Annotated in this window: 55 protein-coding genes (1 of these 55 only partly in view); 32 read left to right on the top strand and 23 right to left on the bottom strand. The window is 63.4% G+C overall.

Translation table 11 applies throughout. The features are described 5' to 3' along the window. The first annotated feature begins 424 nt into the window (after positions 1-424). From amoC to BN69_RS17640, 7 genes are all read left to right on the top strand, one after another. Entirely contained in the window at positions 425-1,195 is a 771-nt protein-coding gene (gene amoC, locus BN69_RS17605; protein WP_014890337.1) for a bacterial ammonia monooxygenase, subunit AmoC, read from the top strand. A 276-nt stretch (positions 1,196-1,471) separates the two neighbouring features. After that, the gene (gene amoA, locus BN69_RS17610; protein WP_014892304.1) at positions 1,472-2,230 is read left to right on the top strand and encodes a bacterial ammonia monooxygenase, subunit AmoA; all 759 of its coding nucleotides are present in this window, start codon (positions 1,472-1,474) and stop codon (positions 2,228-2,230) included. A gap of 161 nt (positions 2,231-2,391) precedes the next feature. After that, a complete protein-coding gene (gene amoB, locus BN69_RS17615) occupies positions 2,392-3,654 on the top strand; it encodes a bacterial ammonia monooxygenase, subunit AmoB (RefSeq protein WP_014892305.1) in 1,263 nt (420 codons plus the stop codon). A gap of 376 nt (positions 3,655-4,030) precedes the next feature. Further along, on the top strand, positions 4,031-4,648 hold the full coding sequence (locus BN69_RS17625) for a hypothetical protein (RefSeq protein WP_148277165.1): 618 nt from the start codon (positions 4,031-4,033) through the stop codon (positions 4,646-4,648). A gap of 63 nt (positions 4,649-4,711) precedes the next feature. Next, on the top strand, positions 4,712-5,149 hold the full coding sequence (locus tag BN69_RS17630; RefSeq protein WP_014893011.1) for a copper resistance CopC family protein: 438 nt from the start codon (positions 4,712-4,714) through the stop codon (positions 5,147-5,149). Positions 5,150-5,262: 113 nt separating this feature from the next. Continuing rightward, on the top strand, positions 5,263-7,188 hold the full coding sequence (locus BN69_RS17635) for a c-type cytochrome (protein ID WP_014893012.1): 1,926 nt from the start codon (positions 5,263-5,265) through the stop codon (positions 7,186-7,188). Positions 7,189-7,302: 114 nt separating this feature from the next. Beyond that, positions 7,303-7,881: a copper chaperone PCu(A)C gene (locus BN69_RS17640; protein WP_014893013.1), complete on the top strand. Its 579-nt coding sequence runs from the start codon at positions 7,303-7,305 to the stop codon at positions 7,879-7,881. Between the two features lie 252 nt (positions 7,882-8,133). Here BN69_RS17640 and BN69_RS17645 read toward each other — a convergent pair whose 3' ends face one another. Next, the gene (locus tag BN69_RS17645; RefSeq protein WP_014893014.1) at positions 8,134-8,367 is read right to left on the bottom strand and encodes a hypothetical protein; all 234 of its coding nucleotides are present in this window, start codon (positions 8,365-8,367) and stop codon (positions 8,134-8,136) included. A gap of 464 nt (positions 8,368-8,831) precedes the next feature. On the opposite strand from BN69_RS17645, the gene BN69_RS17650 reads away from it, so the two are divergent. From BN69_RS17650 to BN69_RS17660, 3 genes are all read left to right on the top strand, one after another. Continuing rightward, entirely contained in the window at positions 8,832-10,034 is a 1,203-nt protein-coding gene (locus tag BN69_RS17650) for a pyridoxal phosphate-dependent aminotransferase (RefSeq protein ID WP_014893015.1), read from the top strand. Positions 10,035-10,217: 183 nt separating this feature from the next. Then, positions 10,218-10,766 (top strand): SRPBCC family protein, encoded by a 549-nt coding sequence (locus BN69_RS17655; RefSeq protein WP_014893016.1) that lies wholly within the window; start codon positions 10,218-10,220, stop codon positions 10,764-10,766. Positions 10,767-10,807: 41 nt separating this feature from the next. Beyond that, entirely contained in the window at positions 10,808-11,293 is a 486-nt protein-coding gene (locus BN69_RS17660; RefSeq protein ID WP_014893017.1) for a hypothetical protein, read from the top strand. 7 nt (positions 11,294-11,300) lie between these two features. On the opposite strand, the gene BN69_RS17665 is transcribed toward BN69_RS17660, so the two are convergent. Together BN69_RS17665 and BN69_RS17670 are read right to left on the bottom strand one after the other, a co-directional pair. After that, entirely contained in the window at positions 11,301-11,894 is a 594-nt protein-coding gene (locus BN69_RS17665) for a superoxide dismutase (protein WP_014893018.1), read from the bottom strand. 186 nt (positions 11,895-12,080) lie between these two features. Further along, on the bottom strand, positions 12,081-12,692 hold the full coding sequence (locus tag BN69_RS17670; protein ID WP_014893019.1) for a hypothetical protein: 612 nt from the start codon (positions 12,690-12,692) through the stop codon (positions 12,081-12,083). A 389-nt stretch (positions 12,693-13,081) separates the two neighbouring features. On the opposite strand from BN69_RS17670, the gene BN69_RS17675 reads away from it, so the two are divergent. Further along, the gene (locus BN69_RS17675; RefSeq protein ID WP_014893020.1) at positions 13,082-13,534 is read left to right on the top strand and encodes a hypothetical protein; all 453 of its coding nucleotides are present in this window, start codon (positions 13,082-13,084) and stop codon (positions 13,532-13,534) included. Positions 13,535-13,541: 7 nt separating this feature from the next. Here the strand turns inward: BN69_RS17675 and BN69_RS17680 are convergent, their stop codons facing one another. Genes BN69_RS17680 through BN69_RS17690 form a run of 3 tightly spaced genes read right to left on the bottom strand, consistent with a single transcriptional unit; the run spans position 13,542 to position 16,413 of the window. Further along, positions 13,542-14,483 carry a CBS domain-containing protein gene (locus tag BN69_RS17680; RefSeq protein WP_014893021.1) on the bottom strand — a complete coding sequence of 314 codons (942 nt, stop codon included), beginning with the start codon at positions 14,481-14,483 and terminating at the stop codon, positions 13,542-13,544. Positions 14,484-14,514: 31 nt separating this feature from the next. Next, positions 14,515-15,330, bottom strand: coding sequence for an exodeoxyribonuclease III (locus BN69_RS17685; RefSeq protein WP_014893022.1), 816 nt, complete (start codon positions 15,328-15,330; stop codon positions 14,515-14,517). A 6-nt stretch (positions 15,331-15,336) separates the two neighbouring features. Then, positions 15,337-16,413, bottom strand: a complete 1,077-nt coding sequence (locus tag BN69_RS17690; RefSeq protein ID WP_014893023.1) for a YcjF family protein — start codon at positions 16,411-16,413, stop codon at positions 15,337-15,339. A gap of 231 nt (positions 16,414-16,644) precedes the next feature. Between BN69_RS17690 and plsY the strand changes: the two genes are divergently transcribed. Together plsY and dprA are read left to right on the top strand one after the other, a co-directional pair. Next, the gene (plsY, locus tag BN69_RS17695; protein WP_014893024.1) at positions 16,645-17,238 is read left to right on the top strand and encodes a glycerol-3-phosphate 1-O-acyltransferase PlsY; all 594 of its coding nucleotides are present in this window, start codon (positions 16,645-16,647) and stop codon (positions 17,236-17,238) included. Beyond that, positions 17,235-18,503, top strand: coding sequence for a DNA-processing protein DprA (gene dprA / locus BN69_RS17700; protein WP_014893025.1), 1,269 nt, complete (start codon positions 17,235-17,237; stop codon positions 18,501-18,503). Before plsY ends, dprA begins: the two co-directional genes overlap by 4 nt. A 1-nt stretch (position 18,504) precedes the next feature. On the opposite strand, the gene BN69_RS17705 is transcribed toward dprA, so the two are convergent. Further along, positions 18,505-18,750 carry a hypothetical protein gene (locus tag BN69_RS17705; protein ID WP_014893026.1) on the bottom strand — a complete coding sequence of 82 codons (246 nt, stop codon included), beginning with the start codon at positions 18,748-18,750 and terminating at the stop codon, positions 18,505-18,507. Positions 18,751-18,887: 137 nt separating this feature from the next. Next, complete coding sequence (ruvX, locus tag BN69_RS17710; protein ID WP_014893027.1) at positions 18,888-19,352, bottom strand: Holliday junction resolvase RuvX; 465 nt, start codon at positions 19,350-19,352, stop codon at positions 18,888-18,890. Between the two features lie 153 nt (positions 19,353-19,505). Between ruvX and gatC the strand changes: the two genes are divergently transcribed. The 3 genes from gatC to BN69_RS18595 all read left to right on the top strand — a co-directional run bounded on the left by gatC (position 19,506) and on the right by BN69_RS18595 (position 21,744). Continuing rightward, complete coding sequence (gatC, locus tag BN69_RS17715; protein ID WP_014893028.1) at positions 19,506-19,793, top strand: Asp-tRNA(Asn)/Glu-tRNA(Gln) amidotransferase subunit GatC; 288 nt, start codon at positions 19,506-19,508, stop codon at positions 19,791-19,793. A 77-nt stretch (positions 19,794-19,870) separates the two neighbouring features. Further along, the gene (gene gatA, locus BN69_RS17720) at positions 19,871-21,361 is read left to right on the top strand and encodes an Asp-tRNA(Asn)/Glu-tRNA(Gln) amidotransferase subunit GatA (RefSeq protein WP_014893029.1); all 1,491 of its coding nucleotides are present in this window, start codon (positions 19,871-19,873) and stop codon (positions 21,359-21,361) included. Then, positions 21,361-21,744 (top strand): chorismate mutase, encoded by a 384-nt coding sequence (locus BN69_RS18595; protein ID WP_244434990.1) that lies wholly within the window; start codon positions 21,361-21,363, stop codon positions 21,742-21,744. Before gatA ends, BN69_RS18595 begins: the two co-directional genes overlap by 1 nt. Here the strand turns inward: BN69_RS18595 and BN69_RS17730 are convergent. Continuing rightward, on the bottom strand, positions 21,711-22,043 hold the full coding sequence (locus BN69_RS17730) for a hypothetical protein (RefSeq protein WP_014893031.1): 333 nt from the start codon (positions 22,041-22,043) through the stop codon (positions 21,711-21,713). The two genes, BN69_RS18595 and BN69_RS17730, sit on opposite strands and share 34 nt — an antisense overlap. Positions 22,044-22,129: 86 nt before the next feature. Here BN69_RS17730 and gatB point away from each other — a divergent pair, with 86 nt between their 5' ends. Further along, complete coding sequence (gatB, locus tag BN69_RS17735) at positions 22,130-23,599, top strand: Asp-tRNA(Asn)/Glu-tRNA(Gln) amidotransferase subunit GatB (RefSeq protein WP_014893032.1); 1,470 nt, start codon at positions 22,130-22,132, stop codon at positions 23,597-23,599. 1,132 nt (positions 23,600-24,731) lie between these two features. Here the strand turns inward: gatB and BN69_RS17750 are convergent. Further along, positions 24,732-25,085 carry a hypothetical protein gene (locus BN69_RS17750; protein WP_148277168.1) on the bottom strand — a complete coding sequence of 118 codons (354 nt, stop codon included), beginning with the start codon at positions 25,083-25,085 and terminating at the stop codon, positions 24,732-24,734. 248 nt (positions 25,086-25,333) lie between these two features. Here BN69_RS17750 and hemB point away from each other — a divergent pair, with 248 nt between their 5' ends. Next, positions 25,334-26,359 carry a porphobilinogen synthase gene (gene hemB / locus BN69_RS17755; RefSeq protein ID WP_014893036.1) on the top strand — a complete coding sequence of 342 codons (1,026 nt, stop codon included), beginning with the start codon at positions 25,334-25,336 and terminating at the stop codon, positions 26,357-26,359. A gap of 29 nt (positions 26,360-26,388) precedes the next feature. On the opposite strand, the gene BN69_RS17760 is transcribed toward hemB, so the two are convergent. Next, positions 26,389-26,829, bottom strand: a complete 441-nt coding sequence (locus BN69_RS17760; protein WP_014893037.1) for a PA2169 family four-helix-bundle protein — start codon at positions 26,827-26,829, stop codon at positions 26,389-26,391. Positions 26,830-27,058: 229 nt separating this feature from the next. Here BN69_RS17760 and BN69_RS17765 point away from each other — a divergent pair, with 229 nt between their 5' ends. Then, entirely contained in the window at positions 27,059-27,478 is a 420-nt protein-coding gene (locus tag BN69_RS17765) for a DUF1036 domain-containing protein (RefSeq protein ID WP_014893038.1), read from the top strand. 23 nt (positions 27,479-27,501) lie between these two features. Then, positions 27,502-28,944 carry a pyruvate kinase gene (gene pyk / locus BN69_RS17770; protein ID WP_014893039.1) on the top strand — a complete coding sequence of 481 codons (1,443 nt, stop codon included), beginning with the start codon at positions 27,502-27,504 and terminating at the stop codon, positions 28,942-28,944. Here the strand turns inward: pyk and BN69_RS17775 are convergent. The 3 genes from BN69_RS17775 to BN69_RS17785 form a co-directional block, all read right to left on the bottom strand. Next, on the bottom strand, positions 28,941-29,153 hold the full coding sequence (locus BN69_RS17775) for a cold-shock protein (RefSeq protein ID WP_014893040.1): 213 nt from the start codon (positions 29,151-29,153) through the stop codon (positions 28,941-28,943). The genes pyk and BN69_RS17775 overlap by 4 nt on opposite strands. A gap of 186 nt (positions 29,154-29,339) precedes the next feature. Next, complete coding sequence (locus BN69_RS17780; protein ID WP_014893041.1) at positions 29,340-29,819, bottom strand: GNAT family N-acetyltransferase; 480 nt, start codon at positions 29,817-29,819, stop codon at positions 29,340-29,342. Next, positions 29,816-30,607, bottom strand: a complete 792-nt coding sequence (locus BN69_RS17785) for an inositol monophosphatase family protein (RefSeq protein ID WP_014893042.1) — start codon at positions 30,605-30,607, stop codon at positions 29,816-29,818. Before BN69_RS17785 ends, BN69_RS17780 begins: the two co-directional genes overlap by 4 nt. A gap of 534 nt (positions 30,608-31,141) precedes the next feature. Here BN69_RS17785 and rcdA point away from each other — a divergent pair. Beyond that, positions 31,142-31,672: a protease adaptor protein RcdA gene (gene rcdA, locus BN69_RS17790; protein ID WP_014893043.1), complete on the top strand. Its 531-nt coding sequence runs from the start codon at positions 31,142-31,144 to the stop codon at positions 31,670-31,672. Positions 31,673-31,723: 51 nt separating this feature from the next. On the opposite strand, the gene rpmE is transcribed toward rcdA, so the two are convergent. Then, on the bottom strand, positions 31,724-31,954 hold the full coding sequence (rpmE, locus tag BN69_RS17795) for a 50S ribosomal protein L31 (protein ID WP_014893044.1): 231 nt from the start codon (positions 31,952-31,954) through the stop codon (positions 31,724-31,726). A 164-nt stretch (positions 31,955-32,118) separates the two neighbouring features. Between rpmE and BN69_RS17800 the strand changes: the two genes are divergently transcribed. Further along, a complete protein-coding gene (locus BN69_RS17800; protein WP_014893045.1) occupies positions 32,119-33,054 on the top strand; it encodes a homocysteine S-methyltransferase family protein in 936 nt (311 codons plus the stop codon). A 52-nt stretch (positions 33,055-33,106) separates the two neighbouring features. Here BN69_RS17800 and cpdR read toward each other — a convergent pair whose 3' ends face one another. Then, the gene (cpdR, locus tag BN69_RS17805) at positions 33,107-33,481 is read right to left on the bottom strand and encodes a cell cycle two-component system response regulator CpdR (protein WP_014893046.1); all 375 of its coding nucleotides are present in this window, start codon (positions 33,479-33,481) and stop codon (positions 33,107-33,109) included. 180 nt (positions 33,482-33,661) lie between these two features. On the opposite strand from cpdR, the gene BN69_RS17810 reads away from it, so the two are divergent. Continuing rightward, a complete protein-coding gene (locus BN69_RS17810; protein WP_014893047.1) occupies positions 33,662-34,621 on the top strand; it encodes an N-formylglutamate amidohydrolase in 960 nt (319 codons plus the stop codon). A 31-nt stretch (positions 34,622-34,652) separates the two neighbouring features. Next, the gene (gene hisN, locus BN69_RS17815) at positions 34,653-35,474 is read left to right on the top strand and encodes a histidinol-phosphatase (RefSeq protein WP_014893048.1); all 822 of its coding nucleotides are present in this window, start codon (positions 34,653-34,655) and stop codon (positions 35,472-35,474) included. Here the strand turns inward: hisN and BN69_RS17820 are convergent. The 4 genes from BN69_RS17820 to BN69_RS17835 all read right to left on the bottom strand — a co-directional run bounded on the left by BN69_RS17820 (position 35,471) and on the right by BN69_RS17835 (position 40,003). Continuing rightward, positions 35,471-36,418: an alpha/beta fold hydrolase gene (locus tag BN69_RS17820; RefSeq protein ID WP_014893049.1), complete on the bottom strand. Its 948-nt coding sequence runs from the start codon at positions 36,416-36,418 to the stop codon at positions 35,471-35,473. The genes hisN and BN69_RS17820 overlap by 4 nt on opposite strands. Positions 36,419-36,496: 78 nt before the next feature. Then, positions 36,497-37,063, bottom strand: coding sequence for a TlpA family protein disulfide reductase (locus BN69_RS17825; protein ID WP_014893050.1), 567 nt, complete (start codon positions 37,061-37,063; stop codon positions 36,497-36,499). 60 nt (positions 37,064-37,123) lie between these two features. Next, a complete protein-coding gene (locus BN69_RS17830) occupies positions 37,124-39,550 on the bottom strand; it encodes a TonB-dependent receptor (protein WP_014893051.1) in 2,427 nt (808 codons plus the stop codon). Positions 39,551-39,610: 60 nt separating this feature from the next. Beyond that, positions 39,611-40,003 (bottom strand): hypothetical protein, encoded by a 393-nt coding sequence (locus tag BN69_RS17835; RefSeq protein WP_014893052.1) that lies wholly within the window; start codon positions 40,001-40,003, stop codon positions 39,611-39,613. A 270-nt stretch (positions 40,004-40,273) separates the two neighbouring features. On the opposite strand from BN69_RS17835, the gene BN69_RS17840 reads away from it, so the two are divergent. Then, positions 40,274-41,380 carry a helix-turn-helix transcriptional regulator gene (locus tag BN69_RS17840; RefSeq protein WP_014893053.1) on the top strand — a complete coding sequence of 369 codons (1,107 nt, stop codon included), beginning with the start codon at positions 40,274-40,276 and terminating at the stop codon, positions 41,378-41,380. 149 nt (positions 41,381-41,529) lie between these two features. Then, a complete protein-coding gene (locus tag BN69_RS17845; RefSeq protein ID WP_014893054.1) occupies positions 41,530-41,994 on the top strand; it encodes an Hsp20 family protein in 465 nt (154 codons plus the stop codon). 163 nt (positions 41,995-42,157) lie between these two features. On the opposite strand, the gene BN69_RS17850 is transcribed toward BN69_RS17845, so the two are convergent. Beyond that, positions 42,158-43,648: a hypothetical protein gene (locus BN69_RS17850; protein ID WP_014893055.1), complete on the bottom strand. Its 1,491-nt coding sequence runs from the start codon at positions 43,646-43,648 to the stop codon at positions 42,158-42,160. A 445-nt stretch (positions 43,649-44,093) separates the two neighbouring features. Here BN69_RS17850 and gltB point away from each other — a divergent pair, with 445 nt between their 5' ends. The 4 genes from gltB (at position 44,094) to BN69_RS17870 (ending at position 51,958) form a co-directional block, all read left to right on the top strand. Further along, positions 44,094-48,788 carry a glutamate synthase large subunit gene (gene gltB, locus BN69_RS17855; protein ID WP_014893056.1) on the top strand — a complete coding sequence of 1,565 codons (4,695 nt, stop codon included), beginning with the start codon at positions 44,094-44,096 and terminating at the stop codon, positions 48,786-48,788. Positions 48,789-48,922: 134 nt separating this feature from the next. Beyond that, positions 48,923-50,128 carry a GGDEF domain-containing protein gene (locus BN69_RS17860; protein WP_014893057.1) on the top strand — a complete coding sequence of 402 codons (1,206 nt, stop codon included), beginning with the start codon at positions 48,923-48,925 and terminating at the stop codon, positions 50,126-50,128. Between the two features lie 195 nt (positions 50,129-50,323). Next, positions 50,324-51,742, top strand: a complete 1,419-nt coding sequence (locus BN69_RS17865; protein ID WP_014893058.1) for a glutamate synthase subunit beta — start codon at positions 50,324-50,326, stop codon at positions 51,740-51,742. A gap of 6 nt (positions 51,743-51,748) precedes the next feature. Beyond that, positions 51,749-51,958, top strand: a complete 210-nt coding sequence (locus BN69_RS17870) for a hypothetical protein (protein ID WP_014893059.1) — start codon at positions 51,749-51,751, stop codon at positions 51,956-51,958. A gap of 54 nt (positions 51,959-52,012) precedes the next feature. Here the strand turns inward: BN69_RS17870 and BN69_RS17875 are convergent, their stop codons facing one another. Together BN69_RS17875 and BN69_RS17880 are read right to left on the bottom strand one after the other, a co-directional pair. After that, positions 52,013-52,747, bottom strand: coding sequence for a L,D-transpeptidase (locus BN69_RS17875; protein WP_014893060.1), 735 nt, complete (start codon positions 52,745-52,747; stop codon positions 52,013-52,015). Positions 52,748-52,829: 82 nt separating this feature from the next. Then, on the bottom strand, positions 52,830-54,146 hold the full coding sequence (locus tag BN69_RS17880) for an SGNH/GDSL hydrolase family protein (protein ID WP_014893061.1): 1,317 nt from the start codon (positions 54,144-54,146) through the stop codon (positions 52,830-52,832). 138 nt (positions 54,147-54,284) lie between these two features. Here BN69_RS17880 and BN69_RS17885 point away from each other — a divergent pair, with 138 nt between their 5' ends. After that, positions 54,285-54,761 (top strand): hypothetical protein, encoded by a 477-nt coding sequence (locus BN69_RS17885; protein WP_014893062.1) that lies wholly within the window; start codon positions 54,285-54,287, stop codon positions 54,759-54,761. 26 nt (positions 54,762-54,787) lie between these two features. Next, positions 54,788-55,019 carry the 5' portion of a ribonuclease T2 family protein gene (locus BN69_RS17890; protein ID WP_014893063.1) on the top strand. It continues 476 nt past the right edge of the window, so only the first 232 of its 708 coding nucleotides appear in the window; it begins with the start codon at positions 54,788-54,790; the stop codon falls past the right edge of the window.

The following is a 55,019-nucleotide window of genomic DNA, read 5'->3' on the forward strand; positions in this document are numbered from 1 at the left end:
TGTGGCTGATATGCTATCCACTAGGGTTGCATTAGCTATTCGATAGATTGTTTTGCTCTATACTAAGGGGTATTGTGAATATTGGGGGTTATTGGAATGTTGCGGCACGCTGAGCTGGGTCTGCGGTCTGCCCGTTGAAGGGGTTGGATTTGGGATTTTGGCTTAGGCGGCGACGTCGGTTTTCGTCCGATAACAACAAGCAGCCGGGTTCTGGGGATTTTGGAATGATTTGCTCGCCTTTGGGCGGGGGATTTTCTGGAATTTTTCGGGAAGGCTGCGGCAAACAAGGGCGGTTTTGCGTGTTTTTAGAAGAAGACGCGCTTTCGCTTTGCTTTACGAAACGAGGACGAAGCGGCTCCGTTGTGGGAGGCGGAGCGATACCGGTCACGCGCAATTCCCTGGGAGCACATTGGAGGAGAAGGGTATGAGCTCAACGACTGACACAGCAGCCCGGGCTGCTGCTGGCACGGAAGCTGTAGTTGACCTGAAGGGCATGTGGATCGGCCTGGCCGTTCTGAACGGGTTCTATCTGGTCGTTCGCATTTACGAGCAGATTTATGGCTGGCGCGCCGGCCTGGACTCGTTTGCGCCGGAGTTCCAGACCTATTGGATGTCGATCCTTTGGACCGAGATTCCGCTTGAGCTGATCTCGGGCATTGGCCTTGCGGGCTTTCTTTGGAAGACGCGCACGCGCGACTTCTCGACTCTGACGGCGCGCGAAGAAATGCGCCGCCTGGTTGTCGAAGTGCAGTGGCTGGTGGTTTACGCCGCGGCCATTTACTGGGGCGCGTCGTTCTTCACGGAGCAGGACGGCACCTGGCACATGACGGTGATTCGCGACACGGACTTCACGCCGTCGCACATCATCGAGTTCTACATGAGCTACCCGATCTACTCGGTGATCGCGGTCGGCGGCTTCTTCTATGCGAAGACGCGTCTTCCGTATTTCGCCAAGGGCTATTCGGTGGCCTATCTGATCGTGGCGATCGGCCCGTTCATGATCATCCCGAACGTCGGCCTGAATGAGTGGGGCCACACGTTCTGGTTCATGGAAGAACTGTTCGTCGCGCCGCTGCATTGGGGCTTCGTGTTCTTCGGCTGGATGGCGCTCGGCGTGTTCGGCGTCGTGCTTCAGCTGCTGATCAACATTCAGCGTCTGATCGGCAAGGAAGGCGTCGCCCTCCTGACCGAGTAATCCGAGACGTCGCCGCCCGCTTCGCGGCGGGCGGCGTCTGGCTCTGAGCTTTTCGCGAAAAACCAGAGAGCTTTTGCCTGTCGCCTTGGCGCGTGGGTTGGCTTGTTGCGGTCGAGCAGGGTCTTCGGGCGCTGGGGTGATCGGGAGCGAAGGGCTTAAAGCGATGCGGTCGGCGGGATCTCCGCCGTCCGGGCGCCGGCGGCGGGAAGGCCTGCCGGAGGCCATAAGGAAAGAACTCGGGCTTTACGAGTTCGAGAAACACCAAGGAGAAGAGTGATGTCACAATCGAAAAGCGGGGGGGCGGTCGGTCCGTTCAACTCCGTCGCCGAGGCGGCGGGTTGCGTTCAGACGGTCGACTGGATGCTTCTTGTTCTTCTGTTCTTCGCCGTTCTTGGCGGCTACCACGTCCACTTCATGCTGACGGCGGGCGACTGGGACTTCTGGGTTGACTGGAAGGATCGTCGTATGTGGCCGACGGTTGTGCCGATTCTCGGCGTGACCTTCTGCGCCGCGGCGCAGGCGTTCTGGTGGGTGAACTTCCGTCTGCCGTTCGGCGCGGTGTTCGCGGCTCTTGGCCTGCTGATTGGCGAGTGGATCAACCGCTACGTCAACTTCTGGGGCTGGACCTACTTCCCGATCAGCCTTGTGTTCCCGTCCGCTCTGATCGTTCCGGCGATCTGGCTTGACGTGATCCTGCTTCTGTCGGGCTCCTATGTGATCACGGCGATTGTTGGTTCGCTGGGCTGGGGTCTGTTGTTCTACCCGAACAACTGGCCGGCGATTGCGGCGTTCCACCAGGCGACGGAGCAGCATGGTCAGCTGATGACGCTTGCGGATCTGATCGGCTTCCACTTCGTCCGCACGTCGATGCCGGAATATATCCGCATGGTCGAGCGCGGCACGCTGCGCACCTTCGGTAAGGACGTTGTGCCGGTCGCGGCGTTCTTCTCGGGCTTCGTCTCGATGATGGTGTATTTCCTGTGGTGGTTCATGGGCCGTTGGTATTCGACGACCAAGATCATCGACACGATCTAAGCCGCGTCGCGGGCTGCGGCGCTGAACGGGCGCCGCGGCGGCCTGCAAGAAAGAAGAGCGGCGGGCTGGACGCTTATTCAAGAGCGAAGGTCCGCTGCGAGAGACAAGACCGGTTGGCGCGCGAGGCGGCGGCCGGGAAGAGGAACCTGGGAGGTTTATCGATGAAAAAGTTCGTCAAGCTCGCCGCGATTGGCGCGGCGGCGGCTGTGGCGGCGACCCTGGGAGCTGTTGCTCCTGCGTCGGCGCACGGCGAAAAGTCTCAGCAGGCGTTTCTTCGGATGCGCACGTTGAACTGGTATGACGTTCAGTGGTCGAAGACGACGGTGAACGTCAATGAAGAGATGGTGCTGTCGGGCAAGATCCATGTGTTCTCGGCCTGGCCGCAAGCGGTCGCCAATCCGCGCGTGTCGTTCCTGAACGCCGGCGAGCCCGGTCCGGTTCTGGTGCGCACGGCGCAGTTCATCGGCGAGCAGTTTGCGCCGCGTTCGGTGTCGCTTGTTCCTGGCAACGACTACGCCTTCTCCATCAACCTTCGCGGACGTCGCGCGGGCCGTTGGCACGTTCATGCGCAGATCAACGTCGAGGGCGGCGGTCCGATCATCGGCCCCGGCCAGTGGATCGAGATCAAGGGCGACATGAAGGACTTCACCGATCCGGTGACGTTGCTTGACGGCTCGACGGTCGACCTCGAGACCTACGGCATCAGCCGCGTTTATGCGTGGCATCTGCCGTGGCTTGCGGTCGGCGCGGCGTGGATCCTGTTCTGGTTCGTGCGCAAGGGCATCATCGCTTCGTATCTCCGTGTCGCCACCGGCAAGGTTGACGAGCAGGTGACCGACGACGACAAGCGGATTGGCGCGATTGTGCTGGCGTTGACCATTCTGGCGACGATCGTCGGCTACGCCGTGACCAACTCGACCTTCCCGCGCACGATCCCGCTGCAGGCGGGCTTGCAGAAGCCTCTGACGCCGCTCGTTACGGACGGCACGGCGGGCGTCGGCAAGGAGCGCGTGACGAGCGAGCTGAACGGCGGCGTCTACAAGGTTCCTGGCCGTGAGCTGACGATCAACGTCAAGGTCACGAACTCGACCTCCGAGCCGCTTCGCCTTGGCGAATATACGGCGGCCGGCCTGCGCTTCCTGAACCCTGACGTGTTCACGACGAAGCCCGACTTCCCGGACTATCTGTTGGCGGACCGCGGTCTGTCGACGGACCCGACGCCGATCGCGCCGGGCGAGACGAAGGAAATCGCCGTGAAGGTGCAGGACGCGCGTTGGGACATCGAGCGTCTGTCTGACCTGGCTTACGACACCGACAGCCAGATCGGCGGCCTCTTGATGTTCTTCTCGCCGACGGGTCGCCGCTTTGCGGCCGAAATCGGCGGACCGGTCATTCCGAAGTTCGTCGCCGGCGACATGCCCTAAGCGATACTGACGAATTGAAACAACAGCCCCCGGCCCAAAAGGCCGGGGGTTTTCGTTTGCGGCCGACCCGCCCCGATCGTCGAGCGGCGTTCGCCGCGCCCAGAAAAATCCCGCGCAGGGCGTTTGCCAAAACAGAAGCCGAGTCCCTGTCGAAGGCCTCGATGCGCGGTGCGTCCTTTCGACGCAAATGATGCGGTCGTTTTTCCTCGCGTCAATTTCTGGCATTTGTCAAAAGTAGGATGAGCGTCCAGCGGCGCTGGCGATGCGATGACATGACAATTGTCGAGCCGCGAACCAAAAATCCGCTATAAAGATCTTGGGCTCAGCAACATTCGCCAACAAGAGCGACTGCCCGGGACTCAATATGGATCGAGGGATGGATATGAAGAATTGGCGTAGCGTTGCAGCTGCTGTTCTTGGCGCGCTTTTTTCTCTGGCGGCGACGGCCCCGCTGCGCGCGGAGGGCGGCGCAGGCCCGGAAGCCATGTCGATGGGCAATATGTGCATGGTCATGTTCGGCTACGACATGATTCACATTACGGCCTATCAACCCGGCAAATCGCGCAGCGAATATTGCGCCGAGATCCCGACCTCCGGACCAACCATTCTGGTGTTCGACATCGAAAATCCGGCGTTTCGCGACATGCCGCTGGAGCTGCGAATCATTCGCGATCCGCTGACGCCGATCACGAAGGACACCGATCTCGAGGCGCTCACCGAAGTTCATCGTCCCGCGACCAAATACACCAAGGGCACTTTCAATCTGGAGCACGACTTCAAGAATAACGGCCATTATATCGGTCTCGTCACGCTAACCCGCCCGGACGGCGCGCAGGAGACGTCCGAATTCAAATTCATGGTGGGCGAAACCTTGTGGGCCTGGGTGCCGCAGATCGCCGGGACCGTGCTCATCGCCGGCATTGTTTTCGTGTATTGGAAGCACACGCATCCCGCCGGCAAGAAGAAGGATGCCGACGCCGCCGCTGTGTCTTGATCGCGGCGACATGCGTAAACATCTCAAAAGCAAAAGGGGCTCAGGCCTCCGGGGAGGGACGCCATGACGAATGACGCCGTGACTAACGCTGACAGAACTTCGCCGGCGCGCGCGCGCCGTTTAGCCGGCTTCGGCTTCCCCGCCGCCGCCGGGGCTTGCGCCAGCGTCATCGTAGCCGCGTTCGGGACGAGCGCGGCGCTCGCGCATTCTTTCCTTGTCGACGCGACGCCTTCGTCAAAGGAACATGTCGCGGCGCCGCCAAAGACCATCAAATTGCGGTTCGGCGGTGGGGTCGAGCCGCCGTACTCGAAGATCACCATAGAAACCCCCGACGGCAAGGTGCTCGCCCAAGGGAACAGCGGCGTTCCCGAAAAGCCGCGCGAATTGTCGGCCAATGCGCCGGAGCTCGCGCCCGGCAAATACATCGTGCGCTACCGCGTGCTCTCCACCGACGGCCATATCGTCGAGGGAAATTACGAATTCACCGTGGACGCGAAGTAAGGCGATCGGGCGCGTGGACCGGCTCGCGGCGACGCCGCGCGACTTGCCGCTCGTTTCTCGAATCTCGCGCGAGCTGAAGAGATGAGCGCCAGAGGATATCGGGCGAAACAAAGATGTATCTCACTCTTGCGGCGATCCGCTTCCTTCTGAGCTTGCCCTCGGCCCTCGCGGTCGGGCTGCTGCTCCTGCCGCGTCTCATCGGCGAGGACGGCGGGCGTTTCAAGCGCGCCGTCGCGGCGCTGGCGCTGGCGCGCGCCGTTTTTGGCTTCGCGCTGCTATATGTCACCGCGCGGGCGATCTTTCCCGCCGATCGACCGATCGAATTCGACACGCTGTGGGAGTTCACCGTCAACACGAGCGTCGGAAACGCCTGGATCGGGACGCAACTGATCGCTTTCCTCTTCGCCGCTCTCGCGGCGGCGCGCCTCTTCGTCGCTTCGGAAGCGCTCGATCGGGTGACGCTGTGGATCGGCGTCGCCCTCATCGCCGCCGTTTCCGTGACCGGCCACGCCATCGACGACGGCTTGCCGCGGTGGACGCAGGCGAGTTTCCTCCTCCACACAGCTGCGGGCCTGACCTGGCTTGGCGGCTTGCTTGGCCTCGTCTGGTGGATGTTCACGGCGCGCGGCAAACCGCCGGAAGTGGCGGCGCGGCTTGCCGAACGCTGGTCGTTCGTCGCAAAGGTCGCTATGGCGATCGTCGCCGTTACGGGATTTGCGATCGCCTGGGAGAACGTTGGAAGCATCCCGAACATGCTGGCGACGCCCTATGGCCGGCTGCTCACGCTGAAGCTCGTCCTTCTGTGCGCCGTCCTGCTCGCGGCGCTGGCGCTCGCGCGCTACATCACGCGCCGGCCCGAAGGCGAATTCAACGTCGGCTGGTACAGCAAGGTCGGCGCGGGCGAGTCGGTCTTTGCGCTGGCCCTGCTGTCGATCGCCGGCTACATCGCGGTCATCACGCCGGCCTCGCATGAAACCATTCTCTATTGGCCGTTGCCGTTTCGCCTGTCCTACATCGCGACATGGGGACAGAACCCAGCGATGTTCAGCCCGATCTGGTGGTGGGGGATCGCCGCCGTCGCGCTCGCAATCATAGCGGCGCTGATCTGGTGGACGCCGTCGACTCGCCAGTATCGTCTCTATGCGACGCCAGCCATTTCCGCCGCGGCGGCGATTTCGCTCGCCGTGTCATTTGCGACGGAAGCCTATACGGACACATACGACGATCCAACGCAGGACTACACTGCGGAATCGGTTTCGCGCGGGCTGACGCATTTTCAGGAGAACTGCGTCGGTTGCCACGGCGGGCAGGGCGAAGGCAATGGTCCCCTCGCCAAGGACCTCAAGAATCAGCAGGGACTCCCGGTTCAGCCCGCTGATCTGACGGCTCCGCATGTCGGCACTCATACGATTGGCGACATTTTCCACTGGCTGACTCATGGCGGACAAAGCGGCGTCATGCCCGCCTTCGCCGAGCAGCTCGACGTCGACGACCGCTGGGACGTCATCAACTTCCTGCTGATGATGTCCTACTCAAACCGCGCGCGCTTCATGAGCGCTCAGCCCATGATTCAGTGGCTGATCGCGCCCGATTTCGCCCTGATCGATCCAGAGGAGAATGCAACGTCTCTCTTTAAGCTGCGTGGCGTTCCAACGCTGATCTCCTTTGCGCGCTGCGCGTCGCCAAACGGCGATCCGACGGCCCGCGCGACAAGCGTGAAGATCGCGCATGACGCCGCCAAGGCCGCCGGCGTGAACCAGGTGACGATCTATGACGCGGCCTGCCCGCAGGAGGCGAAAGGTCGAGAGGCTGTTCATCCCAAGGCGGTGGAGACCGCCTATTCGGTGATTAATCGCTACCCCAATGAAACGCCCTCCGAGGAGATCGAAGAGGCGCATTTCCTCGTGGATCGTTCCGGCTACATTCGGGCGCGTTTCCGCAGCTTCGCGCCCGACGACGGGAATGCGCAGAGACTATCTGGACTCGCCGCCGAATTCGCGCGTGAACCCTTGATCGAGATCAGCCTGCATTCGCATTAGCGCGCCATATTGTCGCAAGCGCAAACGAGGCGCGAGCCTATCGGAGCGGCGCGTCCTTCGTCATGATGCCCGCAGGCCGGCGAGAGCAAGGTCCGGCGCAATGGGAGAAGCGAGATGCTGAAGCGGCGTGAATTTTTGCTGACTGGCGGGACTCTGCTCACCGGGACGGCGCTCGGGCTCTTCGCCGGGCGCGGTTCCGCGGCGGCGCATGAATACGACGTCGGCAATCTGAAAGTGGAGCATCCTTGGCTTCGCGCCCCCGTCGACGGCGACAACAAGGCGCAGTTCTATGCAATGCTGCACAATAATGGCGCGACGCCTGACAAGCTCATCGCCGTCAAGTCGGAAAAATTCGGGAAGGCCGAGATCCACGGCGATCCCAAGAAGCTCGACCTCATCACGCCTGTCGTCCTGCCGCCCAAGTCGAAAGTCACGCTCGCGCCTGGCGGCGTCTATGTGACGCTTTTGGACATCAAGAAGCATCTTGAGGTGGGCTGGGGCCTGGAGATGACGCTCGTCTTCGAAAAGGCCGGCGAAGTGGTCATTGACGCGGCGATCGATGCGCCGGACGCGGCCCATGCCCATGACGCCGAAGCGATGGAGCGCTGGCAAAAGGCGCATGGCCAGGACTCCGCCGGGCCCAAGGAGGGCGGCGACGCGCATCACGAGCACCATCACATGGAAAAGAAGTGATCGCGGGCTAGAGCGCTTCCCGATCACATGGAATCATGTGATCGATAAGGAATCGCTCAAAAGCAAAATGTTGGAGCAGGTTCTCATCGAAAAAGTCTATCAACTTTTTCGGAACCTGCTCTAAGATGGTCTTGTCGGCGTTGACGCAATCAAAAACCGGCCGCTTGAAAAGCAGCCGGTTTGGAACCCGTCAAAAAGATTGCGCGCGTCAGAAGACGCGCGCCTTGCTTGCCGCTTGCAAATTTGCGGAGATTAGCGGTCGATCGTAACCAGTCGCCCGGCGAAAACGCCGCCGTCGGTCGCAACAGGCGTGGCCTTCTGCGCGGGCGAGCCGATCGGGAGGGCGAAGCCGAGAACGAATGCAGCCATCGCCATGGCGGCGACCAGCAGCAGTGAAACGCGAAACTGGCGACGCGCCGAATCCCGGTCGAAGCTGCGCGTGAAGGCGGGCTCCATCTGATCTTCAAATTTGTCAACGAGCGACATTTTCCCTAATCCTCTCGCATTCGCCCTTGTGTAACGCTTGACCTCTCCCCAAGGCCCGCGCGCGATTAACTCGCGTCGCCGCGTTCTCAAGACAGAAACGAGGATGGGCTGAAAAAGTTGCATCATTCTTCAGAAATTTTATAAATTTTTAAGAAGTGCGTGAAACGGAGTTAACACTTGTCAATATTGATTTGATCAAGTTGAGCCAAAGCTCAGTCGCCGATTCGGGCTATTTGATAAAAGACGATTGTTTTTCATAGGAAAACACCGACACCCAGCTTGGCTGACAATCACGCCGGCGCGTCGCGCGGCGGCGCGGCGATCGCGCGCCCCCCGCGAGGCGGTCGCAAGTCTTCATCAACAATAGACCCATGCGGTCCTGCGGCCGCGTAAATCCCGTTGCGACGCTACGCCGCGCAAATTATGGTGCGGCGCACTATCCCCTCCGCAGGAACTCGACTCCAATGACCTTCCTCGCCAACGCCCTGTCGCGCGTGAAGCCCTCGGCGACGATCGCTGTGACGCAGAAAGCCCGGGACTTGCGGGCGCAGGGCCGCGAGGTGATCAGCCTCTCCGTCGGCGAACCGGATTTCGACACGCCCGCGCACATCTGCGCCGCCGCGAAAGCGGCGATCGATCGCGGCGAAACCCGGTATCCGCCAGTGCTTGGCATTCCGCCGCTGCGCGAGGCCGTGGCGAAAAAATTCAAGCGTGAAAACGGCTTGGACTACAAGGCGTCGGACACGATCGTCGCGACGGGCGGCAAGCACATCCTGTTCAACGCGTTTCTTGCGACGCTCAATCCCGGCGACGAAGTGATCGTTCCGGCGCCTTACTGGGTGAGCTACCCGGAGATGGTGGCGATCTGTGGCGGATCGACCGTCTTCGTCGAAACACGGATGGAGGACGGCTTCAAGCTTCAGCCCGAGGCGCTCGAGCGCGCCATCACGCCCAAGACCAAATGGCTCGTGCTCAACTCTCCGTCGAACCCTTCGGGCGCGGCCTACGCATACGATGAAATGAAGAAGGTGACGGACGTCCTGCTGCGCCATCCGCAGGTGCATGTCCTCACTGACGACATCTACGAGCACCTCGTCTACGGCGATTTCAAATTCGTCACGCCGGCTCAGGTCGAGCCGGCGCTCATGGAGCGCACGCTCACCATGAACGGCGTCTCCAAGGCCTATGCGATGACCGGCTGGCGCATCGGCTACGCCGCGGGGCCCAGCGCACTGATCAAGGCCATGGACCTGCTCCAGGGTCAGCAGACGTCGGGCGCCTGTTCGATCGCGCAATGGGCGGCGGTGGAGGCCCTTGAGGGGCCGCAAGACCATCTGGCCGTCTTCCGCAAGGCCTTTGAGGAACGGCGCGACCTCGTGGTCTCCATGCTCAACCAGGCGAAATATTTGAAATGTCCGACGCCGGAAGGCGCTTTCTACGTATTTCCGTCCTGCGCCGACGCCATCGGGCGCAAGACCCCCGACGGGAAGGTCATCGAAACCGACGAGGACTTCGTGACCGAACTCCTGGGAACGCAGGGCGTCGCCGTGGTGCAAGGCTCGGCGTTCGGCGTCGGTCCTAATTTCCGCGTGTCCTACGCCGCGTCGAACGCGTTGCTCGAAGACGCCTGCCGAAAGATCCAGGCGTTCTGCGGCAGCCTCGTCTAATCCCACAATGCATTGCGCATTGCGCCCGCCGCTCTAAACTGACGCCCAGCGCGTCAGGCGGCGGGCCGTGGGCGAGTGGCTTCGCCAGGAGAGCGACGTCTCTCGGCCCGGAGAGCGCGGAACTCAATTGCGAGCCCGTGGGTCTTCGGCCGACGGACTCACGCTCTTGCGGAGACCTGCACCATGACGATTTTCGCTCTCCTTCTGCTTGCTCTCGTCAGCGCGCTGATCGCCTACATCTCCTTTCTGCCCGATAAATTCCGCATCGCCCGCTCGATCGTGATCGACGCGCCGCCGGAGGTGGTTTTTCGCCACATCAACGACTTTCACAATTGGGGCGACTGGTCGCCCTGGGCCAAGCTCGACCCCAATATGAAGGAAGAATATGAAGGGACGCCGCAGGGCTATGGCGCGATCTATTCATGGTCCGGCGACAAGCAGGTCGGCGTCGGTCAGATGGAAATCGTCGAGAGCCGCCAGGGCGAGCGCGTCGGCATCAAGCTCGAATTCAAGAAACCGTTCAAAGCCAAGCACGACGTGCAGTTCAATCTCAAGCCCTTGGGCGAGAACGCCACGGAAGTCACCTGGGCGATGTCCGGCCACCACGAATTCGTGGGCAAGGCGATGCATAAATTCTTGAACATCGACAAGAAGGTCGGGGCGCAATTCGATCGCGGCCTCGCGGACCTTAAGCGAGTCGTCGAGTCGCAGCCGAAAATCGCCGCTGATTGACGGCGCCGAGCGGCCTATAGGCGCCGTGAAAGAAGCCGCTGATGCTTTTTGGCTTGCAGATCGCCGCGATCACCAGCGTCGCGCTATGCGTGATTCCAGCGGGCGCGCATTTTTTCGAGCGCGCCAACAAGATGGCGCTATCGCCGGCCGTATATATGAGCGTTCAGCAGATCTACGCCGGCTGGGCCTATTTCGGCATCGCCGTCGTCCTCGCATTATTGACGACGTTGGCGCATACCATCGCCGTTCGCCGCAACCGGATCGCCGCGGTGCTCTCGTTCGCCTCCTTCGTAACGCTCACCGGAACGCAGGCGATCTTCTGGACATGGACCTATCCCATGAACGTCGCGACGCAGAATTGGACCAAGATGCCGCCGGCGTTCGAGGCGGCGCGACGTCAATGGGAAGATTCGCATGCCGTGGCGGCCGTGCTCGCCTTCGCGGCGCTCTTGCTGCTTGCCGCCTCGGCGCTTATCCACAACGCAAAAAATGCGCGGCGCGCGAATGAGGCGCACCGCGCGAAATGACGTGACGCTACGCCGCGTCGAACATTTCCTCGACATGTTCCCAATTGACGAGATGGTCGAGAAACGCCTTCAGATAGTCGGCGCGGCGATTGCGATAGTCGATGTAATAGGAGTGCTCCCAGACGTCGGCGACGAGGATCGGCGCGGCGCCATGAACGAGCGGATTTTCCGCGTTCGGCGTCTTGCGCACGGCGAGCTTTCCATCCTTCGCTTCGAGCCACACCCAGCCCGAGCCGAATTGGCCGAGGCCTTCCTTCTGAAATTCTTCGCGGAATTTATCGACCGAGCCGAAGGACTCGATGATCGCCTTCTCGACCTTGCCGGGAATGGCGCCGCCGCCGTTCGGCTTCATCCACTTCCAATAGTGGTGATGGTTGAAATGCTGGGCGACGTTGTTGAAGATCGGCGTGTTGCGATTGTAGGCGGTGACGATCACTTCCTCAATCGGCTTGCCTTCGTATTCGGTGCCTTTGACCAGATTATTGGCGTTCGTGACATAGGTCGCGTGATGCTTGTCGTGGTGATATTCGAAGGACTCGCGGGAAAGATAAGGCTGCAGAGCGTCGTAGGGATAAGGCAGATCTTCCAGGGTGAAGGACATAATTCTCTCCTGAATACGTTAGACGAGCGTAGCCTGTCAGCCTCAGCTGCACGCGCTTAACTAAACCCGCGCGCCTCGTGCGGCAATATCGCGAGATCCCGAACGGCGCAGCTATGTTCGCTTTGTAGCGACAAAAAGCATGGCCCGTCGGCGACCGAGCCATGCTGCAATCTTCGGGCCGCTTGCTTAGGCGATTGCGTCGCCCGCTTGCGTCTTCTTCTTTGCGCCTGCGCGCAGCATCCACCACATCAGGCCGACAAGCGAGAAGAAGCCGACGGCGTAGAGGATATATTCGATCAGTCCCCAGAAGGTGTAGAGCCCCACCGAGAAGGGAAAGCGCGAGACCCATTCATTGCCAAGATCGTCGCGCACCGTGACGATTCCGACATAACGACCGGCATCCTTGAAGTCGTGCTCGAAGGTCATGGTGCCGTTGCGATAGACCTTCGGCTCGATAAAGGCGACGGTGACCGCATCGAGGTTGGCCTTTTCCTTCTCATCGCCGACATCCTTAACGATGCGGACGCCGATCGCCATGTCGCGCAGATCAGGCGAAACCGCGGTGAGCGCAATGACGGTCGGCCCGGTCTTGGCGATGTCCTCGCAAAACTCCGCTTCTTCTCCCGAGCGCTGATAGCCGATGAAGTGCATTGTGTTCGGACCGATCCGCAGCACGCACTCGTCTTGCTCGAGCATCACGCCGCCATGCGCGAAAGCGGCTGATGGCGCGACGAAAAAAGCCGCGGCGGCAACCACCGCGCCGGCCATCAGCCCGCGCACGCCAGTTACACTTGTCATCTACGCTTCTCCCTCGATTGCCGACGTTCATTCGGCCGGTTTTCGGCGCGCGCTTCCGTCGCACGCGCGCGTCGACGCTGTGACGATGACGTTTGTATTGATTGAGGGAATTACGATGTGACAGCATGCCGCATCTTTATATACTGCTATATTATTGAAAATAAACGATAAAAATAATTCCGTGGCGGGCGTGGCAGATAACTCCAACCACTACATATTGATGTTATATGTAGCAACATACATATATCTTGTTAGAATTTTCCGGCGGCGCGGCGCGCGCGTTAAAGTATTCGCGCATCTATTCGCGGGCCTCGTCGGGGATTTGCGTTCTATGGCGGTCGGCGCGGCCTGTGATAGGTTCCGGCCCGGACAATCACCGAAGGATGGCGATGAGACGATACGGCCTGGGCGTCATTTTTCTCGGGCTCGCGCTTGCGCTCTGCGGCGCCTATGGCATGTGGTCCGGCTGGGATTACATTCAGCTCGAGCGTGGTTGGAGCCTGTTCATCGGCGGCGCCACGGCGGTCTCTGGCGGCGTGGTGACGATGGCGCTTGGTCGCGCGATCGGCGTTTTGGGCCGCATCGCCGACAAGGTTCCGGCGATGCAGGCGAGCGCGACCGCGGATCTGGTTGAAGACGCGCCGGCGCCGCAACAGCAGCAGCAGCCTGTCGCCGCCACGCCGCCGCCGAAGCCGCCGGTTGAGGTCGACCGCTATATGACCGCCGGATCGGTATATGTGATGTTTTCCGACGGTTCAGTCGAAGTGCAGACCAACGGACTCGCGCGGCGCTATTCTTCGCTTGCGGCTTTACGCGCCGACACGGGCGTCGGCGGCGGGTGACGCCCACTCAATTGCGCGCCGCGCGCCACATCAGGAACAGCGCCGCGTCGCCCGGCAGGCCGTCGGGAAAATCGATGATTTGCGCCGCGATACGAAAGCCGCGCGGGTGCAGTTCATTGCGCCAGCGATGAAAGACGTCGGCTGGCTCGCCGCGCAGAGTGGCCGGCCAATTGGGGTCTGGCGCATTGATCGCGCGGCCGCCGTCGGCGCAAAGCTGCGACGGAAATCTGATGAGCAGATGTTCGGTGAGGCCGCTCGCCGCGCTGCGTCGCGCCTGCTCGATCATTTCGCGCCATTGCGGGTCCGTCAGCCGCTGGCTGGCGAGATCACGAATGCGCTGCTCACGCAGCTCGGCGGCCATCCGTCGCCGCTCGACGCGTTCGAGGTCGAGCTGACGCTCATGCGCCGCGACGAGTTCACGAAATTCCTGCGCCGTCGCGACGGCGCAGCGATCGCCTGTTTGCTGCGGAAGGGAGATCAGCGGACGACGCCGATGCGCCTCCAAAGCCATGGCGGTAAAGCCTCCCGCCATCGCTTCCATGACTTCCTTTCGCAGCACGAGTCCGATGATCTTGTGCCCTTCAACGACGGGAATGCGTTTGAGGCTGTGGCTCTCCATAATTCGCGCGATGTCGGGAACTTTGGCGACGTCGGAAATTGAAATCGCCGGCGACGTCATCACTTCGCGCAACGCGCGACCATTTGCGTGAAATGCCGGTTTAGGCCTGTTGCGCAGCAGAAATTCCGGAATGGCGCCAAGGTCGGGCAGGGGGTGCGGGCCCGCCTGTTCGAGATTGCTGCGCGTCACGATTCCGATGGGCGCCAGCTCCTCATCGACGACCGGCACGGCGCCCAGCCCGCATTCAGCGAGAAGCTTCGCGACGTAATCGAGATCCGCGTCCGCCGTCACATAAGGAAAGTCGCTGTTCATCAGATCGCGCGCGATCATGCCGCCGTCTCGCCTCTCGATCCCGTTGCGCTCAGTCCGACAGTTCGATCGTCACCGGCACGTGGTCAGACGGTCGGACCCAGCTGCGCGCGTCGCGCAGCACGTCCAGACGTTCCAGCCCGCCGCCAAGCGCCTCGCTCACCAGAATATGATCGAGCCGGCGTCCCCGGTTCGACGCCGCCCAATCGGCGGCGCGATAGCTCCACCACGTATAAAGCTTTTCGTCCGCGGGGACGAAATGGCGCATGGCGTCGATCCAAGCGCCCGCCTGTAGCACCGCGGTCAGCTTCTCGACCTCGACTGGGGTATGGCTCACCACTTTCAATAACGCCTTGTGGCTCCAGACGTCATGTTCGAGCGGCGCGACATTTAGGTCTCCGACCAGCACCACGCGGCCGCGCGCGACCCCTTCGGCGACGATCCAGTCGCGCATTTCATCGAGAAAATCGAGCTTGTGCTGAAACTTCGGATTGATGTCGACGTCGGGCTCGTCGCCGCCGGCCGGCACATAGAAATTATGCAGCGATATTGGGCCGCTCCGGGCGTCAATTTCCACGCAGATGTGACGCGCGTCGCCCTTTTCGCAGAAATCGCGCTTCTCGACGAAACGTAACGGCCGCTTCGAAAGGACGGCGACGCCGTGGTAGCCCTTCTGGCCGTTGATCGCGATGTGCTCATAGCCCAGCGAATGGAGATCCTTCATCGGGAATTCGGCGTCCCGACATTTCGTCTCCTGCAGACAGAGCACGTCCGGCGCCCGGCTCTTGAGAAAATCGGCGACCAGCGGCAGGCGCAGCCGCACGGAATTGATGTTCCAGGTGGTGATCTTCAGGCTTGCTGCTTTCAATGCGGATCAGCTCTTGGTCTTGTCGCCGAAGAGGAAAGGCGCGACGTCCCTGACGCCCGGCTGCTTCTCGGCGATGAAGGGCGTCGGTCGGCAGACGGCCATGGCGGAAAGGCCGACTCGCGCGGTGAGAAGGCCATTCAATACGCCTTCGCCGAGCTTTGCCGAAATGCGTGCGGCGATGCCGTGGCCGAGCGCCTGCTGAAGGATAGAATCGCCGACCGCCACGCCGCCGGTGATCGCGAGATGCGCGCCGACCGAGCGGGCCAGCTTGAAGAAACCGAGCAGTCCCGGCTTGCCGCCGTAAATCTCCGCGATTTTTCGCATCAGCACGATCGCCTGGCCGACGACGAAAAGAACGTCCAGCAGCGCGCGCGGGCTGATCGCCGTGACGACGGACACGCGTTTGGCGGCGCCGGCGATCTCGCGCCGCGCTTCTTCGTCCAGGGGCGCGACGAGATTACGTTCGGCGAGCGTGATCAGATCACGTCCGTCGATGATCCGTTTCAAATAGTCGTTGAGCAGCGCGCGCGCCCGGCCGGTGTCCGGACGATCTTCATAGAGCTTGCAAAGTTCGCCGACGCGCTCGCGCGCAGCCTTGCCGTCATCGCTCGCATGCGCCTCGGCCAGCGCGGCATGTAGCTTGGCGATACGATTCTGCCGGCCGATGGCGCGAAACTCGCGCGTGATGGAGATGAGGGCGGCGACGGCGGCGAGACCCGCAAGGCTCAATCCCACCATGCCGAGAAGAGCGGAGCGCTGGAACAGGTCTTCGACGAACCCCCATATCCAGAGCGTGAAGGCCAGCGACATAAGCCCGCTGACCGCCGACAAAAAGACGCCGCCCCATGAGAAAACGTAGCGGCGCAGCATGCCGTCGGCCTGCGCCGCTTCGACGGCGGCCTCATCGCCGGTCAGGCCGTCCGCGAACTGGGCGGCCTCGAGCGCGAAAGCGTCGAATTCCGCTTCGACGACCTCGATAGACGGCCTCCCGGCGTCGTCGGTCTGCGTCGTCGGCTTGGCGGTGACCGTCTGGTCGCCTTCGAGGCGAAAAGCCCGTGGGCGCGGCCTGCGTTGCTCAGTCATTTTATTCCTGATTTTGGCCTTCTTACCGCCTCGCGTCCGAAAATGCGACGCGCGGATGTGTCGCCCGAGCCTCCAGAGAGCGATTTCAATTAAAAAAGGCGCCCACAAGGCCTCGACGGCCGTCCTGAAATATAGGCGGGCGTCGCGGCTGAAAACGCTTATTGCGGCGCGATAGCGCCTCCTTTAGCATCCTGCGGCCTTTCGCTGTCGAGAAGTATCGCGTTTTCACAGATGAACTCCATCCTTTACGACATCGTCGCCCTTGCGATCGGCTATTTGCTGGGCTCCATTCCCTTCGGTCTCCTGCTCACGCGCCTTGCGGGCACGACGGATCTGCGCGCGATTGGCTCCGGCAATATCGGCGCAACCAATGTGTTGCGCACCGGTCGAAAGGATCTCGCCGCGGCGACGCTGCTGCTGGACGGGCTGAAAGGCGCGGCGGCGGCGCTCATCGGCGCCTCGCTTTCGCCCGAAGGGGGCGTGATCGCCGGGCTTGCAGCGTTCATCGGCCATGTCGCGCCGGTCTGGCTGCAGTTTAAGGGCGGAAAGGGCGTCGCGACGTTCCTTGGCGTGCTCTTCGGGCTGAGCTGGCCGACGGCGTTGATTTTCTGCGCCGTCTGGCTGTCGGCGGCGGCGCTGTGGCGTTACTCGTCGCTCGGCGCGCTGACCGCGAGCGCGGCGGCGCCAGTGGTCCTGTTCATGCTCGGGCACGGCGGCGAAGCCTTCGCCGTCGCGGCGATGGCCGCAATCGTCTTCTACCGGCATCGAGAGAACATCGCCCGTCTGCGCGCCGGCACTGAAACGCGCATAGGGCAGAAGGCGTGACCGAGGCGTCGCCAGGTCGGCTGAGCGAGGAGCAGCTCGTCGACTGGCTGAGGCTCATCCGCAGCGAAAATGTCGGACCGCGCACATTCAGGCAGCTCATCAATCGTTTCGGCGGCGCCGGCGCGGCGTTGGACGCGCTGCCGTCCCTCGCCGCGCGGTCCCTGCGCGGTCGGACCATCCGCATCGCCACCCGCGAGGAAGCGCTGCGCGAGATCGAGGCGGCGGGCGCGCTCGGCGTTCGCTTCGCCACCACGGGCGATCCGGACTATCCGCCGCTGCTGCGGGAAATCGCCGATGCGCCGCCGCTGATCGCAATGCGCGGCGTTTCCTGGACGGCGCAGCGCGACGGCGTGGCGATTGTCGGTTCGCGCAACGCTTCGGCCGCAGGTCTCGCCTTCGCCGAACGGCTCGCGCGCAGCCTCGCGCTTGAGAATTACGTCGTCGTCTCAGGCCTCGCGCGCGGCATCGACGCCGTCGCGCATCGCGCTACGCTCGATACGGGCACGATCGCCGTGCTCGCCGGCGGCCATGCGCGACCGTATCCGGCCGAGCATGCGCGTCTCGTCGAAGAGATCGCCGAGAGGGGATTGATCGTCTCTGAAATGCCGCTCGAATGGGAGCCGCGCGGCCGCGATTTTCCGCGCCGAAATCGCATTATTTCCGGGCTGAGCCGCGGGACCATCGTCGTCGAGGCGGCGCGGCGTTCCGGCTCGCTGATTACGGCGCGTTTCGCCAACGAGCAGGGGCGAGAGGTCTTCGCCGTTCCGGGTTCGCCGCTGGATCCGCGCGCCGAAGGCGTCAACGATCTCATTCGCCAAGGCGCGACATTGTGCGCGCGCCCCGAGGACGTGATTTCGGTGCTTGCCGAAAACGCGGGGACCGCGCCGCGCAAGACTCTCTTTGACGACGACTCTCTCGAAGGACAGGATCCTCTGATCGACGAACTGGATCTTTTCGCCGGCCTCGACGGTTCGGCGTTCGAGGAAAGAGCCGCTCCCAAACAATTCTCGCCGCCGAGCGCGCCAGCAGACTACGTCGCCGATCTTGACGCGCGCCCGCGAGGCGACGAGTCGCCGCAGCGCGACGCGCATGCGGTCATCCTGTCCCTGCTCGGGCCTGCGCCGATCGCGATCGACGATCTCATCCGCGTCGCCGGATTGACGGCGCGCGAGGTGCAGGGAGTCCTCATTGAGCTCGACATTGAGGGGCGCTTGCAGCGTCATGGCGCGAACAGCGTTTCCCTCATATTCAACTATAAATTGTAAATCAAGCCGAGCGATCGATGGAATAGCCGCCAAGCTCGCGGGCCCGCATGTCCGCCTCGGCGCGGGCGAGGTTCAAGAAATAGCAGAGCATGGGCATGTCGCAGCGGCTGGCGAGTTTCGCCATTTCGTCTGACATATCAGCGATGTATGACGCGATTGACGCCGCTTCCTCATTGGCTTTGGCACTCTCCGCGGTCGTTCCAGGGGTCTCGCTGCAATCTTTCTTGGAACCATCCGGCCGGGGCATCGCTGTCAGTCTCCACGGACCACGAGGCAGGTTAAAAATAGGGTAAACATCAGACTTTCTTATATTTTTCTTCCATTACGCCTATCCCGTGTCAAGAACAAAATTCTACCAAAAGTTGTAATGCAGCGATCAGGCCACTACAGACGTTTCAACCGGTCGAGCGCGCCCTGCAGGATATAGGCGGCCGCCATTCGGTCGACGACTTCGGCCCGTTTGGCGCGCGAGGCGTTCTGCGCGATCAATTCGCGCGTTACGGCCGCGGTCGACAGGCGCTCGTCCCAGAAGGCGAAAGGCAGCGACGCGAGCTTCGAAAGATTGCGCATGAAGGCGCGCGTCGCCTGCGCGCGCGGCCCTTCGGTGCCGTCCATATTGAGCGGCAGCCCGACGACCAGCGCGCAAATATCGAAATCGGCCGCGCGGTTGAGCAAGGCGGCGGCGTCCTGAGAAAACTTCACTCGCCCGATCGTATCGAGCGGCGACGCGAGCCGCCGCTCGACGTCTGAAAGCGCCAATCCGATGGTTTTGGTCCCGAGATCCAATCCCATCAGCCGGCCCTTCGGCGGCAGAAGCGCCGCCAGTTCTTCAAGGGTCGTCGCGCGCATGGTCACCGCGATTGGGCTAGCACGCCGTGGCCGTTTCGCATACTCAACTGGCCCCGCGCGTCCGCTTTTTCCCTCCGCGATCGCCTCGCAACATTGCGCCGCGAAAGGCCAGGCGCTATAGCGCCCGTCGAGACCTTTCTTGCGGAGCCCTAGATGTCCGTTGATTCCGCGACCGTCCGCCGGATCGCCCATCTCTCGCGCATCGCCATCGAGGACAGCGAGGTCGAGCGCCTTCGTGGCGAACTCAACGCCATCCTGGCTTTCGTGGAGACGCTGAGCGAGGTCGATGTCGACGGGGTCGAACCGTTGACCTCCGCTTTGCCGATGCAAATGAAGAAGCGCGCCGACGTCGTGACCGACGGCGGCATCGCTGACGAGATTCTCGCCAACGCGCCTTTGCGAGAGGATCATTATTTCGTCGTGCCCAAGGTGATCGAATAGCGCGTGTCGCGCCGGCGCCGGCATGCGGCGGCCTCAGATATGCCGCGCATGCGGCGGCCTCAGATATAAAGGGACAAATGTCCGACCCTACGCATCTTTCATTGGCCGAGGCGCGCGACGCTCTCAAATCCAAACAGCTCTCCGCCGTTGAACTGGCGCAGGCGCACATCGACGCAATCAGCAAATCGCGCGCGCTGAATTGCTTCATCACGGAGACGCCGGAACGCGCGCTGGCGCAGGCGCAGGCGAGCGACGCCCGCATCGCTAGCGGCGACGCGCGCCCGCTCGAGGGTCTGCCGCTCGGCATAAAGGATCTCTATTGCTCCAAAGACGTGCGCACGACGGCGGGAAGTCGAATTCTCGACGGCTTCACGCCGACATATGAATCGACGGTCTCGGCAAATCTGCTGCGCGACGGCGCGGCGATGCTCGGCAAGCTCAATCTCGACGAATTCGCGATGGGGTCGTCGAACGAAACGAGCGCCTTCGGCCCCGTTGTTTCGCCATGGCGCCGCGCCGCCGATCCCGACGCCAAGATCGTGCCGGGCGGTTCTTCGGGGGGCTCGTCGTCGGCGGTGGCCGCGCGTCTTTGCCTTGGCGCCACGGCGACGGATACAGGCGGCTCGATCCGCCAGCCCGCCGCCTTCACGGGAACTGTCGGCGTCAAGCCGACCTATGGCCGCTGCTCGCGCTGGGGCATCGTCGCCTTCGCCTCGTCGCTGGATCAGGCGGGTCCGATCACGCGCACCGTGCGCGACGCGGCGATCATGCTCAAGTCGATGGCCGGCCACGATCCGAAAGACACGACCAGCGTCGACGCGCCTGTGCCCGACTATGAAGCCGCCGTCGGCGCCTCGGTAAAGGGACGCCGCATCGGCGTGCCGAAGGAATATCGCATCGATGGCATGTCGGCGGAGATCGCCGCTTTATGGGATCGAGGCGCCGCTTGGCTGAAGGACGCGGGCGCGGAGATCGTTGAAATCTCCCTGCCGCATACGCGCTACGCCTTGCCGACATATTACATTATCGCGCCGGCTGAAGCCTCGTCCAATCTCGCGCGCTATGATGGCGTGCGGTACGGGTGTCGCGAGCAGGGCCGCGACGTCAGCGAAATGTACGAGAAGACGCGCGCAGCGGGCTTTGGTCCGGAGGTGCGGCGGCGCATCATGATCGGCACTTATGTGCTCTCCGCCGGCTATTACGACGCCTATTACGTCCGTGCGCAGAAAGTCCGCAGCCTGATCAAGCGCGACTTCGACGAAGCCTTCGCGTCCGGCGTCGACGCCGTCCTGACGCCGGCGACGCCGTCGACCGCCTTCGCGTTGGGAGAGAAGGGCTCGGCCGATCCTGTCGAAATGTATCTCAACGACGTGTTCACCGTTACGGTGAACATGGCCGGTCTTCCCGGCGTCGCCGTTCCGGGCGGCCTCGCGGCGAATGGCTTGCCGCTCGGGTTGCAGCTCATCGGCAAAGCATTCGACGAAGAGACGCTGTTCTCTCTTGCTGCGGCGATCGAACAGGCGGCGCCCAAGATCGAACTTCCGCAGCCATGGTGGCGCGAGGGCTGATGATGACGACGCCGAGCGCTGAAAAGGACATTGCGGAGCGCCCGCAGCAAGCGCTGCAGGATGAAATGTCCGACGTGCGTCGCTTGATCGACGAGCTGGACGAAGAGCTTGTGGCGCTGCTGGCAAAGCGCCAGCGACAGATCGAGCGGGCCGCACGGATCAAACCCGCGCTGGGAATCCCCGCCAATGTGCCCGAGCGCGTCGAGGAAGTGTTGGCGCATGTGCTTGGCGCCGCGCGCCGCGAAGGACTGTCGGTCGAGGTCGCGATGACCTTGTGGCGCGCGCTGATCGACTGGTCGATCCAGTACGAAGAGCGGCTGATGGACGCGCGCGCGCTAAAGGGCGTCTCTCAAGGATCGGCGGACGGCGACCGCTCTTCCTGATCGCCCTCGGGGGCTTTTCTCCTGACGCGGACGAAACCGTTGCGGATCGACCAGCGGAGGAACTTCAGCGACCACCAATGGAAGCGTCGCGACAGCCTGTGAGCGCCCGGAGAGTGCGGGGCGAGGATCGCAAGGCCCAAGGGGAACATCCACACCCCGAAGACGGGAAGCGGCGCAAGAATGGTTCCGCCGAGGATCAGGCCGACGCCCACAGGGATGCTCACATAGCGGGGTGCGCCGCGCATGCGGGCGATGAGGCCTTTTCGGCGGCTGTCCTCAGAATTGCGCTCCGTGGCCATCTCGCCCGTTCCCTCTGCTGCGCGCCGGCCGTTCCGCTCTTGCGAAGCGTGGTTTATATGGAAGGGATAGGTTTAGCGAGGCGGATATGACGACACAGGCGGCTCCCAACAAGCTCATCAGCGGCGCAACCGGCGACTGGGAAGTCGTGATCGGCATGGAGATACATGCGCAGGTGACGAGCAACGCCAAGCTCTTCTCCGGCGCCTCCGCGGAGTATGGCGGCGCCCCGAACGATCACGTCTCCCTGGTCGATGCGGCCATGCCGGGCATGCTGCCGGTCATCAACGAGGAATGCGTCAAACAGGCGATCCGCACAGGTCTCGGCTTAGAGGCCAAGATCAACCTGCGTTCGGTTTTCGACCGCAAGAACTATTTCTATCCCGACCTGCCGCAGGGCTACCAGATCTCTCAGTATAAGCACCCGATCGTCGGCGAAGGCGCGGTGATCGTCGACGTATCGCCCAGCGAGCGCATCACCGTGGGCATCGAGCGTCTGCATCTCGAGCAGGACGCCGGCAAGTCGCTGCATGATCTTTCGGCGACCGAAAGCCACGTCGATCTCAATCGCAGCGGCGTCGCGCTCATGGAGATCGTCTCCAAGCCCGACCTGCGTTCGGCTGAGGAGGCGCGCGCCTATGTTTCGAAGCTGCGGACCATCCTGCGCTACATCGGCTCCTGCGACGGCAACATGGAGCAGGGTTCGCTGCGCGCCGACGTCAACGTCTCCGTGCGCCGCCCCGGCGCGCCGCTCGGCACGCGCTGCGAAATCAAGAACGTCAACTCCATCCGCTTTATTGGCCAGGCCATTGAAGTCGAGGCGCGCCGTCAGATCGGGATTCTCGAGGACGGCGGTAAGATCAATCAGGAAACGCGGCTGTTCGATCCAGGGAGGGGAGAGACGCGCTCGATGCGCTCCAAGGAGGAAGCGCATGACTACCGGTACTTCCCCGATCCGGATCTGCTGCCGCTCGAATTCGACCAGCCCTATGTCGACGCGCTGAGGGCGCAGTTGCCGGAGCTGCCCGACGCCAAGCGCGCGCGCTTCATCGAACAATATGGCCTGCCGCCGTACGACGCCGGCGTGCTGGTGATGGAGCGCGCGGCCGCCGACTATTTCGAGCAGACGGCGAAGGGACGCGACGCCAAGCTTGCGGCCAACTGGGTGATCAACGAGTTGTTCGGCCGTCTGAACAAGGAGGGGCTCGACGTCACGCGCTCGCCCGTGTCGTCGCAGGCTTTGGGCGCGATCATCGATCTCATTTCGCAGAATGTTATTTCGGGCAAGATCGCCAAGGATCTTTTCGAGATCGTCTGGACGGAAGGCGGCGACCCCAAGGAGATCGTCGAAGCGCGCGGCATGAAGCAGGTGACGGACACGGGCGCCATCGAAGCCGCCATCGACGCCGTCATCGCCGCCAACCCCGACAAGGCGGAGCAGGCGAAGGCGAAGCCGACGATGCTCGGCTGGTTCGTCGGACAGGTGATGAAGCAGACGGGCGGGAAGGCGAATCCGCAGGCGGTGAACGAGCTGCTCAAGTGCAAGTTGGGCGTCTGACGCGCGTCCGTTCGTCGAAAAAACGAATCAGTTCACGACTTGCGCTGCGCGATTCTTCTCCCCGCGCCGCTGTCGCGCGCCAATTTTTTTGATCCGATCGCGCTGACCACAATTTTTTTTTCTCTCCGAATGCGCGACCTCGCGCGCGCCGCGAAAGCGCGCGAGGTCGGCGCCGCTCGACGTTTTCCGTCTCTCCGCCGGCGTCGAGTCGCCCGACCGCGACAGGCGCATTCCGCAATTTTTTATCGTGTCGCGACATAATGCGTCGCGGTCGATCTCGGGCAGCGCGCGCGCATCGCAACTTTTCGCGGATACAAAAGCAAATCAAGTAATTGAACAACAGGCGCGACTTGCGCCACAGCGTGGGCCGCATGTCTGGAGGCCTTCTCGGAACACATGTCGCCAACCGATTCCGCGCACCGATCGTCGTCAATAAAACGCGCGGCGCAAACCTGTCGCGATAGTCTCGCGGAAGCGTTTGCAAAGCAGCTTCACGATCATTTTGCTTGTCGCGCGACAGCGCTCAACATGCCTCGTCATGCGTTGCGTTGATCACTTCTGCGCGCGCAGCACTTGAACGACTGCTTAACCGCGTTACGCTATTTGCGCGTATTGTCGGTGGACCATAGTTCCGGCAATTCGGATCAAGGGGACTTATTATGGCGAGAGCTACAATGAAGCGTAAGCCGGCCAAGAAGGCTGCGGCGAAGAAAGGTGCGCGTAAAACCGCAAGGAAGGCAGCGACGAAGAAGTCAGCGGCCAAGAAGGGCGCCCGCAAGGCTACGCGAAAGTCCGCTGCGAAAAAGACGACCCGCAAGGGCGTCCGCAAGGTGGCGACGAAAAAGCGCGGCGCTGTAAAAAAGGCCGGCGTCAAGAAGACCGCGCGCAAGGCGACCGCGAAGAAGCGCACTCCGCGCAAGGCGAAAACGCCAACCCCGCCAGCCGCGCCAGTGACCGCGTAAGTCGAAGCGCCTCGCATGCGCGATCGGTCTTTCGCGCCACTGCGGCAGCGCTTCACGCACTCATCGCCCGGGGGCGCGCGTCCAGTGAGACGCATCCCGGGCGATAGCAGTGTCCAGCTCACTGCATTTTCTGCGCGACGCGTCCGGCGCGCGCCAGCCGTTAGCGGCGCCTAGCGCGTCAGGCATTCCGTCGCGAAATCGCGCCACATCGGCAAACCCTCTTTCGACTCGCGTTTCATCCTGTCCCATTCCTCGGCGCAGGCCCGCATCTTCTCGCGCGGCGCGCGGGGGAGAGTCGGCGGCGGCTGGCTGATGTCGACCGGCGGCGGCGTTTGCGGCGGCGACAGCGCGTCGACGCCAGCGGCCGGCGGAGTTTGCGGAGCGGGCTTCGCGCTCGGCGTCGGCGATACGACCGTTGCCGGCCGCGTTGCGCGGGGCTGCCGCGCCGGCGGTCGCCCAACCTCCTGCGGAGGCGAGGGGGTTCTTTGCTTTTGCTGCGCCGGGCGGGCTCGCACCGGCGGCATTGGCGTCGCCGGCTTGATCTGTGCGAGTGATGCGCTCGCAGCGAAAAGGGCGCCGGCGGCGATCGCCGACGCGCCCGCCAAGCGGCTCAGAGAAGAGTTGCGCGAGCCGATTTTCAATGGTTTTTCCTCGCGCAAGCGCACTGGGCCGTCGATCCTCTATAGCCTGAAGTCCGTTCGCCTCGAAACCGGATGACGGCGACGGCCTCAGGAGGGCGCATGTCCGCGCGCAGAGAGGGAGCGAAGGCGCCATGAACGATGCACGAAAGCCCGTCGAAGCAGCCGCGCGGCTGAGCTTGCTACAGCGCCCGCGTCGAAACCGGAAGAGCGAATGGGCGCGCCGTCTCGTCAGGGAAAACACGCTTGAGGTCGCGGACCTCATCTGGCCTCTGTTTCTGATCGACGGGGCGGATCGACGCGAGCCCGTATCCTCGATGCCGGGCGTGTTCCGTCACTCGGTCGACGCGGCGGTCGAAGCCATCGCGGAGGCGGCCGCGCTTGGCGTGCCCGCTGTTGCGCTCTTCCCTTATACCGATCCGGATTTGCGCGACGAAATCGCGAGCGCGGCGCTCGATCCCGAGAATCTCGTCTGCCGCGCCTGCCGGGCGATCAAGAGCGCCGTTCCCGACATCGGCCTCATCACCGATGTCGCGCTCGATCCTTACACGAGCCATGGGCACGACGGCCTTCTCGTCGGCGACGAGATCGTCAACGACGCCACGGTCGCCGTGCTGGCGCGGCAGGCGGTCGCCCAGGCGCGCGCAGGCGCGGACGTCATTGCGCCCTCGGATATGATGGATGGACGCGTCGAAGCGATCCGCAACGCGCTCGACGCCGAGGGTTTCGAGAACGTGCAGATCATGAGCTACGCCGCGAAATATGCGTCGGCGTTTTACGGGCCGTTCCGCGACGCAATCGGCACGAGCAAGACGCTGAGAGGGGACAAGCGCACCTATCAGATGGATCCGGCCAATTCCGACGAAGCGCTGCGCGAGGTGGGTCTCGACCTGGAGCAGGGCGCCGATATGGTGATGGTGAAGCCCGGCATGCCCTATCTGGATATCGTGCGACGCGTCGTCGACGTCTACCGGGCGCCGACATTCGCCTATCAGGTGTCGGGCGAATACGCGATGATCGCCGCCGCCGCGCAAAACGGCTGGATCGACGGCGAACGCGCCATGCTCGAAAGCCTACTCGCCTTCAAGCGCGCCGGCGCCTCGGGCGTCCTGACCTATTTCGCCCTCAGCGCGGCGCGGGCGCTGCAAGGAAGAAAGTGACGCGCGCGTCACTTTCTTCAAAAGGATCGTCACGCGGCGTCGCGCAGGCTGCGCACGCGGTCGTGATTCTCCTTCACGCCCTGATACTGGCGCTGGACCATCGATCGGATCTCCGGAGGGAGAGGCTGCGCTATGGCCTGCTGATAGGCGTCCTTGGCGGCGTCTTCGCCGCGCTCGACCTCCTCCAGCACCGCCTGTTCCGAACGGCTCGTCAGGGCGGCCTTCAGATTTGTCCAAGCCCGGTGCATGGCGCCGGTCATGGAGCCGCTCTTCGAAGGTTCGCCGCCCAAGCTGACGATCTTCGATTCGAGTTCCCTCGCGCCTTCGGCGCAGCGCGCGGCCGCCGTTCGAAACACAGTCTTTAGCGTCGGATTTTCGACGTCTTCGGCCGCGGCCAGAAACCCTTGCTCGCCGTCACGACTGATTTCGGCAAGCTCATTCAGCGTGGTGATGACTTCGGACTTTTCCATTTTCCTGCCTCCCGAGGACGCAAGCGCGTACGGGTCCTAAACATTAAGCCGATTGCTTTGTTCCGGCCGATTGCAGGGCGGGCGCGTCGGTAGGGCGGGCGGCGCGGCGAGACTCCGACGCCGCGGGGTGGACAAAGACTCGCAAGCATGGTTTGCAGGACCGCCCGCTGCGCCGCTTGCGCGCGCGTCGGCGAGCTATCTTCAGCCCCCTCCAGGCCTCGCTAAAGATATGATTCAACGCGCCGTTCTTGTTGCCGCTCTAACCTTTTGCGCCGCCGGGTCGGCCCGAGCGGATTTTCGTCTGTGCAACAACACGAGCGCGCGCGTCAGCGTCGCCATCGCTTACACCGACGGGCGCAACTGGTTGTCGGAGGGGTGGTGGAACCTTCGGCCGAGCGTTTGCGAAACGCTTCTGCGCGGTCCGCTCGCCGCCCAATATTATTATGTCTACGCGATGGACGAGCGCGGCGGCGAGTGGAAGGGTAAGGCGTTCATGTGCACGCGTGATCGGGAATTCCGCATCGACGGCAGAGAGGACTGTTTCGCGCGCGGTTTTGATCGAACCGGATTTTTCGAAATCGACACGGGACGGGACGCGAAGAGCTGGACGGTTCAGCTCACTGACCCCAACGCCGCGCCCGCGCAGTAACTCAATTCAGGAACGGCTTCATCATGAGAAGGTCGCGGCGCGTCAAAATTATCGCAACGCTTGGTCCGGCGACGGTCGACAAAGCGGTCATCGCGGGGCTCGTGCGCGCCGGCGCCGACGTTTTCCGCATCAACATGAGCCACACGGATCACGCCGGCCTCGCCAGCTACGTCCGGATCATCCGCGAAATCGAGAACGACATTTCGCGCGCGATCGCCGTCCTCGTCGATCTCCAGGGCCCGAAGCTGCGCATCGGCGCCTTCGAGGAAGGCTCGGTGCATTTGCGCAAGGGCGACGTCTTCGTCTTCGACAGCGATCCTAAACCCGGCGACGTCACGCGGGTGCGTCTGCCGCATCCCGAGATTTTAGCGGCGCTCAAGGTCAATGATTCCATCCTCATCGACGATGGCCGCGTGCGGCTGCATGTCGTCGAGACGTCGCCGGAGCGGGCGCACGCCGTGGTCGACGTCGCCGGCCGCCTCTCGAACCGCAAGGGCGTGAGCCTGCCCGATACGGAAATTCCCATCACCTCGATGACCAACAAGGATCGCGCCGATCTCGACGCCGCGCTCAAAGAGCGCGTTGACTGGGTGGCGATCTCCTTCGTCCAGCGTCCTGAAGACGTCCTTGAAGTGAAGCAGATCACGCAAGGCCGAGCGATGATCATGGCGAAGATCGAGAAGCCTCAGGCGATTTCGAGGCTCGAGGAGGTGATCGAAGTTTCTGACGCGCTGATGGTGGCGCGCGGCGACCTTGGCGTCGAAGTGCCGCTCGAGCGCGTCCCAGGACTTCAAAAACGCATCAACCGTTCGGCGCGACGGCTGGGCAAGCCGGTCGTCATCGCGACGCAGATGCTCGAGTCGATGATCCTGTCGCCCTTGCCGACGCGCGCCGAGGTGTCTGACGTCGCCACCGCCGTCTTTGAAGGCGCGGACGCCGTCATGCTCTCCGCCGAAAGCGCGGCGGGGCAATATCCGCACGAAGCCGTGGCCACCATGAGCCGGATCGCGGAAGAGGTCGAGACGGACGCGATCTACCGCTCGATTATCAACGCCCAGCGCGGCGAATTGCCCAATCCGACCTCAGCCGACGCCATCGCCGTCGCCGCCCGCGACGTGGCGCAAACGCTTCATTCGAAGGCGATCATCGCCTGGACGTCATCCGGCACGACGGCGCTGCGCATCGCCCGCGAACGGCCCCAGTCGCCAATTCTGGCGCTGACGCCGAAGCGCGACACCGCCCGTCGCCTGGCGCTCGTCTGGGGCGTGCACGCGCTGGAGACGCGCGACGCCGTCGATATTGAAGATATGGTGGGGCGCGCTTGCGAATATTCGGAGAGCGAGGGATTCGGCGGCCCTGGCGACCGGGTCATCATCGTCGCCGGCATGCCTTTCGGCACGCCGGGCGCAACAAACATGATCCGCATCGCGCATCTGGGCGAGCAGCGCCAAAGCGGCGAAGTCTAGTCCTGCAGCTGCAGCTTATCGGCGGAGGATCTGCCGCTCCGCTTGTCCACGACGAGTTCGTAGGAAACCTTCTGGCCTTCAGCGAGGCTGTCCAGGCCGGCGCGCTCGACGGCGCTGATGTGAACGAAGACGTCCTGGCCGCCGGCGTCCGGCTGAATGAAGCCGAAGCCCTTTTGTGCGTTGAACCACTTTACGGCGCCTGTCGGCATGGCTTTTCCTTTCAAAATAGCGGGAACGCTGCGGATCGCTGCGTTTTTCTCAGTCAATCGAAGCTTGGGAAGGGTCAGGCGCCGCGCGTCTTGAGACGAGAGAGCAAGATCGTTCGGCCGAAACTCGAATGCGCGAACAATATTATAGGAGCGAACGCCCGATGAAAACCCAGCGGGCGAGAATTGTTAGTCTCCTTGCGGCCGCCATTCCATCATGACGGTTTCGCGACCCGACAATGTGTTCGCGCCGCGTCCGACGCGCGAAAATCCGTCACGTTCGTAAAAACGGATGGCGCGAGCATTGTCCGCATTGACGTCCAGCCGAATAAGCCTTGGCGAGACGTTTCGCGCCGCCGACAGCAGCAACGCGCCGAAGCCTGCGCCGAATCTATCCGGAGCGACGCAAATCTGATCGAGCCAGCCGTCCGCCGGGTTGATCACGACGAAACCTGCAAGCGCCGACTGAGCGTCAAACAGGCAGAGCGTCACCGCTCCCGCTTCTTCCAACTCCCGAATGCGGCGCAGGAGCCAGTCGCGGCGCCCCTCGAAGTCGATCTCGGGATAGGTGACCCGCCAGGAGGCGACCCAAACGTCGAGAATGAACGGCCAGTCGGCGTCGACGCGCGCACGCAGACTCAGCGACGCATGTGCGGGCGGAGCGTTCATGCCTTCCTCATCAGATCGAGCAGCTGGCGGTGAATCGCCTCATTGCCTGCGCAGATCTCGCCCTTCCCAAGCATGTCTGCGCCGCCGGATAGATCGCTGACGAAGCCGCCGGCTTCACGCACGAGCACGATGCCCGCCGCCACGTCCCAGGAGCTGATGCCGCGCTCCCAATAGCCGTCGAAACGCCCGCAGGCGACCATCGCGAGATCGAGCGCCGCGGCGCCCAAGCGGCGAATATTTGCGATCTTTCCCATGCCGGCCGCAAGCTCGCGCTTGAAGGATTCATGGTCACGGACCCGCGCCAGCGGCGGAATTCCGCAGGCCACCATCGACTCGCCCAGCGAACGCCGCGCCGCGACGCGCATGCGGCGATTGTTGAAATAGGCGCCCTGGCCCAGTTCCGCGACGAACATGTCGTCGGTGGCGGGATTATAGATGAGGCCGGCGACGAGGCGATCCTCGCGCTCCAACCCGATAGAGATGGCGAAGACCGGAACGCCATGGAGGAAATTCGAGGTGCCGTCGAGCGGATCGATAATCCAGCGGTGGCTCTTGTCGGAACCTTCGATGACGCCGCCTTCCTCGAGAATGAAGCCGTAGCCGGGTCGCGCCTTCGACAATTCGTCGAACAGAGTCTTCTCGGCGCGCTTGTCCGCCGCGCTAACGAAATCGCCCGGACCCTTCACCGACACTTGGAGGTTCTCCACCTCCCCGAAATCGCGTTTAAGGCCGCGTCCCGCTTTCAGCGCGGCGGCGGTCATCACATTCATCAAGGCGGAGCGAATCATTTAAGGAGAGCCTAGGGGGAGGGTTGCGGGAGGTTCAACGCTTTTCGAGCGCCCGGAGACGCAACGCGAAGGCTTGTTCAAATGCGCCAGTTTTCGTCCTGGAGCCAGTCCCTTTTGCAGCTTGATTGACAGAAGGTTGCATTGACCTGAAACGTTCGGCGCTTGTTTCGTCCCGACGCTGGCGAGCGGCGCCAGGCCCGAGAAACGCGTCGTGGAAACGACTCTTCTGCCGCCCGATCTTCCCATCGGCTCAAAGGCCCGACAACGGGCAGTTTGACGCGTTAACCTTAAATTAAGGATTATCGTGCAGCCTGAATGCGTCCCTTAAGTGGGACATTCGAGTGGCTTCTTCTCCACTCGTCCTTGATGCCTCCCTGTCAAGATGCCTTGAGAGCCGCCATCGCGGCTCTCTTTTTGCGTTCGGCGTGGCCTCGTTAAGGTTAAGGAAAGGCTAAGCGCGCGCCCTTCGGTCCTCTGCGTTACAGTCCATGCCATAGAAAGACGCAACCGCGTCGCATTTGCGTGAACGTTCGCATGGCTCGAGTCAAAGGCAGCGCAGGGGAGAAGCAGCCGGTCTCTTTCATCGAGAGACTGGCGGGATCCGAGGGCTTTTGCGCCCTGTTTCGCGAAGGAATGAGCCTCGTCGAGGAGGCCGCCTCCTATCTCGACGGCGACGGCCGTCTCGACGCGAAGGCGCTGCCGCGGACCGAAGCGCTCGCCTATGCGGCGGAAAGCATGCGGCTGACGACAAGGCTGATGCAGATTGCGTCCTGGCTGTTGGTGCAGCGCGCGGTGAATCAGGGCGAGCTGACGCGCCATCAGGCGGCGAGCAACCGCCATCGCGTCAAGCTTCGCGAACAGGAGCTGGCCTCGGCCCCGGAACTTTTTCAGCGCTTGCCGCACCGTCTGCGCGAGCTGTCGCTGCAGTCGCTGCGCCTGCAAGCCCGGATCATCCACCTTGACCGGCTGATCCATGCGCTCGAGCCGGCGCTCGCCGCGCCGGCGCCGGCCTCCAGTCCGGTCGAAGCGCAGATCGCGAGGCTGCGCGCCGCTTTCGCCCAGTAATATCCTTCAGGCGAACCAACTGGAGGCGGCGGTTCAACCGCCGCCTTCCTTTTATTTCTTGCCGAAAGAGAGATTTCCGAAGCGGGAGTTGAAGCGCGACAAGCGTCCGCCGCGGTCGAGCAGTTGCGTCGACCCGCCCGTCCAGGCCGGGTGCGTCTTCGGGTCGATGTCGAGGTGCATCGTGTCCCCCGCCTTACCCCAGGTGGAACGGGTCGTAAATTCCGTGCCGTCGGTCATCACGACCTTGATCATATGATATCCGGGGTGGATGTCCTTCTTCATAGCGACGCATCCTTTTTGCGATGGAAACGACGGAAGACCCACGCCGCAGCGGCGCGGGGTCGGCCGTTCGAAACAAGCGAATTTGCTGGCGCTGATAACGCACTGCGGGCAAATGGGCAAGTTGGCCCCTAACGGCCGGGCGCCATAAGCGAGGAATATAGAATATGACCGGACGCCGAGCCGATCTGCCGCAGCTGAAGCCGGGGCTCTTCGTCAGCGACGGCGGCATGGAGACGACGCTGATCTTCCATGAAGGCGTCGCGTTGCCGCATTTCGCGTCATTTGTCCTGCTCGACAGCGAGGAGGGCCGGGCGCGGCTCCGCGCCTATTACGAGCGCTACCTCGCGATCGCGCGCCGCCACGGACGCGGCTTGATGCTGGACAGTCCGACGTGGCGCGCCAATCCCGACTGGGGCGCGAGGCTCGGCTATGACGCGGCAGGGTTGAAGCGCATCAATGAAGCATCGATCGCGCTTCTCGACGAACTTCGGCAGGCCTGGGAGACGGCTCAAACGCCGATCGTCGTGGCCGGCGTGATCGGGCCGCGCGGAGACGGCTATGCGGAAGGGCGCATGAGCGCTGCGGAAGCGGAAGACTATCACGCGCCGCAGATCGCCTCCTTCGCCCAAACGGACGCCGACATGGTCGCGGCCTATACCTTGAATTACGTCGAGGAGGCGATCGGGATCGCCCGCGCCGCCCGCGCGCGCGCCATGCCCTGCTCAATCTCCTTCACGGTGGAGACCGACGGCAAGCTCGTCGGCGGGCGGAGCCTGCGCGACGCCGTCGAGACGGTGGATCGCGAAACCGACGCGGCGCCGGCCTATTATACGATCAACTGCGCGCATCCGACGCATTTCGAGCAGGCGCTCTCCGCGGACGCGCCCTGGATGAAACGGCTGCTCGGCGTCAAGGCCAATGCTTCGACGAAAAGCCACGCCGAGCTGGATGAGTCGGAAACGCTCGACTCGGGCGATCCGATTGATCTGGGCCGCAGATATCGGAAATTGCGCGAGACATATCCCGGCTTGCGCATCCTCGGCGGATGTTGCGGGACGGACGATCGCCACGTTGCGGCGATCTGCGAAGCCTGCGCTTAAATCGCGTTATTTGATCCGCATCTGGGCTAAACACCAGCATGGTCTGAAGCGCTCAGGCCGCAAGCATCCGGTGCACCTCGGTGACCAAATCCCGCAGATGGAAGGGCTTGGAGAGGATTTTCGCCTGTCGCGGCGCCTGACTGTCGGGGTTGAGCGCCACGGCGGCGAAGCCGGTGATGAACATGACCTTGAGGTCGGGATCGAGTTCGGTCGCGCGGCGGGCGAGTTCGATTCCGTCCATCTCGGGCATGACGATATCGGTCAGCAGGAGTTCGAAGGGTTCGACCCGCAGCTGATCATAGGCGGAAAGCCCGTTGTCGAATGAGGTGACCGAAAAACCGGCCTGCTGCAAAGCCTTGACCAGGAAGCGCCGCATGTCGTTGTCGTCTTCCGCAAGCAGAATTCTAGCGGTTGGTCTGTCGTTCATCGCCATCCTCGCGGGGTTTTTAGCCATATCGCCCGAGCTTCGTAAATTTCAGGTGAAACCGGGGTGGCGCCGCGTTAACTTAGCGCCCAGTGTCGCGCGACGCATCGTCCTTTTTGAGCTGATCCGCCACGCCGGCGCTAGCCTGAAGAGGCGGTCGCGGCGCGCAAACGAGAAAAACGAATGAACGATGGCATGCGCGAGTGGCGCGAGACCAATTTGACGGCGACGCCCTGCTGCGAACCGGAATTTGAACGCGCCTTCGACATCATCGAGCCGGACGCGCTTGTTTCGCCGCTGGTCTTTTCCTCGCCGCATTCAGGGCGGATCTATCCTGCGCGCTTTCTCGCCGCGACCCCGCTCGACGCGGCGACGCTGCGCCGTTCGGAAGACGCCTATGTCGACGATCTCTTCGCCTCGGCCTCGTCGATGGGGGCGCCTCTGCTGCGGGCGCGCTTTCCCCGCGCCTATCTCGATCTCAATCGCGAACCCTACGAACTCGACCCCAAGCTCTTCGACGGCGCGTTGCCGTCCTTCGCCAACACGCGCTCTCTGCGCGTCGCGGCCGGACTGGGCACGATCCCGCGCGTGGTCGCCGACGCGCGCGAGATCTATGCAGGCCGCCTCACGCTCGAGGAAGGCTTGCGGCGCATCGACGGGCTCTACAAGCCCTATCATGCGGCCTTGCGCGGGTTGATGGAGCGCGCCGCGGCGCGTTTTGGCGTCGCCGTGCTGATCGACTGCCATTCGATGCCTTCGACCGGCGCCCGCGATCCCTTGCTCTCGACGCGGGGCGACAAGCGGCGCATCGACTTCGTCATCGGCGACCGCTACGGCGCGAGCGCCTGCACCGGGCTCGTCGACGTCGTCGAGGATCGATTGCGCGGCCGCGGCTATCACGTCATGCGCAATCGGCCCTACGCGGGCGGTTTCATCACCGAGCATTACGGCAAGCCCGTCGCGGGCTGGCACGCGCTGCAGATCGAAGTGTCGCGTGGTCTTTACATGGACGAGTCTACGCTTCAGAAGAACGAGCGTTTCGACGCCGTCGCCCGCGATCTTGCGGACGTCATGGCGGTGGTGGCGCGGCACGAAGACTTGAGCGAGATTTTGGGCGGCGAGCGGCGGGCGGCGGCCGAATAGGCGGGCGTCGACCGTCCCGCTGGGAGCTGGCATGACCGCCGTTGATTTCGAGAAGTTCGTTGAGCGACTCGCCGACGTTTCGGCGGAAGCCATCATGCCTTTTTTCAGGACCGCGCTCGCCGCCGACGACAAGGCGCATGGCGGGGCGTTCGATCCGGTCACGGAAGCCGACCGCGGCGCCGAACTCGCCATGCGGCGGCTGATTGAGGCGACCTTCCCCGACCATGGGGTCTATGGCGAAGAATTCGGACATTTGCGCGAAAACGCCGAATATGTCTGGGTGCTTGATCCGATCGACGGCACCAAGAGCTTCATCTGCGGCCTGCCGCTGTGGGGCACGCTGATCGGCCTGACGCATCGCGGGCGCCCCTGCTACGGCCTGATGAGCCAGCCGTTTACCCGCGAGCGCTTCTTCGGCGACGGCGAGGCCGCCTATTGGCGGGGGCCGGCGCGCGGGCCGGGGGGCGCGCGCGGCGTTCTTGAGACGCGCAAGATCGCCTCGCGCCACTGTCCAAAGCTCGCGCAGGCGACGCTGATGACGACCTCGCCGCTGCTGATCGATCCGGCGCTGCGCGAGCATTTTCACCGCGTCGAGCGCGGGGCGCGGCTTTCCCGCTACGGCGGCGACTGCTACGCCTATTGCGCGCTTGCGGCCGGCCATGTCGACCTCGTCATCGAGACGAATTTGCAGCCCTACGACATCGTCGCGCTGATTCCGATCATCGAGGGCGCGGGGGGCGTCGTCACCAACTGGAGCGGCGGCGCGGCGGCGCTGGGCGGCGCCATCGTCGCGGCGGGCGACCCGGCGCTGCACGAAGAGGCGTTGAAGCTGCTCGGCGATCACGCTCTCTAGGAAACGCGCGCCTCGCCCGGGATGAAAGCGTCGAAGCCGCGCCAGAACTGACTGCGAAACTCGTCGCGCTCCATCATCAGTTCATGCTTGGCGCCGGGGACCATCGCGAGAACGCCGCTGTCGAGATTTTGAGCAAAACGCTCGATGGCGCCGTTAGAGACGATCATCTCGCGACCGCAGCCGAACATCAGGATGGTCGCGCGGATGCTTCGGGCGTAGTCGGGCGATTCGAAGCCCCTCATGAGACGGAAGGCGGCGTTGACCCAGCCGATCGTCGGATCGCCGATGGCGAGCTGCGGCGCCTCCCTGAGAATGGCGGCGTTTCGTTCGAAGCGGACGCGATCGGTGGTCAGCAGATTGCGTTCGAAGGGCTTCTCGATAAAGGAGGCGCCGGTTCCGCCCGGAATGTACATGCCGCCCAGTCCGCACATGTCGAGCGTGTCGGCGAGCCAGCGCGAGGCGCGCGGAAACCGCAGATTGGCGAGGTCGATCATGGGGGCGGTCAGCACGAAGCGCTGGAACGGCGTTTTTCCTGCATGCGCCGCGTCCAGCAGGATGGCCGCGCCCATGGAATGGGCGAGCGCGAACCAGGGCTTCGGCCGGTCGCTCAACACCTGGGAGATGAAAACCTCCAGATCGCGTTGATATTGCGAGAAATCGTCGATGTGGCCCTTACGCGGGTCGGCGAGCTCGCGCTCCGAGCCGGCTTGGCCGCGCCAATCGAGCGCCACCACGTCGAGGCGGCGGCTGCGCAAATCCTCGATGGTCTCGAAATATTTTTCGATAAATTCATTGTGGCCCTGAAACAGCGCCACCGTGCCGCGCGCTCTCTCGCTGCAGGGAAAAGCGGCGGCGCGCAATCGCCGGCCGTCCCGCGTCTTCAGGGTGTAAACGGCGGCGCCCTCGGGGATCGGGTTGCCGGGCGACGCGACAAGTTCTCGCATGGGATCTCCTCGGCGCTCTCAGGCCGAATCTTCGCGCCAGGATAATGCATTTTGGCGACAAGGCCGAACGGCGCCGTTTCAGTCGGCGCAGAAAGCGGCGAGGCGTTGCGGCTCGGCGAAGTTCATTCTGCCGTTGACGATGGCGTCGACGCGTCCGGACGCGCCGATGAAATAGTGGAGAGGGGTGACGACGGCGCCGTCGGCCATAGCGCCATAGAAGGCCCGAGCGCTCATGGCTTTCGACACGTCCGTCCTCGTGGAATCGCCAACGCGAAAGATCTTCCACGGCAGGCCGTAGGTTTTAAACTTCGCCGCATCCTTGGGATAATCGCTCGCGCGCGCCGAAACGAAGACGATGTTCCAGCGCTCCGGGCAGGCCTCGGCGATCGCCTTGAAGCCTTTCATTTCGGCGAGACAATTCGGACACCAATACGCCCACAGGCTGACAAGCGTCGGCCGGCCATTCGCCATCAGCGCGCGCAGATCGAGCGGCGCGCCATGTGCGCCGACAAGTTCGACCTCCCTCAAAGAGGCCTTCATTTCGTCCTCGGTGACGGCGCGCGGCGCATTCGTCCCGATGATCTCGGCGTGCGCCGACGCAAGCGTGGCGCACAGCGAAGCACTAATAATAAGGAGTCGTCGCATCAGAACGTCCGAGAACAGGCGGCGCAACGGCGCGCCGCCTTGCAAGATAGCATGCCGCGGTCAGAACCTTACGGTGAGGCCAGCGTAAAAATTGCGGCCCATGCCGGGCACCTGACGCACGCTCGCAAGACCCACATTGCGTCCGAACAGGAAGGCGTTGCGCGAATAGTTCGTTAAATCGAATCCGCCAAGCGGCAACGAGTAAAGCGCGTCGGTGACATTGTCGACGCCGAGGTCAATCCGCATATTGCTCCAGTCATAGGCGGCGCGCAGATTGAGCAGCGCATATGCCGGGGTCGTAAACTCGCCCTTGTTGGCCGACACGTGATCCTTGGGCGCGACGAGTTGCGTTTCGGCGGCCATGCTCAATCCGCCAATCTGGTGCTCGAGCGCGATGCGCGCATTGGCCGGCATCAGGTTCCACAGACCATCGCCCTTCTTGATCAAGAAGGACGCGGCAGAGCACAAGCCGTTGCCCGGCAGACAATATTGCGGATTGCCGATGTCGAGATTTCGTCCATAGACGAAACTGACGACGCCGACCGCCTGCAGTCTGCCGTATTCGGGCGATTCATGCAGCTTCACTCGGCCCGAGCCATCGACGCCATAGAGCTCCGCCCTGAAATTGCGGAACTGCATGATCTGAAAAATATAGGAATTCGCCACCGGGAAGGTGTTGAAGGTCCCGCCGGTTCTCGCGCCGTCGATATAGTTCTCGACATAGGTGTAGAAGGGCGAGATCCGCGCTTCCCAATTGTTGGCGCCGGACATGTCGCGCCACGCGCCGGTGAATGCGACATTGTGCGCCACTTCCGGCTTCAGATTGAGGTTGCCGGTATAGCCATTGCCGTCGCCGAACCAGTTGAACATCGCCGTGAACGGGCCCGCCACCGGCCAGGTGTAGCGTTCATAGAGATTGGGCGAGCGCGTCTTGCGCGAATAGCCGAACTCGTAAAGGCTGCCGGGCTCCGGCTCGTAGCGCGCCAGAGCGGTCATGTCGAAATTGATGTCGGTGCGCGCGCGATTTTGCGCGTTGAAGATATTGACCGCCAAATTATTCGCGCGGGCGATCAAAGGCGTGTTGGGGAAGACGAAGGGCGTGTAGCTCTGGCCAGGACCAGTGTCCATCCAGACGATGTCGTTGCGCACGCCGATCAGGCTCGACCACTGAACTGTCCAGCGGCGCTCCCATTCGGCATAGGTTCCGACGCGATTGCGCTGGCCGCCGTTGATGTTCACATTCGCGAAAGGCCGGCTCAAACTGCCGGGCGGCGTGGCGAACCCCTGCGTGAAGCCGGTGAGATCGGAAGGCCAATAGTCCTGCAGCCGATAGCCGTGGAACTCGTTGCCGATGCGGAAGAGATCCTGTTCGCTGTATGGAATTTCCGCTTTTACCGAATAGCCGAAGTCGCGGCCGAGCGCGATCATCGGGTGATTGAGCCAGAATCTGTCCTCCAGGAATCCCATCTTGTGGAAGACCTGATGCCAGTAGGCGCGCGCCTCCAGCGTGCCCCATTCGAAGGCGCCCTTGTAGAGGGCGTCCAGCGAATAGGAGCGATTGCGCGTCATATCCATGCGCTGGTTCGGAAAGCCCTGATAGGGGATGTTCTGATAAGCGCCGCGGAAGGTGAACAGATGCCCTTCATTCTGGTAGCCGAGCGTGACGGCGTGATTCTCGGACATGAAGTTCGTTGAGAGAACTTTGTCGCCGTTGCCGCCGGCGTGATAGTTCGTCGCGCGCTGCCAGGAGCCATTGTAGAGCAGGCTCCAATGGTCGTTGGCCATGTTGATGTTCGCTGAAACGCCGACGCCATTGTTGTTGCCGCGGAAGAAGGCGGAAACTGTTCCCGTCGCCAGCACTTCATTGTTGGGGCCAAAGCGCAGCGTTCCCGGAATCGGCAGCGGCAAATAGGGAACGGGCGGGTAGGGGCTCGCGGCGACGATCGGCGATACAGGGGCGCCGCCCGGCGCAACGCCGCCCGGCGCGACGACCGGCGTCGCAAAGACCGGCGATTTCGGCGTGACGAGGATCGAGCCGCCGATCGAATCGCCGCCTTTGCTGACTGACGAGACCGCGGTCACGATTTCAACCCGACCGATCGTGTTGGGATCGGTGTAGCTCAACGGCGAATTCATGTGATTGGCGCAGGAAGACGTGGCCTGCACGCCGCCGACGACGATCTTCAGCCGATCGTCGGCGAGTCCGCGGATCGCGGGGATGCCGGAGACGCCGCCGCCCGTCTGCACGCTGACGCCCGGCTGATGCTCGAGAAGCTTCGCGGTATCCGTCTCCGGCGGCTTCTCCTCGACGATTTCTTTTTGGGTGACGACGGTCTCGTCGGCCTTATCCGGCGGCGGCGTGGTTGGCGCCCTCTGCGCCGCGCCGACGACGATCTGCGGAAGAGAGACTTGCGCCTTGGCGGCCGCAAGCGAGGCGAGGATCAACGCGCAAGCGCTTGCGCCGCGCAGCAGGACGGGACGGTACATGGGATGAGTTCTCCTGATCCGCCGGCGAACGGCGGTTGAAACGGTGTGTGTTTTGTTTCGTCAGGAGAGCGCGGGAGGCGCGCGCGAGCGCGTTTCGCCCGGCCGGCGCCGTTCGCGCGGTTCAAAGGGCCAGGCGTCGAAAAAGACAAGCGGCGTTGGCGGCTGTTCGAGCCGCGCGATCGGCGGCCTTTCGGAAATGAAAGGCGGAGTTCCGATCGGGCAGGCGCCGCAGTGCGCGTGCCAGCCATGCGCCGGCGTGCGGCCCGGCGCCGTCTCGTCCGCGGCGGGGTGACTGGCGACGCAGAACTCCTGCGTCGCCGACAGGGCCGCATGCGGCGCGATCGTCGTCTGCAACAAAGCCGAAACGACGAAAAGCGTCGCGGCAAGAAAGGCGCGCAGGCCTTTCCGCCGTGCGCCCGTCTTTGCTGTCGTCGTTGAAGCCGAAGGTGACATGCCGCCGCGCCGATTCATTTCGCGCAACTTAGCCGCTACGTTTTTCTCCGGTTCCCCCCGATCGGGAGGGCGCCGCTCGGCCTTTGCGTAAATTCTTGTCCTTGTTGCAGTTGCGCAACACAGTAGCTAAGCTGCGATGGAATGGCGTCCCGGTGTTTTTGCCGATTCTTCTAGGGGCTCCAGGGCAAAAGGACCTTTCGCTGCGGGGAAAGCGCCATCGCGAAGACCGGCTTTGCGAAGGTGTGGCGAGAGGTCGCACCGGGTGAAGACATGACCTCAACGAAAGATGCGGATGCGCGCGTCATCGCGGCGATCAAAGCCGCGGGCGCCGAAGCGCAGCACTGGCCCGATACGCTCGACGAGATTGCGCGTTTCCTGGATGCGCGTTTTGCGGCGCTGCTGTTCGAAGACCGTTGTTCGGCGCTGTTGGAGCTCAAGCATTCGACGCGCGCCGAGAAAGCGTGGATCGTCGAATATCTGCGCAATCATCGCAAACTCGATCCCGTCAAGGCGCGAGTCCTGGCCGAGATTGGCGTCGGTCGGGCGTTCTCGTCGGAGGACTTCGTCTCGCGGGACGAGCTTCGTCACAGCGGCGCCTACCAGCGCTGGATGGCGCCCTTCGGCCTCGCCGATATGATCGGCGGCGTCATCCATCGCTCCGAGACGGGCGCTTGCCTCTTCGTCGCCTTTCGCGACGAGGCCGCAGGTCTTGTCGACATCGAGGCGAAGAGGCGTCTTGACGCGCTTCTGCCGCATCTCGCGAAGGCCATTGCGCGGCACAAGCCGGCGCCTGACACATCGGCTCTCGTCGAATTGTTCGAGGAGCTGACGTCGCCCGTGCTTGTCGTCGACAACAGGATGCGCGTCGTCCATCGGAATCGCAGCGCCGACGAGATGCTCGGCGAGGGCGATGCGCTGGCGATCTCCGGCGAAGCGCTGACAGTGCGCGATCCGCGCGCAAAGGAGGCTTTGGAGCGAGCGCTCGCCCAGATCGGCGGCGCCGATGCGGAAGCCTTCGCGATCATGGTCAAACGCGGAGAGTCGCGCTGCTGCGTGATGCATGTGCTGCCGCTGTCGAAGGGGCTGTCGGCGCTGTTTCTGCGCAGGCTCGCCCTCAACGCCAGCGAAAGTGGAGCGGTCGCCGCGGGCGTGTTCGGCCTCACCGCCCGCGAGAGTTCGGTGCTGCTCGCCATCGCCGAAGTGGGCGGCGTCCCGGCCACGGCGCGCGCGCTTGGCCTGAGCGAGGGAACCGTCAAAGGCTATTTGAAAAGCATTTTCCAGAAGACCGGCGCCAGCCGGCAGGCGGATCTGGTCAGGCTTGTGCTTGCCCTCGAGTCGCCGTTCCGCGCGCCCGAGCGCCAATCGCTGCCCGCCTGAAATTCTGTGTCGCCGACCCCGCCGGGCGCCTCTTGAACGACGCCGCAGGCCTTCCTAAATCGTTGCCAGCGCGGGCCGTAACGGACGCGCTAAGAGGCGCGGCGCGATAACGCTAGCGCGCCGCATGTCGCTCAACTGGAGGATATGTCATGCGTCAGTTCGATCTCTCTCCGCTGTACCGCCAGACCGTCGGCTTCGACCGTCTGTTCAACCTGCTCGATCAGGCCAGCGGCTTCGAGACGTCCCAAAGCTACCCGCCTTACAATATCGAGCGCACCGGCGAGAACGCCTATCGCGTGACCCTCGCGGTCGCGGGCTTCTCGCGCGAGGAACTCTCGGTCGAGACCAAGGAAAACACGCTGTCGGTGAAAGGCTCGAAAGAGCCGGCGCAGCCTTCCGACGGCCGCGAGGTCCTGCATCAGGGCATCGCCGCCCGGGCGTTTGAGCGTCGGTTCCAGCTTGCCGACCACGTCGTCGTCACCGGCGCCAGCCTCGTCAACGGCTTGCTGCATGTGGATCTCGTGCGCGAGATTCCCGAGGCGCAGAAACCCCGCCGCATTGACATCGGCGTCGCCGCGCCGGCCGCGACGATCGTCGAGTCAAAGGCTGCCTAGAGCGCTTCCCGATCACGTGGAATCATGCGATCGATAAGGAATCGCTCAAAATCAAACCGTTGGAGCAGGTTCTCATCGAAAAGTCTGTCAACTTTTTCGGAACCTGCTCTAAAGCCGGAAAGTTTGAGGAAAATGCCGGAGGCGCCCGTTCGGGCGCCTCTTTTTATCCGCCGGTCTTCGGCTTTGCGGCGTCCTCGGGCGTTTTCGCCGTCGCTGAACCCATCGGGGCGGAATTCGGCGGCGTCGACGCGGTCGGGGTCACGACAGTCGTGCCGCTTGCGCCCGGCGGCGGGACGATCGCCCGGCGCGAGAGGCCGCCGGCGGCGCGGGCGGCCGCTGCGCGCTTCGCAGGCATGGAGACGCCGTGCGGAGGCGCGGCGGGCTTTTCGGCGATCTGCGCCGCTGGCGCAGCGCTGGGCGCAACATCAGCCGAGACCGGCGCCGGCGATGTGGGGGCGCTTTCAGGGCTTTGCGGCGACTGCTGCGTCGCTTGCGCTTGCGGCGGCGTGCTGGCGGCCTCGGCGTTCGTCTGCCTCGAAGTTGGATCCGCCGCCGGCTTGTCGGCGGCGGGGTCCTTAGCGGCCTGCGTCGAAGGAGCCGCGCCAGAGTCCGCAGCCCTTTCTGCAGAGGCCGGCGCCGGCTGAGCTGAGCTTTCCGTGGCTGGCTGCGGCCCCTGGGCCGCTTGCGCCGGCGCTGCGGCGCTGGCTTCGTCGGCCTTCCGCTCCGACGGAGCCGAAGACGTGATCGGCTTGTCGCCGGCGGTCTTATCGGCTGTCGGCGCCGCAGGCGTCGCCGTTAAAGCTTGGCCTTTCTGCTCCGGGCTCGACGCCGGCGGCGTCTCGGCGCCCGACGTGGGCGCGGTCTTGGCGCTCTGAGCGTTCGGCTTGGGCTCCTGCGACTGGGCGGCGGTTGGCGCAGGGTTGGACTCGGTCGGCGCAGCCGCGGCGGGCGCCGGAGCAGGGGAGGCGGCGGGCGCGGCCGCCATCGGCGCCTCGGGTGGCGCTATGGGCTTCGTCGTCGGGGCGATTGCGCGCGAACTCTTCGACGCAGCGCTTTTCTGCGCCGCCCGAGCGCGCTGTTGGCTGGCGCCGTTCGGCGCCTTATCCGCCAAAGCTGCGCCGCCGGGCTGCTGGCGTCCGCGTTCCGCATCGGGGTAGCGGCCGGCGTCAAAGCCGCGAGCGGCCGGGCCGGGGCCGGCCGCCCCGGGACCGCCGGCGCCTGGGGACGGGTATGGAGCTCCGGCGGTCGACGGGGGCGCGCCATAAGCATCGCCGCCGGAAGGTCCGTAAGCGCCGCCATAGCGTGGCCCGCGATCATACATCGGCGGAGGTCCAAGCCTCACCGCGCGCAAGATGCGGCCCTCGTAGGGGTCGATGATGAAGCGCATCTCGCCCTCGCGGCGACTGACGCCGGTGGCGACGACCTGATCACCACGGCGACCGAGCGGTCCAATGAGTCGATAGCCCTCGCGTCCAAGAATCGAGGCGACGGCCCGACGGGAGGCGAAGGCGGGCTCCTCCTCCGGGACCGGGGTGCGGTAGCTATAGGCGAACGGCCGAAAGAAAAACTGCGCGGCGGCGTGCTGCGGAGCGGCGGCGCTCGCCGCCAGCGCCAACGCGAACGGCAAAACCGCTTTCCCATTGAATGACCGCATTGATTCTTTCCTATCCAGCCCTCTCGGCGGCGCGGATGCTCTGACAACATTGCGGCGAGCATTGGACCGTCAACCGTCCAAAGTCCAAGCGGTTGCTTGTCACTTCAGCGTAAATCTGGCAGTAATTTAGCCCGCAGATATGTCAGTGTTGCTGACCTTAAGGCGGCGCGCGCTTTTGGAGCCTCTGTTCATTTTCACGGTCGCCGCTCGACACGCGCCGCGGCCAACGTAAATGAGAGGGCGCGCAAAGTGGCGCGTCCCTTGCCTTGCGCCTGGACGCAAGACGAGGACGCGCAGGTTTCGCGATCGTTGCGAAACCTGCGTTACAGGAATGCGAGAGTCGGGCTTCGACGATTTAGGTCACGCCTACGACAGTTTTATGGTTCGATGAGCGGGCGGGAGGGGCGCAGGAAAAGGCGCGCCGTCCTGTCGAGGAGACGCCGAAATGACGAAACCCGCCGAGCACTTCGCTGAAGCCGGACCGCAGCCGCTCGGCCGCGACCCCGCTCTTCCGCAGGCGCAAGGTCTTTATGATCCCGCCAAGGAGCATGATTCCTGTGGGGTGGGCTTCGTCGCCAACATGCGCAACGAGAAGTCGCACGCCATCGTCGAGATGGGCCTGCAGATATTGCTCAATCTCGATCACCGCGGCGCCGTCGGCGCTGATCCCAAGCTCGGCGACGGCTGCGGCATCCTGGTTCAGATCCCCCATGCGTTCTTCAAGGCGGAGTGCGCGAAGCTCGGCATCGCGCTTCCCGCCGCCGGCGATTACGCCATCGGGCAGTTTTTCCTGCCGCGCGATCCCGAAACGCGCGCGCGCGCGCGCGGCATCATCGAAAAGTCGATCGAAGAAGAAGGGCTCGTGGTTCTGGGTTGGCGCGATCTTCCCGTCGATTCGAGCGATCTCGGCGAGGCGGTGAAGGCGGTCGAGCCGCATCATGCGCAAATCTTCATCGGGCGGGGGCCGAACGTCGCTGACGCCGACATCTTTGAGCGGCGCATCTATCTGGCGCGCAAGGCGGCCTCGAACGAAATTTACCGGCTCGGCAATGGCGGACGGGAGTTTTACGCCGTCTCGGTCTCCTCGCGCACGATCGTCTACAAGGGCATGGTGCTCGTCTCGCAGCTCGGCGAATATTTCCTCGATCTCAAGGACGAGCGTTTTATCTCGGCGCTGGCGCTCGTGCATCAACGCTTTGCGACGAACACCTTCCCGTCGTGGCGGCTGGCGCATCCTTACCGCTTCGTGGCGCATAACGGCGAAATCAACACGCTTCGCGGCAATCTCAACTGGATGGCGGCGCGCCAGGCGTCGGTCTCCTCGCCGCTGTTTGGCGACGGGATCAGCAAGCTGTGGCCGATCTCCTATGAGGGTCAGTCGGACACCGCCTGCTTCGACAATGCGCTCGAATTCCTCGTGCGCGGCGGCTATTCGCTCGCGCATGCGGTGATGATGCTGATTCCGGAAGCGTGGGCCGGCAATCCGCTGATGGACGCCGACCGCAAGGCTTTCTACGAGCATCACGCGGCGCTCATGGAGCCTTGGGACGGTCCCGCCGCCATGGCTTTCACCGACGGGCTCCAGATCGGCGCGACGCTCGACCGGAACGGATTGCGGCCGGCGCGCTATCTCGTCACCGATGACGGCCTCGTCGTCATGGCGTCGGAAATGGGCGTGTTGCCGATTCCCGAAGAGAAGATCGTTACAAAGTGGCGTCTCCAGCCCGGCAAGATGCTGCTTGTCGATCTGGAGCAGGGACGCATCATTTCCGACGACGAGATCAAGAAGGAGCTGTCGAACTCACATCCTTACAAGGAGTGGCTGGCGCGCACGCAAATTCAGCTCGAGGATCTGAAGCCTGTCGATACGCGTCCGGCGCGCTGGGACGTGTCGATGCTCGACCGTCAGCAGGCCTTCGGCTACACGCAGGAGGACCTCGATCTTTTGCTTTTCCCGATGGCCGTCACAGGCCAGGAGGCGATCGGCTCCATGGGCACGGACACGCCCGTGTCGGCGCTCTCCGACAAGGAGAAGCTGCTCTACACCTATTTCAAGCAGAACTTCGCGCAGGTCACCAATCCGCCGATCGATCCGATCCGCGAAGAGCTGGTCATGAGCCTCGTGTCCTTCATCGGTCCGCGGCCCAATATTCTCGACCATGAAGGCTCGGCGAACAAGAAGCGTCTCGAAGTGCGCCAGCCGATCCTGACGAGCGAGGATCTCGAAAAGATCCGCTGGATCGGCACGGTCGAGGATAGTTTCGACACCAAGACGATCGACGTCACTTACGACGCCGCGAAGGGCGCCGAAGGCATGCACGCCGCGATCAAGCGGCTATGTCAACGCGCCGAGGAGGCGGTCAGCGGTCGCTACAACATCATTATCCTCTCGGACCGCATGGTCGGGCCGGACCGAATCCCGATTCCCGCGCTGCTCGCGACCGCGGCGGTGCATCATCATCTGATCCGCAGAGGGCTGCGCACCTCCGTCGGCCTCGTCGTCGAGACCGGCGAGGCGCGCGAGGTGCATCATTTCTGCTGCCTCGCGGGCTATGGCGCCGAGGCGATCAATCCTTATCTCGCCTTTGAAACGCTCATTGCCTCGGCGGAGGAGTTCCCCTCCGACGTCGACGGTCCGACGGCCGTAAAGCGCTTCATCAAGGCGGTCGACAAGGGCATTCTCAAGGTGATGTCCAAGATGGGCATCTCCACCTATCAGTCGTATTGCGGCGCGCAGATCTTCGACGCGGTCGGTCTTGCGCAGAGCTTCATCGATGAATTCTTCACCGGCACGACGACGCGCATCGAAGGCGTCGGGCTTGAAGAGATCGCGCGCGAGACCGTGCGTCGCCATCGCCTCGCCTTCAGCGACGCGCCCGTTTACAAAGAGGCGCTCGACGTCGGCGGCGATTACGCCTACCGCATCAGAGGCGAAGCGCACAGCTGGACGCCGCAGACCGTGTCGCTGCTGCAGCACGCGGTGCGCGGCAATGCGCAAGACAAATATCGCGCTTTCGCCAAGCTCCTGAATGAGCAGGACGAGAAGCTTCTCAATCTGCGCGGGCTGTTCCGCGTCAAAGGCGCGGAGGAGGACGGTCGGAAGCCGGTTCCGCTCGACGAGGTCGAGCCGGCGAACGAGATCGTCAAGCGCTTCTCGACGGGCGCCATGTCGTTTGGCTCCATCTCGCGCGAGGCGCATACGACGCTCGCCATCGCCATGAACCGCATCGGCGGCAGATCCAACACCGGCGAGGGCGGCGAAGAGGCGGATCGATTCAAGCCGCTGCCGAACGGCGATTCAATGCGCAGCGCCATTAAGCAGGTGGCGTCCGGCCGCTTCGGCGTGACGACGGAATATCTCGTCAACGCCGACATGATTCAGATCAAGATGGCGCAGGGCGCCAAGCCAGGCGAAGGCGGCCAGCTGCCCGGCGACAAGGTCGACGCGGTCATCGCCAAGGTGCGCCATTCGACGCCCGGCGTCGGCCTGATCTCGCCGCCGCCGCATCACGACATCTATTCGATCGAGGATTTGGCGCAGCTCATCTTCGACTTGAAGAACGCCAATCCGCGCGCCGCCGTGTCGGTGAAGCTCGTTTCGGAAGTCGGCGTCGGCACGGTCGCCGCCGGCGTCTCCAAGGGCCGCGCCGATCATGTGACGATCTCCGGCTTCGAGGGCGGCACCGGCGCTTCCCCATTGACGTCGATCAAGCACGCGGGCTCGCCGTGGGAGATCGGGCTCGCCGAAACGCATCAGACGCTCGTGCTGAACAATCTGCGTTCGCGCATCGCCGTGCAAGTCGACGGCGGGTTGCGCACCGGCCGCGACGTGGTGATCGGGGCGCTGCTCGGGGCCGACGAGTTCGGCTTCGCGACGGCGCCGCTGATCGCGGCGGGCTGCATCATGATGCGCAAGTGCCATCTCAACACGTGCCCGGTCGGCGTCGCGACTCAGGATCCCGTTCTGCGCAAGCGCTTCGTCGGCTTGCCGGAACATGTCATCAACTTCTTCTTCTTCGTCGCCGAAGAAGCGCGTGAACTCATGGCCTCCATGGGGTATCGCAGCTTCGACGAGATGATCGGGCAGATGCAAATGCTCGACAAGGAGAAGGCGATTGCGCATTGGAAAGCGCGCGGTCTCGATTTCTCCAAGCTGTTCTTCAAGCCGCAGGGCGAAGGCGGAGCGATCCGGCACAGCGCCGCGCAGGACCACGGCCTGGACAAGGTCCTCGACAACAAGCTCATCGCCGAAGCGCGCGCGGCGCTCGATCGCGGCGCGAAGGTCTCCATCGAGACGCCGATCCGCAACGTCGACCGCGCCACCGGCGCGATGCTCTCCGGCGAGGTCGCGCGAATTTACGGCCATGCGGGACTGCCCGAGGACACGATCGACATTCGCGCGACGGGCACCGCGGGCCAGAGCTTTGGGGCGTTCGTCGCGCGCGGCGTGACGCTGCGTCTGGAAGGCGAAGCCAACGACTACGTGGGCAAGGGCCTGTCGGGCGGCAAGCTGATCATCTATCCGTCGCGCGACGCCGGGCAGATCGACCCCTCAAATTCGATCATTGTCGGCAACACCGTTCTCTACGGCGCCATCGCCGGCGAATGCTATTTCCGCGGCGTCGCCGGCGAACGCTTCGGGGTAAGAAATTCGGGCGCGCTCGCCGTCGTCGAGGGCGTTGGCGATCACGGCTGCGAATATATGACGGGCGGCGTCGTGGTCGTTCTCGGGCAGACCGGCCGCAACTTCGCGGCCGGCATGTCGGGCGGCATCGCCTATGTCCTTGACGAGGATGACGCGTTCTCGACGCGCTGCAATCTCGCCATGGTCGACCTCGAGCCGGTGCGCGACGAGGAGATCGTCATGACCGAGACTTATCACCAGTCCGGCGATCTGGAAGGCCACGGCCGCGTCGACGTGATGAGCGACATGACGCGCTTCGACGCCGAGCGGCTGCGTCAGCTGATCGCCAACCACCTGCGCTACACCGGCTCGACGCGGGCGCGCGACATTCTGGCGGATTGGCCAAATTACGTGGGCAAGTTCCGCAAGGTGATGCCGGTCGAGTATCGGCGCGCGCTCAACGAACTCAACGCGCGTAAGCGGCAGCCGCAACAGCTGAAAGCCGCGGGCGAATGAATAGGCGCTCCTGAATCGGAGGCGAAGTTCGAGCTTCGCCTTTGCCTTTGTCAACAATGATTGTTAAAGAGAGGGAGTCGGGCTAACCTGCTTTAAACGCGGCGGTTTTTCCTTGACGGCGGCCAGGAAGCCTGATGCGAGACGACTCTAGAGTTTACAGCTTGCCGCGCTGGCCCGCGATGCGCTGGCTCGTGAACCCGGGGCATGGCGCGACTCGCGACATCGAGGTGGCGTTGATTGGCGGGTTGTTCGGAACCCTGCCAGTCTTTTTTGGCGGCGTCATCAATACGATTGTCGTGTCGGGAGCGATCGCCGCGCGCGAGCAGACGCTCCCCTTCGTCGCTTGGTTCGTCTTTGAAATCATGCTCGGCGCCGTGCGTCTGATCGTCCTGAACGTCTCGCGGCGCGCCGCTCTCGAGCATCGCCCGACGCCGACCGATGTTTATCTCCTGCTTCAGCTTTTATGGAGCAGCGGCGTCGGCTACGGCGCCTTTATAAGCCTCGCGAGCGGCGACTGGGTGTCCGCGACGCTCGCTTGTCTCTCCGGGTCCGCCATGGTCGGCGGAATTGGGTTTCGCAATTTTGGCGCGCCGCGTTTGGCCGGCGCGATGATCCTGACGAGCCTCGGCCCCTTCCTGCCGGGCGCCGCCCTTTCTGGCGAACCGTTGCTTTATCTTGTTTTTCTTCAGATTCCCTTCTATCTCGCCGCCATGATCGCCGCCGCCTACAGCTTGAATAAAATGCTTATTGCGACGATGCAGGCCGAACGTCTGAACGATCATCGCGCCAAGCATGATGCGCTCACCGGCCTGTCGAACCGTGTCGGGCTCGCCGCCGCGGTTGACGCGAATGCGAAAAGCGCGCCGATCCAGGGCGGCGATTTGGCTGTCCTTTTTCTCGATCTCGACAACTTCAAAATCGTCAACGATACGTACGGACATGCCGCCGGAGACAGGTTGCTCAAATCGGTCGCGGAGCGCCTCCGCCAGTCCTTGCGCGCGACCGACCTGGCGGCGCGGATTGGCGGCGACGAATTCGTGGTGCTCGCCAAGAACTTGACGAGCGAGCAGGCGGCGGAGCTGAGTCACCGGCTGACGAATTCCATATCGGCGCCATATGACCTCGGCGACGGCGTTTGCGCGACGATCGGCGTAAGCGTCGGCATCGCTCTGGTGACGGAACATGGCGCAGACGCGGAGGCGCTTCTCGCGGTGGCCGATGAAGCGCTTTATGAGGCGAAGGCTCAGAGGCAGGTGAACTTGCTGCACACCCTCGTCAAGGAGGATCAGTCTCGCCGCATCGCGCCGGAGTCGCGCGGCATGCGCCCCAGCACTCAATAGCGGACGCTGGCGATCGTCACGACGCGGAAGCGTCGCGGCTTGACGGCGACCCCTCGAAAGCGTTTAGAAAACATCCAAGATCGCGGCGGCTCGGGACGATCGGGAAAGTGAATTGGCTTTTCCACGCGAGACTGCCGCGCCGACGAGGATCGCCGTTTGCCGCCGCGACGCGCGGCGCGAGAGGTGCGCGACAAGATGGGCAAGGTGACCGGGTTTCTCGAGATTGACCGGCATGACCGCAAATATAAGCCGGCGGCCGACCGCATTCGCCATTATCGCGAATTCGTCATTCCGTTGTCGGACGAGACCACGCGCAGCCAAGCCTCGCGCTGCATGGATTGCGGCATTCCGTTTTGCCATAACGGCTGCCCGGTCAACAATCAGATTCCCGACTGGAACGACCTCGTCTACCACGGCGAGTGGCGGCGCGCGCTCGTCAATCTCCATTCCACCAACAACTTCCCGGAGTTCACCGGCCGCGTCTGTCCGGCGCCCTGCGAAGCCTCTTGCACGCTGAATCTCCAGGACCAGCCGGTCACCATCAAGACCATCGAATGCGCGATCATCGACCGCGGATTCGAGCAGGGCTGGGTCGTGCCCGAGCCGCCGAAGCGCAAAACAGGCAAGAAGATCGCCGTGGTCGGCTCCGGGCCGGCGGGACTTGCGGCGGCGCAGCAACTCGCGCGCGCCGGCCATGACGTGCATGTCTACGAAAAGCACGCCAAGGCCGGCGGCCTGCTGCGCTACGGCATTCCCGACTTCAAGATGGAGAAGCACCTCATCGACCGTCGGGTTCAGCAGATGGAGGCGGAAGGGACGGTGTTTCACTGCGGCGTTCATGTCGGCGTCGATTTGTCAGCCGACGATCTGGTCGCAGGCCATGACGCCGTTGTCCTCGCCGGCGGCGCCGAACAGCCGCGCGATTTGTCGATCCCCGGCCGCGAATTGCGCGGGGTTCACTTCGCCATGGATTTTCTGCCGCAGCAGAATCGCCGGGTCTCGGGCGAGCCGCTCTCAACCAACGAGCCGATCCTGGCCACCGGCAAACATGTCGTGGTCATCGGCGGCGGCGACACCGGTTCGGACTGCATCGGCACCTCGGTGCGCCAGGGGGCGCTTTCGGTCACCCAGCTCGAAATCATGCCGCATCCCCCCGAGAAGGAGAACAAGCTGCTGACGTGGCCCGATTGGCCGCTAAAGCTGCGCACCTCTTCCTCGCACGACGAGGGTTCCTCGCGGGAATTTTCGGTGCTGACGCGCGAATTCGAGGGCGCGGACGGCGCGGTGAAGGCGCTGCGCTGCGTGCGCGTCGACGGAAAAATGCAGGAGGAGCCCGGAAGCGACTTCAAGCTTAGGGCCGATCTGGTGCTGCTTGCGATGGGCTTTGTATCGCCGGTGCGGGAAGGCTTGCTCGAAACGCTCGGAGTCGATCTCGATTCGCGCGGCAATGTCGCGGCGGACACGCGCGCCTATCGGGCGTCGCGCGAGAAGATCTTCGCCTGCGGAGACATGCGGCGCGGACAATCGCTCGTCGTCTGGGCCATTCGCGAGGGACGCCAATGCGCCCACTCGGTGGACGAATTCCTGATGGGCGAAACCAATCTGCCAAGGTGAGAGTAAATGGTCAGTGAAAAGCTAAATCTCTGGTATTGCGACACCTTCGTCAGCACGCCCTGGCAATTCTACTTTCTCATCGTGCCGCTCATAGGGGCCTTCTTTTATGGCCGTCAGAGATACAAGCTCGCCTGGTCGCTGATCGGCTTTTGGGTCGCCGCTCAAGTGACCTTTTCGGCGCTCACCAATCTCGTGTTCAGTTGCGCGCTCGAATAGGCGCAAAATAAAAGGCCCCGGCGATCGGGGCCTTTCGTTTGACGGAGAGCCGGCTTACAGCACGACGACCGTGGTTCCCACCTTCACGCGGCTGAACAGATCGGTCACGTCGGTGTTCAGCATGCGAATGCAGCCCGAGGAAACCGCCTGGCCGATTGTCCAAGGCTCATTGGAGCCGTGGATGCGGAACATCGTGTCCCGATCGCCTGAGTAAAGATACATCGCGCGCGCGCCGAGCGGGTTGTCCTCGCCGCCGGCCATATGGCGCGGGAGGTCGGGACGGCGCTTCAACATCGCCGCCGGCGGCGTCCAATCCGGCCAGGCTTCCTTGCGGCCGATATGCGTCCGGCCTTTCCAGGTGAAGCCCTGGCGGCCGACGCCGACGCCGTAGCGCACGGCCTGTCCGTTCGGCAGCGACAGATAGAGATAGCGATTGTTCGTGTCGACGGTGATGGTGCCAGGACGCTCATTGGTCGGATCCTGCACGATCTCGCGCGTCGTGGTCGGATATTCGCGCGCGAGCCGCGCGTCTTCCTGATCCCCGTAGTAGGCCTGCGGGTCCTGCGCGCCATAGCCATAATCCGCCTGCTGATCCTGGCCGCCATAATAGGCTTGCTGCTCGCGGGAGTCGTCGTAGGACGCGGTCATTTCCTGCGCGCCCGCCGACGGGTCGAACAGCGCCATGAAGGAGCGTTCCTGAGCGTTGACGGCGGACGACGAAAGTCCCGCAAACGCAGCGACGGCGGCGACCTTCAGAAAGCGGCGGGCGTTGAATTGACGGCGGGACATGACGGCGGCTCCACAATTTCTCTGTCGTGCAGAGAGAATGCAGAACCACCGAAAAGCGTTCCGTGCGCAAACGCACAAATCGTTAACGCGGCTGAGAAGGCGCGTTCGCCGCCGGGCGCCAGCTGTAGTCGTCGGCGCGATTGCTGCGCGGATTCTGGTCCCCGCCCTCAATGAAAACATGTCGCGCGAGCGCCTGCGCCGGCGTGCCTGCGTCCGTCCCCGACTTGCCGGCCGGGGCTCGCCTGGCGAGCTCGGTCGCCGCTCCGGCGCCCGTCAGTTGCTGCGTCGGGCCAACGGCGGGTCGTTCGGGCAAGCTCGGCGCCGCCGACGGCCCGCCCACGGGCGAGCGGAAGACGATCGGCTGGCCGTCCGCTGGCGCCGCCGCCGGCTGCTGTGGCGGAGTCGCGCCCGCCGCCTCAGGTCTTTGCGGCGCTCCCGGCGCGTCAGCGACTGGGGCCTGCTGGCGAGAGGCGTCGTAATATTTTTTGATCTCGCTTTCGACGAAATGGGCGACGCTTCGCGCGCCGGCCTCGGTGAAGTGCACGCCGTCCGCGGAGCGCAGCTTGACGATCTGGCCGTTGATGTCCGGCCCAAAAGCGCTGTACTGCCCATGTTCGTCGGTCATCGCCTCCCAGAGATCGACATAGGGAATATTGGCGTGGGCCGCGCGCGCTTTGAATATTTCATTGAGCTGCGCCATGTCGGCGGACAGGCGCTCGTTCTTCATGACCGGCAGACCGACCCAAATGACCGGAATGTTCTTTTCCTTGAAAGCCGCAATCACCGCGTCGACCCGCGCTGCGTAGATTTCGCGCCATCGCGGCGACAGCGGCTCGATCGACTCCTGGCCCTGCTGGATCGCTTGACGGTCATTGCTGCCGAGCATGACGACGGCGACATTGATCTTTTGCGGGTCGGCGGCGATCTCTTTCGCCGCCTTGGGCCAATCGTAAAAGTCTTCGCGCACGAGACCGCTGCTTTCCCGGCCTTTTCGAAGGACGGCGACGTCCGGGCGATCCGAAAACCCGTCTTTCAGGCCGTTGGCGAGAAGCAGTCCGAGAGTGTCGCCGAGCGTCGCGACAACGAAGGTCGGCTGGGTAACGGCCGTGTTCTGAGACTGGTCCGTGGCGGCGCCGTCCGTACGTTTCGCCGCCCGGCGCGGATTATCCGTCTGGCCGTGCCAGTACGTCGGCGCGCGATTCTCGCGATGCGGCATGATCCGACGCACTCTTGGCTCGCCGCGAGGCCCCCAGCCATGCTGCGGATGGCCGCCGAAGATGCCGCCAAAGAATTCCGTAAAGGGGTCCTGCGCGAAGGACGCGCCGGGCGTCGCGCTCGTCAACAATGCGCCAAGAAAGAGCGCCATAATCCGGCGCAGGGTCTGTACGCTCTTAGACATGGAGCCATTATAGCGCGTCCCGAACGCCTTGGCATCCTTGTAGCGATTCTTCGCTTAATTCTATGCCGCACAGCCTTGACGCATGGAGCGGTTTTGGCGTCAATCGTCCGCAACTGGGCGGGATTTAGGAGGAGCGAGATGCGGCGCCGTAACCGGGGGTCTGGCGGAGTTTGGACGCGAGCCGCCGCGACCGCGCTTTTCGCGCTTGCCGCCGCCACGGCGGCCGCCCAGCCCGCACGCGAGGAAAACCCGCCGGCGGAATTTCGGATTCTGCCCTATTCGGGACTGACGCCCTACTGTGTCGATCCGACGATTCTCAACGAAGTCGTCAAGGGTTTTGCTGCAAGAGAGGCCTGGTTCTGGAATTCGCCTTTGGTCATTGTGGCCTTTGACGGCGTCGAGGACATCGGCGCGCGCAACAACGGCCTGAGCTATATTCCCCGTCGCTATTGTCGCGCATTGGCGCTTTTTAACGACGGCGTGAGACGCGAGGTTGTCTATAATATCGGAGAATCCTTAGGCTTCATCGGCGCAGGACCTGGCGTAACATGGTGCGTCGTCGGGCTGGACCGCAATCACGCCTTCAGTCCGGATTGCCGAGCCGCAGGACCTTAGCCGTCCTATTTGCAGAGTCGTTTGAAATGAGAAGAGTTTTCATTCGCTGCGCCGCATGGGCGCTCATTGTTGGCGCGGCGGCGTCGGGCGGATTTTTCGGCGCTATCGCGAAGGAAGGCGACTGCACGGCGGAGGATTGCGCGAATCGCGCAGTCTCGCGGACCGGCGCGGTCCGCGACTTCGACTTTTACGTGCTGGCGCTCAGCTGGTCGCCCGGCTTCTGCGAAGGCGTCGAGGGCGCGCGCGACCAATGCGAGC

The organism is Methylocystis sp. SC2, from assembly GCF_000304315.1.
Classification (GTDB): domain Bacteria; phylum Pseudomonadota; class Alphaproteobacteria; order Rhizobiales; family Beijerinckiaceae; genus Methylocystis.

What these genes read in the sequence shown, in the direction of transcription:
- BN69_RS17840 (WP_014893053.1), top strand. Translation starts at nt 40,274, where the DNA reads ATGACCTCAACGAAAGATGCGGATGCGCGCGTCATCGCGGCGATCAAA.
- BN69_RS17705 (WP_014893026.1), bottom strand. Translation starts at nt 18,750, where the DNA reads ATGCCCCGGCCGGATGGTTCCAAGAAAGATTGCAGCGAGACCCCTGGA.
- rpmE (WP_014893044.1), bottom strand. Translation starts at nt 31,954, where the DNA reads ATGAAGAAGGACATCCACCCCGGATATCATATGATCAAGGTCGTGATG.
- rcdA (WP_014893043.1), top strand. Translation starts at nt 31,142, where the DNA reads ATGGCTCGAGTCAAAGGCAGCGCAGGGGAGAAGCAGCCGGTCTCTTTC.
- gatA (WP_014893029.1), top strand. Translation starts at nt 19,871, where the DNA reads ATGTCCGACCCTACGCATCTTTCATTGGCCGAGGCGCGCGACGCTCTC.
- BN69_RS17665 (WP_014893018.1), bottom strand. Translation starts at nt 11,894, where the DNA reads ATGTCCTTCACCCTGGAAGATCTGCCTTATCCCTACGACGCTCTGCAG.
- BN69_RS17885 (WP_014893062.1), top strand. Translation starts at nt 54,285, where the DNA reads ATGCGGCGCCGTAACCGGGGGTCTGGCGGAGTTTGGACGCGAGCCGCC.
- BN69_RS17690 (WP_014893023.1), bottom strand. Translation starts at nt 16,413, where the DNA reads ATGACTGAGCAACGCAGGCCGCGCCCACGGGCTTTTCGCCTCGAAGGC.
- BN69_RS17800 (WP_014893045.1), top strand. Translation starts at nt 32,119, where the DNA reads ATGACCGGACGCCGAGCCGATCTGCCGCAGCTGAAGCCGGGGCTCTTC.
- amoC (WP_014890337.1), top strand. Translation starts at nt 425, where the DNA reads ATGAGCTCAACGACTGACACAGCAGCCCGGGCTGCTGCTGGCACGGAA.
- BN69_RS17835 (WP_014893052.1), bottom strand. Translation starts at nt 40,003, where the DNA reads ATGTCACCTTCGGCTTCAACGACGACAGCAAAGACGGGCGCACGGCGG.
- BN69_RS17830 (WP_014893051.1), bottom strand. Translation starts at nt 39,550, where the DNA reads ATGTACCGTCCCGTCCTGCTGCGCGGCGCAAGCGCTTGCGCGTTGATC.
- BN69_RS17630 (WP_014893011.1), top strand. Translation starts at nt 4,712, where the DNA reads ATGACGAATGACGCCGTGACTAACGCTGACAGAACTTCGCCGGCGCGC.
- BN69_RS17670 (WP_014893019.1), bottom strand. Translation starts at nt 12,692, where the DNA reads ATGACAAGTGTAACTGGCGTGCGCGGGCTGATGGCCGGCGCGGTGGTT.
- gatC (WP_014893028.1), top strand. Translation starts at nt 19,506, where the DNA reads ATGTCCGTTGATTCCGCGACCGTCCGCCGGATCGCCCATCTCTCGCGC.
- hisN (WP_014893048.1), top strand. Translation starts at nt 34,653, where the DNA reads ATGACCGCCGTTGATTTCGAGAAGTTCGTTGAGCGACTCGCCGACGTT.
- BN69_RS18595 (WP_244434990.1), top strand. Translation starts at nt 21,361, where the DNA reads ATGATGACGACGCCGAGCGCTGAAAAGGACATTGCGGAGCGCCCGCAG.
- BN69_RS17810 (WP_014893047.1), top strand. Translation starts at nt 33,662, where the DNA reads ATGAACGATGGCATGCGCGAGTGGCGCGAGACCAATTTGACGGCGACG.
- BN69_RS17845 (WP_014893054.1), top strand. Translation starts at nt 41,530, where the DNA reads ATGCGTCAGTTCGATCTCTCTCCGCTGTACCGCCAGACCGTCGGCTTC.
- BN69_RS17675 (WP_014893020.1), top strand. Translation starts at nt 13,082, where the DNA reads ATGAGACGATACGGCCTGGGCGTCATTTTTCTCGGGCTCGCGCTTGCG.
- BN69_RS17825 (WP_014893050.1), bottom strand. Translation starts at nt 37,063, where the DNA reads ATGCGACGACTCCTTATTATTAGTGCTTCGCTGTGCGCCACGCTTGCG.
- BN69_RS17860 (WP_014893057.1), top strand. Translation starts at nt 48,923, where the DNA reads ATGCGAGACGACTCTAGAGTTTACAGCTTGCCGCGCTGGCCCGCGATG.
- BN69_RS17645 (WP_014893014.1), bottom strand. Translation starts at nt 8,367, where the DNA reads ATGTCGCTCGTTGACAAATTTGAAGATCAGATGGAGCCCGCCTTCACG.
- BN69_RS17640 (WP_014893013.1), top strand. Translation starts at nt 7,303, where the DNA reads ATGCTGAAGCGGCGTGAATTTTTGCTGACTGGCGGGACTCTGCTCACC.
- BN69_RS17680 (WP_014893021.1), bottom strand. Translation starts at nt 14,483, where the DNA reads ATGATCGCGCGCGATCTGATGAACAGCGACTTTCCTTATGTGACGGCG.
- BN69_RS17875 (WP_014893060.1), bottom strand. Translation starts at nt 52,747, where the DNA reads ATGTCCCGCCGTCAATTCAACGCCCGCCGCTTTCTGAAGGTCGCCGCC.
- BN69_RS17635 (WP_014893012.1), top strand. Translation starts at nt 5,263, where the DNA reads ATGTATCTCACTCTTGCGGCGATCCGCTTCCTTCTGAGCTTGCCCTCG.
- BN69_RS17850 (WP_014893055.1), bottom strand. Translation starts at nt 43,648, where the DNA reads ATGCGGTCATTCAATGGGAAAGCGGTTTTGCCGTTCGCGTTGGCGCTG.
- cpdR (WP_014893046.1), bottom strand. Translation starts at nt 33,481, where the DNA reads ATGAACGACAGACCAACCGCTAGAATTCTGCTTGCGGAAGACGACAAC.
- BN69_RS17780 (WP_014893041.1), bottom strand. Translation starts at nt 29,819, where the DNA reads ATGAACGCTCCGCCCGCACATGCGTCGCTGAGTCTGCGTGCGCGCGTC.
- pyk (WP_014893039.1), top strand. Translation starts at nt 27,502, where the DNA reads ATGAGAAGGTCGCGGCGCGTCAAAATTATCGCAACGCTTGGTCCGGCG.
- BN69_RS17865 (WP_014893058.1), top strand. Translation starts at nt 50,324, where the DNA reads ATGGGCAAGGTGACCGGGTTTCTCGAGATTGACCGGCATGACCGCAAA.
- gltB (WP_014893056.1), top strand. Translation starts at nt 44,094, where the DNA reads ATGACGAAACCCGCCGAGCACTTCGCTGAAGCCGGACCGCAGCCGCTC.
- ruvX (WP_014893027.1), bottom strand. Translation starts at nt 19,352, where the DNA reads ATGCGCGCGACGACCCTTGAAGAACTGGCGGCGCTTCTGCCGCCGAAG.
- BN69_RS17655 (WP_014893016.1), top strand. Translation starts at nt 10,218, where the DNA reads ATGACGATTTTCGCTCTCCTTCTGCTTGCTCTCGTCAGCGCGCTGATC.
- BN69_RS17760 (WP_014893037.1), bottom strand. Translation starts at nt 26,829, where the DNA reads ATGGAAAAGTCCGAAGTCATCACCACGCTGAATGAGCTTGCCGAAATC.
- BN69_RS17650 (WP_014893015.1), top strand. Translation starts at nt 8,832, where the DNA reads ATGACCTTCCTCGCCAACGCCCTGTCGCGCGTGAAGCCCTCGGCGACG.
- BN69_RS17625 (WP_148277165.1), top strand. Translation starts at nt 4,031, where the DNA reads ATGGATATGAAGAATTGGCGTAGCGTTGCAGCTGCTGTTCTTGGCGCG.
- BN69_RS17775 (WP_014893040.1), bottom strand. Translation starts at nt 29,153, where the DNA reads ATGCCGACAGGCGCCGTAAAGTGGTTCAACGCACAAAAGGGCTTCGGC.
- BN69_RS17730 (WP_014893031.1), bottom strand. Translation starts at nt 22,043, where the DNA reads ATGGCCACGGAGCGCAATTCTGAGGACAGCCGCCGAAAAGGCCTCATC.
- BN69_RS17785 (WP_014893042.1), bottom strand. Translation starts at nt 30,607, where the DNA reads ATGATTCGCTCCGCCTTGATGAATGTGATGACCGCCGCCGCGCTGAAA.
- gatB (WP_014893032.1), top strand. Translation starts at nt 22,130, where the DNA reads ATGACGACACAGGCGGCTCCCAACAAGCTCATCAGCGGCGCAACCGGC.
- BN69_RS17820 (WP_014893049.1), bottom strand. Translation starts at nt 36,418, where the DNA reads ATGCGAGAACTTGTCGCGTCGCCCGGCAACCCGATCCCCGAGGGCGCC.
- BN69_RS17870 (WP_014893059.1), top strand. Translation starts at nt 51,749, where the DNA reads ATGGTCAGTGAAAAGCTAAATCTCTGGTATTGCGACACCTTCGTCAGC.
- amoA (WP_014892304.1), top strand. Translation starts at nt 1,472, where the DNA reads ATGTCACAATCGAAAAGCGGGGGGGCGGTCGGTCCGTTCAACTCCGTC.
- BN69_RS17765 (WP_014893038.1), top strand. Translation starts at nt 27,059, where the DNA reads ATGATTCAACGCGCCGTTCTTGTTGCCGCTCTAACCTTTTGCGCCGCC.
- amoB (WP_014892305.1), top strand. Translation starts at nt 2,392, where the DNA reads ATGAAAAAGTTCGTCAAGCTCGCCGCGATTGGCGCGGCGGCGGCTGTG.
- BN69_RS17750 (WP_148277168.1), bottom strand. Translation starts at nt 25,085, where the DNA reads ATGCCGCCGGTGCGAGCCCGCCCGGCGCAGCAAAAGCAAAGAACCCCC.
- BN69_RS17880 (WP_014893061.1), bottom strand. Translation starts at nt 54,146, where the DNA reads ATGTCTAAGAGCGTACAGACCCTGCGCCGGATTATGGCGCTCTTTCTT.
- hemB (WP_014893036.1), top strand. Translation starts at nt 25,334, where the DNA reads ATGAACGATGCACGAAAGCCCGTCGAAGCAGCCGCGCGGCTGAGCTTG.
- plsY (WP_014893024.1), top strand. Translation starts at nt 16,645, where the DNA reads ATGAACTCCATCCTTTACGACATCGTCGCCCTTGCGATCGGCTATTTG.
- BN69_RS17660 (WP_014893017.1), top strand. Translation starts at nt 10,808, where the DNA reads ATGCTTTTTGGCTTGCAGATCGCCGCGATCACCAGCGTCGCGCTATGC.